Annotated in this window: 50 protein-coding genes and 1 pseudogene (1 of these 51 running past the window's edge); 23 read left to right on the forward strand and 28 right to left on the reverse strand. The window is 48.2% G+C overall.

Annotation, left to right across the window (positions count from 1 at the left end):
- The first annotated feature begins 258 nt into the window (after positions 1-258).
- From AB9P05_RS23680 to AB9P05_RS23700, 5 genes are all read left to right on the forward strand, one after another.
- Positions 259-849, forward strand: coding sequence for a hypothetical protein (locus tag AB9P05_RS23680; protein ID WP_371911384.1), 591 nt, complete (start codon positions 259-261; stop codon positions 847-849).
- Between the two features lie 192 nt (positions 850-1,041).
- Positions 1,042-1,371 (forward strand): hypothetical protein, encoded by a 330-nt coding sequence (locus AB9P05_RS23685; protein ID WP_371911385.1) that lies wholly within the window; start codon positions 1,042-1,044, stop codon positions 1,369-1,371.
- A 404-nt stretch (positions 1,372-1,775) separates the two neighbouring features.
- On the forward strand, positions 1,776-2,084 hold the full coding sequence (locus tag AB9P05_RS23690; protein WP_371909474.1) for a transposase: 309 nt from the start codon (positions 1,776-1,778) through the stop codon (positions 2,082-2,084).
- Positions 2,081-3,028 (forward strand): IS3 family transposase, encoded by a 948-nt coding sequence (locus AB9P05_RS23695; protein ID WP_371909475.1) that lies wholly within the window; start codon positions 2,081-2,083, stop codon positions 3,026-3,028. The genes AB9P05_RS23690 and AB9P05_RS23695 overlap by 4 nt, the downstream gene beginning before the upstream one ends.
- A 210-nt stretch (positions 3,029-3,238) precedes the next feature.
- Positions 3,239-3,676 carry a hypothetical protein gene (locus AB9P05_RS23700; RefSeq protein WP_371911386.1) on the forward strand — a complete coding sequence of 146 codons (438 nt, stop codon included), beginning with the start codon at positions 3,239-3,241 and terminating at the stop codon, positions 3,674-3,676.
- Positions 3,677-4,429: 753 nt separating this feature from the next.
- On the opposite strand, the gene AB9P05_RS23705 is transcribed toward AB9P05_RS23700, so the two are convergent.
- From AB9P05_RS23705 to AB9P05_RS23720, 4 genes are read right to left on the reverse strand one after another with little or no spacing between them, the layout of a single operon-like run.
- Positions 4,430-4,948: a hypothetical protein gene (locus AB9P05_RS23705; RefSeq protein WP_371911387.1), complete on the reverse strand. Its 519-nt coding sequence runs from the start codon at positions 4,946-4,948 to the stop codon at positions 4,430-4,432.
- A 6-nt stretch (positions 4,949-4,954) separates the two neighbouring features.
- A complete protein-coding gene (locus AB9P05_RS23710; RefSeq protein ID WP_371911388.1) occupies positions 4,955-6,874 on the reverse strand; it encodes a metallophosphoesterase in 1,920 nt (639 codons plus the stop codon).
- Between the two features lie 20 nt (positions 6,875-6,894).
- Complete coding sequence (locus AB9P05_RS23715) at positions 6,895-8,415, reverse strand: patatin-like phospholipase family protein (RefSeq protein WP_371911389.1); 1,521 nt, start codon at positions 8,413-8,415, stop codon at positions 6,895-6,897.
- The gene (locus tag AB9P05_RS23720) at positions 8,412-10,130 is read right to left on the reverse strand and encodes a GMC oxidoreductase (protein WP_371911390.1); all 1,719 of its coding nucleotides are present in this window, start codon (positions 10,128-10,130) and stop codon (positions 8,412-8,414) included. Before AB9P05_RS23720 ends, AB9P05_RS23715 begins: the two co-directional genes overlap by 4 nt.
- A gap of 380 nt (positions 10,131-10,510) precedes the next feature.
- Here AB9P05_RS23720 and AB9P05_RS23725 point away from each other — a divergent pair, with 380 nt between their 5' ends.
- The 6 genes from AB9P05_RS23725 to AB9P05_RS23750 all read left to right on the forward strand — a co-directional run bounded on the left by AB9P05_RS23725 (position 10,511) and on the right by AB9P05_RS23750 (position 16,720).
- Entirely contained in the window at positions 10,511-11,599 is a 1,089-nt protein-coding gene (locus tag AB9P05_RS23725; RefSeq protein WP_371911391.1) for a serine hydrolase domain-containing protein, read from the forward strand.
- Between the two features lie 19 nt (positions 11,600-11,618).
- On the forward strand, positions 11,619-11,966 hold the full coding sequence (locus AB9P05_RS23730; protein ID WP_371911392.1) for a DUF6249 domain-containing protein: 348 nt from the start codon (positions 11,619-11,621) through the stop codon (positions 11,964-11,966).
- Positions 11,944-12,510 carry an RNA polymerase sigma factor gene (locus AB9P05_RS23735; RefSeq protein ID WP_371911393.1) on the forward strand — a complete coding sequence of 189 codons (567 nt, stop codon included), beginning with the start codon at positions 11,944-11,946 and terminating at the stop codon, positions 12,508-12,510. Before AB9P05_RS23730 ends, AB9P05_RS23735 begins: the two co-directional genes overlap by 23 nt.
- A complete protein-coding gene (locus AB9P05_RS23740; RefSeq protein WP_371911394.1) occupies positions 12,507-12,884 on the forward strand; it encodes a hypothetical protein in 378 nt (125 codons plus the stop codon). Before AB9P05_RS23735 ends, AB9P05_RS23740 begins: the two co-directional genes overlap by 4 nt.
- A gap of 741 nt (positions 12,885-13,625) precedes the next feature.
- Positions 13,626-14,159 carry a hypothetical protein gene (locus tag AB9P05_RS23745; protein ID WP_371911395.1) on the forward strand — a complete coding sequence of 178 codons (534 nt, stop codon included), beginning with the start codon at positions 13,626-13,628 and terminating at the stop codon, positions 14,157-14,159.
- Between the two features lie 158 nt (positions 14,160-14,317).
- On the forward strand, positions 14,318-16,720 hold the full coding sequence (locus AB9P05_RS23750; protein WP_371911396.1) for a TonB-dependent receptor domain-containing protein: 2,403 nt from the start codon (positions 14,318-14,320) through the stop codon (positions 16,718-16,720).
- Between the two features lie 107 nt (positions 16,721-16,827).
- On the opposite strand, the gene AB9P05_RS23755 is transcribed toward AB9P05_RS23750, so the two are convergent.
- Both AB9P05_RS23755 and AB9P05_RS23760 read right to left on the reverse strand, forming a co-directional pair.
- Positions 16,828-17,799 carry a YihY/virulence factor BrkB family protein gene (locus AB9P05_RS23755; protein ID WP_371911397.1) on the reverse strand — a complete coding sequence of 324 codons (972 nt, stop codon included), beginning with the start codon at positions 17,797-17,799 and terminating at the stop codon, positions 16,828-16,830.
- Positions 17,800-18,225: 426 nt separating this feature from the next.
- Positions 18,226-18,840 (reverse strand): PAS domain-containing protein, encoded by a 615-nt coding sequence (locus AB9P05_RS23760; protein ID WP_371911398.1) that lies wholly within the window; start codon positions 18,838-18,840, stop codon positions 18,226-18,228.
- 169 nt (positions 18,841-19,009) lie between these two features.
- On the opposite strand from AB9P05_RS23760, the gene AB9P05_RS23765 reads away from it, so the two are divergent.
- The gene (locus AB9P05_RS23765) at positions 19,010-19,540 is read left to right on the forward strand and encodes a hypothetical protein (RefSeq protein WP_371911399.1); all 531 of its coding nucleotides are present in this window, start codon (positions 19,010-19,012) and stop codon (positions 19,538-19,540) included.
- A 12-nt stretch (positions 19,541-19,552) separates the two neighbouring features.
- A complete protein-coding gene (locus AB9P05_RS23770) occupies positions 19,553-20,131 on the forward strand; it encodes a hypothetical protein (protein WP_371911400.1) in 579 nt (192 codons plus the stop codon).
- Here the strand turns inward: AB9P05_RS23770 and AB9P05_RS23775 are convergent.
- Both AB9P05_RS23775 and AB9P05_RS23780 read right to left on the reverse strand, forming a co-directional pair.
- A complete protein-coding gene (locus tag AB9P05_RS23775) occupies positions 20,110-20,595 on the reverse strand; it encodes a hypothetical protein (RefSeq protein WP_371911401.1) in 486 nt (161 codons plus the stop codon). The genes AB9P05_RS23770 and AB9P05_RS23775 overlap by 22 nt on opposite strands.
- Positions 20,596-20,605: 10 nt before the next feature.
- Positions 20,606-21,100, reverse strand: a complete 495-nt coding sequence (locus AB9P05_RS23780; protein ID WP_371911402.1) for a hypothetical protein — start codon at positions 21,098-21,100, stop codon at positions 20,606-20,608.
- A 112-nt stretch (positions 21,101-21,212) separates the two neighbouring features.
- Here AB9P05_RS23780 and AB9P05_RS23785 point away from each other — a divergent pair, with 112 nt between their 5' ends.
- From AB9P05_RS23785 to AB9P05_RS23795, 3 genes are all read left to right on the forward strand, one after another.
- Positions 21,213-22,484, forward strand: a complete 1,272-nt coding sequence (locus tag AB9P05_RS23785; protein ID WP_371911403.1) for a condensation domain-containing protein — start codon at positions 21,213-21,215, stop codon at positions 22,482-22,484.
- Positions 22,485-22,916: 432 nt separating this feature from the next.
- Positions 22,917-23,543 carry a hypothetical protein gene (locus AB9P05_RS23790; RefSeq protein ID WP_371911404.1) on the forward strand — a complete coding sequence of 209 codons (627 nt, stop codon included), beginning with the start codon at positions 22,917-22,919 and terminating at the stop codon, positions 23,541-23,543.
- A 210-nt stretch (positions 23,544-23,753) separates the two neighbouring features.
- Entirely contained in the window at positions 23,754-24,959 is a 1,206-nt protein-coding gene (locus AB9P05_RS23795) for a hypothetical protein (protein WP_371911405.1), read from the forward strand.
- A gap of 16 nt (positions 24,960-24,975) precedes the next feature.
- On the opposite strand, the gene AB9P05_RS23800 is transcribed toward AB9P05_RS23795, so the two are convergent.
- On the reverse strand, positions 24,976-25,923 hold the full coding sequence (locus AB9P05_RS23800) for an IS3 family transposase (protein WP_371910198.1): 948 nt from the start codon (positions 25,921-25,923) through the stop codon (positions 24,976-24,978).
- Positions 25,920-26,228, reverse strand: coding sequence for a transposase (locus AB9P05_RS23805; RefSeq protein WP_371909474.1), 309 nt, complete (start codon positions 26,226-26,228; stop codon positions 25,920-25,922). The genes AB9P05_RS23800 and AB9P05_RS23805 overlap by 4 nt, the downstream gene beginning before the upstream one ends.
- A 309-nt stretch (positions 26,229-26,537) precedes the next feature.
- Here AB9P05_RS23805 and AB9P05_RS23810 point away from each other — a divergent pair, with 309 nt between their 5' ends.
- The 5 genes from AB9P05_RS23810 (at position 26,538) to AB9P05_RS23830 (ending at position 28,958) form a co-directional block, all read left to right on the forward strand.
- Entirely contained in the window at positions 26,538-26,783 is a 246-nt protein-coding gene (locus tag AB9P05_RS23810) for a hypothetical protein (RefSeq protein ID WP_371911406.1), read from the forward strand.
- Complete coding sequence (locus AB9P05_RS23815; RefSeq protein WP_371911407.1) at positions 26,783-27,262, forward strand: hypothetical protein; 480 nt, start codon at positions 26,783-26,785, stop codon at positions 27,260-27,262. Before AB9P05_RS23810 ends, AB9P05_RS23815 begins: the two co-directional genes overlap by 1 nt.
- A gap of 32 nt (positions 27,263-27,294) precedes the next feature.
- The gene (locus AB9P05_RS23820) at positions 27,295-27,792 is read left to right on the forward strand and encodes a hypothetical protein (RefSeq protein ID WP_371911408.1); all 498 of its coding nucleotides are present in this window, start codon (positions 27,295-27,297) and stop codon (positions 27,790-27,792) included.
- A 108-nt stretch (positions 27,793-27,900) separates the two neighbouring features.
- Positions 27,901-28,359 carry a hypothetical protein gene (locus tag AB9P05_RS23825; protein WP_371911409.1) on the forward strand — a complete coding sequence of 153 codons (459 nt, stop codon included), beginning with the start codon at positions 27,901-27,903 and terminating at the stop codon, positions 28,357-28,359.
- A 116-nt stretch (positions 28,360-28,475) separates the two neighbouring features.
- Positions 28,476-28,958 (forward strand): hypothetical protein, encoded by a 483-nt coding sequence (locus tag AB9P05_RS23830; RefSeq protein WP_371911410.1) that lies wholly within the window; start codon positions 28,476-28,478, stop codon positions 28,956-28,958.
- 521 nt (positions 28,959-29,479) lie between these two features.
- On the opposite strand, the gene AB9P05_RS23835 is transcribed toward AB9P05_RS23830, so the two are convergent.
- The 5 genes from AB9P05_RS23835 to AB9P05_RS23855 form a co-directional block, all read right to left on the reverse strand.
- Complete coding sequence (locus tag AB9P05_RS23835) at positions 29,480-38,131, reverse strand: T9SS type A sorting domain-containing protein (protein ID WP_371911411.1); 8,652 nt, start codon at positions 38,129-38,131, stop codon at positions 29,480-29,482.
- A 1,050-nt stretch (positions 38,132-39,181) separates the two neighbouring features.
- The gene (locus tag AB9P05_RS23840; protein ID WP_371911412.1) at positions 39,182-39,358 is read right to left on the reverse strand and encodes a hypothetical protein; all 177 of its coding nucleotides are present in this window, start codon (positions 39,356-39,358) and stop codon (positions 39,182-39,184) included.
- On the reverse strand, positions 39,359-39,595 hold the full coding sequence (locus AB9P05_RS23845; protein ID WP_371911413.1) for a hypothetical protein: 237 nt from the start codon (positions 39,593-39,595) through the stop codon (positions 39,359-39,361).
- 389 nt (positions 39,596-39,984) lie between these two features.
- Positions 39,985-40,341, reverse strand: a complete 357-nt coding sequence (locus tag AB9P05_RS23850) for a DUF2752 domain-containing protein (RefSeq protein WP_371911414.1) — start codon at positions 40,339-40,341, stop codon at positions 39,985-39,987.
- Between the two features lie 19 nt (positions 40,342-40,360).
- Positions 40,361-40,636, reverse strand: a complete 276-nt coding sequence (locus AB9P05_RS23855; protein ID WP_371911415.1) for a CD225/dispanin family protein — start codon at positions 40,634-40,636, stop codon at positions 40,361-40,363.
- Positions 40,637-40,910: 274 nt separating this feature from the next.
- Between AB9P05_RS23855 and AB9P05_RS23860 the strand changes: the two genes are divergently transcribed.
- The gene (locus tag AB9P05_RS23860) at positions 40,911-42,530 is read left to right on the forward strand and encodes an amidohydrolase (RefSeq protein WP_371911416.1); all 1,620 of its coding nucleotides are present in this window, start codon (positions 40,911-40,913) and stop codon (positions 42,528-42,530) included.
- 15 nt (positions 42,531-42,545) lie between these two features.
- On the opposite strand, the gene AB9P05_RS23865 is transcribed toward AB9P05_RS23860, so the two are convergent.
- From AB9P05_RS23865 to AB9P05_RS23875, 3 genes are all read right to left on the reverse strand, one after another.
- Entirely contained in the window at positions 42,546-43,793 is a 1,248-nt protein-coding gene (locus tag AB9P05_RS23865; protein ID WP_371911417.1) for an ATP-binding protein, read from the reverse strand.
- 157 nt (positions 43,794-43,950) lie between these two features.
- Positions 43,951-44,400, reverse strand: a complete 450-nt coding sequence (locus AB9P05_RS23870; RefSeq protein ID WP_371911418.1) for a DUF2267 domain-containing protein — start codon at positions 44,398-44,400, stop codon at positions 43,951-43,953.
- A 106-nt stretch (positions 44,401-44,506) separates the two neighbouring features.
- A complete protein-coding gene (locus AB9P05_RS23875; protein ID WP_371911419.1) occupies positions 44,507-45,232 on the reverse strand; it encodes a hypothetical protein in 726 nt (241 codons plus the stop codon).
- Positions 45,233-45,450: 218 nt separating this feature from the next.
- Between AB9P05_RS23875 and AB9P05_RS23880 the strand changes: the two genes are divergently transcribed.
- Positions 45,451-45,726, forward strand: a complete 276-nt coding sequence (locus AB9P05_RS23880; RefSeq protein ID WP_371911420.1) for a hypothetical protein — start codon at positions 45,451-45,453, stop codon at positions 45,724-45,726.
- 36 nt (positions 45,727-45,762) lie between these two features.
- Here the strand turns inward: AB9P05_RS23880 and AB9P05_RS23885 are convergent, their stop codons facing one another.
- The 10 genes and pseudogenes from AB9P05_RS23885 to AB9P05_RS23930 all read right to left on the reverse strand — a co-directional run.
- A complete protein-coding gene (locus AB9P05_RS23885) occupies positions 45,763-46,671 on the reverse strand; it encodes an NAD(P)/FAD-dependent oxidoreductase (protein ID WP_371911421.1) in 909 nt (302 codons plus the stop codon).
- Between the two features lie 205 nt (positions 46,672-46,876).
- Complete coding sequence (locus AB9P05_RS23890; RefSeq protein ID WP_371911422.1) at positions 46,877-47,146, reverse strand: MerC domain-containing protein; 270 nt, start codon at positions 47,144-47,146, stop codon at positions 46,877-46,879.
- A gap of 470 nt (positions 47,147-47,616) precedes the next feature.
- On the reverse strand, positions 47,617-47,811 hold the full coding sequence (locus AB9P05_RS23895) for a hypothetical protein (protein ID WP_371911423.1): 195 nt from the start codon (positions 47,809-47,811) through the stop codon (positions 47,617-47,619).
- A gap of 646 nt (positions 47,812-48,457) precedes the next feature.
- A complete protein-coding gene (locus AB9P05_RS23900) occupies positions 48,458-49,057 on the reverse strand; it encodes a hypothetical protein (protein ID WP_371911424.1) in 600 nt (199 codons plus the stop codon).
- Positions 49,058-49,340: 283 nt separating this feature from the next.
- On the reverse strand, positions 49,341-49,739 hold the full coding sequence (locus AB9P05_RS23905; protein WP_371911425.1) for a hypothetical protein: 399 nt from the start codon (positions 49,737-49,739) through the stop codon (positions 49,341-49,343).
- On the reverse strand, positions 49,736-50,866 hold the full coding sequence (locus tag AB9P05_RS23910) for an FAD-dependent monooxygenase (protein WP_371911426.1): 1,131 nt from the start codon (positions 50,864-50,866) through the stop codon (positions 49,736-49,738). Before AB9P05_RS23910 ends, AB9P05_RS23905 begins: the two co-directional genes overlap by 4 nt.
- Positions 50,867-50,869: 3 nt before the next feature.
- Positions 50,870-52,432 carry a hypothetical protein gene (locus tag AB9P05_RS23915; RefSeq protein WP_371911427.1) on the reverse strand — a complete coding sequence of 521 codons (1,563 nt, stop codon included), beginning with the start codon at positions 52,430-52,432 and terminating at the stop codon, positions 50,870-50,872.
- Positions 52,433-52,436: 4 nt separating this feature from the next.
- Positions 52,437-54,569 (reverse strand): LodA/GoxA family CTQ-dependent oxidase, encoded by a 2,133-nt coding sequence (locus AB9P05_RS23920; protein WP_371911428.1) that lies wholly within the window; start codon positions 54,567-54,569, stop codon positions 52,437-52,439.
- A 14-nt stretch (positions 54,570-54,583) separates the two neighbouring features.
- Positions 54,584-56,818: a tyrosinase family protein gene (locus AB9P05_RS23925; RefSeq protein ID WP_371911429.1), complete on the reverse strand. Its 2,235-nt coding sequence runs from the start codon at positions 56,816-56,818 to the stop codon at positions 54,584-54,586.
- A 206-nt stretch (positions 56,819-57,024) separates the two neighbouring features.
- Positions 57,025-57,671 (reverse strand): annotated as a pseudogene (locus AB9P05_RS23930) (efflux RND transporter permease subunit); it runs 2,442 nt beyond the window's last position.

A 57,671-nucleotide genomic window follows, 5' to 3' on the forward strand; every position in this document is an offset into this window, starting at 1 on the left:
TCGGTGAAAGTAACTTCCACCCCCGCCGCCAAAATTCCTTTCCCCCGGTGAAGCTGAGTGAAGCACAGCCCTACGTAGGGAAAGGGCACCCTACGGCTTCTCCTCTACACTCCCGGGAAAGTAGTTAGCATCAAAGCAATGCTTATCATGACAGCCATGGACATTGGGGATAGTGAGTAATTGGCTAATCAATCTCCAGAGGCCGGATTAACCGTAAATGTCGTAAATTAAAAACCTGATGATCACTCAATGAGGTCCATGGCAAAGAAAGATATAGGGGGAAAAGCTATAAGGAGGAAAAAGGTCAGTATTGACCTGTCCATTGTATTTTTTGCCTTTTTGTATTTTACGTCATGCTCCCCTGATGAATCAGTAAGTGAGTTAAAGCTTAAATATGTCTATGGAGATTTAACTGACAATCAGGAAATACAGCATATATACGACTCTGTCTATATTTATATGAGTGAGGTGGGTGAATACAAAATAAATTCAAATGAGGCCTTAAATACTCAAAGAGAAATCCCTTTTACTTTTCAGGCAACTGATTCAGGGTGGTATTACAATGAATTGTTTTTCAGTAAAAATCTAAAATATTTAGATACAATAATTATTACAGATGACAGGCTGGGTAACGTAAAGATAGTTTCACAGGGTAAAAAAGCATTGCCAGTCATGGGGCAAAGTATTAGCGGCGATAGCTTTTACTTAATTTTTAGCGAAAGGTCTAAAAAAGAATATCATATCTATGACAGAGAGTTGTTGTTTTCTGCTAAATACGATATTGTCGTATATGACAAACTGCTGGAAAGAGCGAGGATTATGGCAATAGATAGTTTAGGAGGATCATGATTTAACATTGAGAAGGCGTGAAGGAGTCATTAGTTATTTACGATACTAGAACTCATAATGAATAGAAAAGTACCGAATCTGTTAACTAGCGTGCTACTATTGCTAATAGTAGTCAGTCTTTGCTGCTGTACATCTGAGAAAAGAGTAATGGTCACATATCACGAAAATAGTAAGCCAAAAACCATTGGCTATATGAAGGGAAATGATAAAACCGGTACTTGGTATGAATTTAAAAGAAATGGTGAATTGTTTCTCATACTGAATTACAACTCAGGTAAGGTAAGCGGAATTGCCCAGGAATACTTTAAAGGGTACTTGATCGGAGAATACTTATTTGACGATGGGCTTATGGATGGAGTTGCCAAAGCATACTATCCCTCAGGTAGAGTAATTTCAAATGTCGAAAGCTTTGAAAAAGGGAAATCCCGTGGGATTAATTTATATTTCGATTCGGTTGGCATAGTAAAAGAAATTAGTGTGAATGATAGTGTTTTCTATAATTCACATAACATTACAGAGTAAGTGTAAATGAAGCACAGTGGATAGCCCAAGCTCCCAGGAAAATCCGCTTACTGTTTTTGATTCTTCTATCGTATTTGACAGTGGCCTTCAGCCAGCGTAGTTTAGCTTTGGAGCAATGTCACTATAGGCATTCTACACTCCTAAGCCCATAAGTCCTGATACAAACATAAAATCTGGTACCTTTAGGCTAAATGATATTGATTCCTACCGCTACCCTTTTGAAGTAGAACTAATTTTTAAGGACTCTGCTAATACATATAAAGCAAAATAACATGTTGCAAATTTGTGTAGGCCTCACGCACCCCAATAAGTTTAAAGGTAAAATACGTGATATTAAGCTTCTTAGCCCCCTAAATAACTGGACAATGAATTCTACAAGTTAACTTTACTAACTTGTATCTCAAATGAAACGAAGACACTGGACCGCTGAACAGAAGCTTCAGATTCTTTTAGAAGCAGAAAAGGAAGGCATTACAGCCACCATCCGCAAGCACGGTATCTATAGCAATACTTTCTATCAATGGAAGGAAAAGTATGATACTGGTGGCATAGATGCCCTAGCCAGCAAGCATTATAAAGTAGACCCTGAGCTTAAGCGCTTGCAAAAGGAAAACCAGCAGTTAAAAGAGATGCTGGCTGAAAAAGAGCTGGCCCTGCGCATTAAAGAAGAGCTTTTAAAAAAAAGCACTGCCAAAAAGCGTACAGGCTCATGATTGCTCAAAAGTATATTAACCTGGGTTATGCTACATATAAAGTGCTGCCTTTATGTGGCCTGAGTAGAAGCTCTTATTACTATCAATCCAAGACAGGCAAGAGAGGGCGTAAAGTAAGCCAACATACCCTGAGCTATGATGGTATTCTTTACAGCAATGCCTATGTGCTGGAGCGGATCGAATGGCTCTTAAGCCAGGAGTTTATTGATTATGGTTATGAGAAGGTAGCGGCCTGGTTGAAAAACACCGAAAGGCTCGTTATCAACGAGAAAAAAGTTTATCGGCTCATGAAGCAGGCTCGCTTGCTCAGTCAGCGCATTAGGCGCAACAAACGTGGCAAACGCATTGCTCAGGATCTTCTTCCTAGCCCGGAAGCAGCTTTTCAATGCCTGCAGACCGATATCAAGTATATCTATATTCACGGTCAGCATCGTAATGCGCTGCTAATTACCGTATTGGATGTATACTCCCGGGGAGTATTAGGCTACAGGTTGGCCTGGAGCGTGACCAAGCACCAGGTGATCGAACTAATGAAAGAAATACTTTACCATTACCAGTTACCTGAAAAAGCAACCTTACGAACCGATAACGGTAGTCAGTTTGAGGCAGGGCTATTTCGGGAATACCTAAAGGAAATGGCCATCGAGCATGAGTTCACGCATGTAGCTACACCGCAGGAGAACTGCTATATTGAGTCCTTTCATTCCATCATAGAAAGCGCCGTATGCTCAAAATATGAGTTCGAGGACCTGCAGGAAGCAAAGGAGACCTTCAATCGCTTTATGAACTTTTACAACCACGAGCGTCTACATGGCAGCCTTGGAAAACAAGCGCCCAGTCAGTTCCTTAAAAGAACAAACAGCGCCAAGAAACTACGTAACTTGCCACTGGAACAGACAACAGATGGTAAGCTAAAACTAACAACTCAACTTGTAGAATCTTAGTCCTATTTTTAAGGGGTTAGGACATAAGAAGTACTCTCTAACCCCGTATAGAGAATCCCATGTTAAAGAATTATCAGAGTAAAAGGCCTGAATCTATGGCTATTGTTTCGCCCCTTATAAGGTTTATTTTACTCATATTCACTGCTCTTTTCATGCCAAAAAGAATCTAACACTTCCTGGTACTATCATTACACCATTGAAGTGGATCAGATGCGTTGGAGCAAAGAAAAAGTAGTAGCTATTGAAAATAATAAGGATCAATTGGTTTATCAGTATGACGATGGATGCAAGGAAATATATTATCTGAGAGAAGGAACCTTAGCGTCGCTTACATCAGAAAGTGATACTGTTAATTTGGTTTTCGATATCCAGCTAAAGGTTTTCGTCAACGATAAGGAGTTCATCATATCTATCTACCAAGGCCATAGCCCTGCTGCCGATGCAAAATGCGAGTACTATTACTGTAAAGAATACGGAGTGATTTATAAAAGACATACGGTCTGGCCTTCCTATTCCATACTTAAATCTGATACTGGAATGGTCCATGCCTTGGTTCAGGCCGTTGTGCATATCTCAAATGATTCAAGTGAATCCATTGAATACGAATTAGAAAAGACCTTAGATAGACAGATAGAAGAAGATTTTTGATTGCCTAACAGTAGTTAGTTACAATAAGGTTAAATAATAAAGGCCACAGAATTGAGGGCGGTTATTCTCCTATTCATCCTTCCGCTTGCCTATAGTCATCGCACGGATTATCCTAAATAAGCTGATAGCGTATTCGCACCCCAGCCCGCAAAACTCCTTTCCCCCGCTGAAGTTAAACGAAGCGCAACTCTATGTAGGGAAAGGGAGCCTTACCACTGTCTCATCTATACCCCAGAGTATATTCTATTCAACGCCTTCATTAGCTAATCCCTAACTAGGCCAGTCCCATCGGGACGCAGGCTATGTAGCCCAACAAAACACAATTAACCCCAAGTGCCATAGGCACGCAGCCTACCCTCCGGGTGAAAGTAAATCGCACCTCTGCCCGCAAAATTCCTTTCCCCCGCTAAAGTTTAATGAAGCACCCTGCTACTTAGGGAAAGGTGGCCGCGGTAGTATGCATACGTACCCAAGAAAGTAACTTCGAAGAGATGAAGTCACTTTTCCTCAAAAGTTACCTCGCGGCCGGAAAGGGTGTCTAACAACTGTTCCATCTATTTCCCCTGAGTGTATACTATTCTACAGATTCTCTTTATTAAGGGGTTAGGACAAAAAACAATAAGGCAAATCACCTGCAGGATTAAATGCTCTTGATACATCAGACCTTAGCCCTATGATAGCTGTGCTAAAAAGAGATACCGCAGCTATTAAGTAAGGGCAGCTCTTTAAAATATAAGCATACCCGCTTCCTTATTATTTTCCAACCCTCCGCAGGTATGCATAGCCCATATAGCTGGGTGTTCTGGCCCGGATGACAGTATCTGTATGCTCCATTACATCAAATTCATAATAGTGGCTGTTTAGAAACCCTTCCAGTTTATTTTCCTCACGGCTGAAAAAGTTGCGCGTAAGACTATCGTTATACATAATTCGGGAGTCTTTTACCTGCATCAGCAGCGTACGGTCCTTGTATCTGTATGGCCCCGCTTCGCTAGTACTAAAACTCAGAATAATAGTGTCCTTACTTCCGTACAGAGCCGCCTCTTCAGTGCTAGTGAGCTTAAAGTACCGGTCCAGGTATAGCACCATTTCCGATTTATAGCTGTATTTCACCAGGGGGTTCGTAAGAGTAGTGCTGTCCAGCCTGAATTCATTAAAGATTATTTCGGCTGGATAGTCTATTTCCATTTCCCATTTACCCGTTATCTTTTTTTCCTCTTCGCAGGCTGTAAACCAGAGGAGCATATAAAGGCATACAACCAATAGCCTCATAGCAGATTACTTTTTCATCAATTTAAGATTTCCAATCACCACCGGCTTCTCTATCGCCATTACCATATCATTTACAGGCTTATCCGCAGCATAGTGAGGCTGGTATTTATCCGCGGGTTTTTGAAACTTCCAGCGGGTATACACTTTGCGGATGCCCGTCGGGTAAATCGTAAGCGTGCCCTCCTTATCCACCTTTAGGCGTAGGAAGTGCTTAAAGTGTGGGTTTGGCTGGCAGGCCAGTACCTCATTCGCATGCACACCCTTCTTGCCGTTCTTTTTCGGTATCAGAAAGTTAGCCAGTAACAGGTAAATGCCGAAGAGCGTACCCGCCAAAAAGCCGCCGATAAGGAGCATCTCGATAAAGAAAAGTAGTATCTGAAGAGGAGCCTCCACAGCCAGCCCCAGGGCCCGGATGTTTAACTGGCTAAAAGCCCACATCAGGCTTACGATCAGTATCAGATGCAATAGAGTATGAGTCAGCCCCATCAATACCTTCACCACCGTACGCTGATGATGAGCAAAACCTGTCAAGCCCGCCAGCAGCACCAGACCCAATATGATCGCCGCAATGTTATGCGGAAACAGGTTAATTACATACCAGAACACCTCCCATCCATTGGCCGCATATGATAGCTCCCATAGCATCGTGTTTTCCATCAGTCCACCCGTCCCCGTATGCTCATGTCCCGCGTACTTTGAGCTGCCCTGCAGCAGCCACGCAAATATCACATAGATTGCCCCGAACAGCAGGCTGAACCCCTTATTCAGCCAGGCCATTTTCAGCGCCCCCATCGTTAGTTTTTGTGAGTCCGCTGTATAGGGGAACAGGCTCTTCTTACCTGTTTCCGGATTCTTTTTGAGTGTGTAATGCTCACTCACTACCTTCCGGTTTTTCCAGTCATACGCCGGTGTCTTAAAGCTCTCCGGTAGCTGGTGACTAGGGTAAAGGTACGCACCGCCACCCCCAGCTATGAACCGCTGTTTGCCCGTACCCTCCATTTCATACCGGGCATACGTGTGCAGGTCACCCGCCAGCCCCACCTTTAGCGTATGGCCATAGCCCGTGATCGTGTTTTTTTCAAAATACTCCAGGTTCTTGTATGCCTCCTCACCGTCATCATCTGTAAAAACCCACGTAGGCTCTGCCGTGCACAGTATAATATTGCAAGGGCCTTCTTTTTCCGCACTTTGCTCCGCTATCGAGCGAAAGTAGTTCATCTGCGGCAGGTCTATGTCCGAGGCCAGTTGCACATCTATCCCCCATATCCACCAGTTGCCCGGCAGCCGTATCGCAAAATAGCTCCGCTTCTGCCGCGTCTTCCAGCCACCTATCCAGCGGTCCTGGCAAAACAGTCGCATAAAGCTCGTAAGCCCGTCATACCAGTCATGGTTTCCCGGTATGGCAAACAGCGCCGGTGCCTTTGTCTCATCTTTTACAAAAGGCAGCGCCGAGCGGTACGGGCCCTCCATCCGGTTCTTATACTCCTCCCGCGTAGCCGTAGGGTACACCTGGTCGCCCCCCATTATCAGCACATCGCCGCGGCGTGTCTTCTCTCCGCCAATGTCCAGCCCCTCCTCCGCCAGCGCCCTTGCCACCGTGTACGTCGCATTAAAGCCATCCCCCAGATCTGCCACATAGTCAAAATACACCTCATCACGGTGAGAGAGGTCATACACCTCGCTCAGGGCCACATGGTGGTCTCGTGCCTCATCCTTCATCTCTTTCCCCTGCAGCTTACGCGAGCTTACATCAGCCCGCAAAGCCTGCACCTCGCGCCAGTCCGCATACGCTCCGAAGAGCGAGGACAGCAGCGCCTTTATCCCCGCACGCACCAGTTCCCCCGGGCTCATCCATTTCACCATGGGTTTTCTCACAAACCCCGTATCAGTTTCTTTTTCAGGTATATCAGGTAAGGTAGAGGACATATTTTTTTCTGTTTACCGGTTCAATTAAGTAATAAGCGCGCATATACCTCCCATAGGTTGCCCATAAACAGCTTCCCAAAACGTGTAAGTGCTGCCGTGCGGTCACTCAGAGTAGGGCCTGTCGTGCGGAAGGTCGTTAATTGCTTCAAAAAATCCGTCAGGTGAATCCGTAAGATCCCCGAAGCCAGTATCTCCGCTGCCAGTTCTTCCTCCTCCCTCACATGGCCCTTTCGTATGCGGGTAAAGAGCGTCGTGGTGTCCTCCCAGGCATCAAACCCCGGGTCATCCTTTATTTCCTTAAAGCCGCTCAGCGTAAACGCCTCACCCGCCTCATTTCTAAGAAAAAGACGGTACTGCATCTGCTTTATGCGCGGGTCACCCTTATCCGTAAAGAGGTTAAACCAGCCCTCTTCCACACCCGCCCGTCCGCCAGTCATATCGCTTTCCACATACCCTCTGGCTATTGCGCTGTGATCCGGCTGCGTTACAAAGCGGTTTACCCCCTGTATGTCTATCGTCAGGCGAAACATCAGCCTGTTTCCGTTTCTTTTTCCTTCCCGGTAAGCCTTATCATAGTCATGCTCCACTCCGGATATGAAGCCCTTCATTTCCTCAGTAAACTCCAGCGTCGTCTGCGCCTCATGCACCTCCACCGGAGCATCCGGTTTTTCTATGGTCAGTGCCATGTTCCGCTGAGCACACCACTCACGGGCCGCTTTCACCCCCGCATTTACCGCCTCATGCACCCGGTCCTGGCTAAAGTTGATCAGGTAGTGCATGCTCACTTCCGATTCCAGCAGGTGCACCTTTATATGCCGGCCAAATTCGCCCGGCTTGCCTGCCGCGATAGCTTCGTTATTCCGGTCAATTCGGTCCAGCATCCGCCGGAAGTGCCCGTTGGCACTCGTTTCGATGATCTGGAAGTACTGGTTTACAAAACCCGGGTGGTACTCATCCAGCGTGCTCACTGTCCATATCACCCACAGTTCGTCCGCACACCGTGCGATCGCCTCCTCCATATTTGCGTCCGTGATGAACACCGAGTCTATGTATGTCTCATTTTCCATACGCACCGGCGGAAACCACATTGGGAGCGATATACACGATATCAGCTTGTCCTCCGTCATCTCATCTGGCGTCCAGGTAGCCAGTTTGTGGCGGCTGAAGTTATAGGCGTTAAATGTCGCCTCGTGCTCCGAGGCCCTTATTTTGCTCCAGTCCAGTTGCCAGCCTCCCAGCACCTTTTCCCGGAAGCGGTTCAGCTCAAACAAGCTATCTGCATAAAACAGCTTAGCGTACTCCGTAAAGTTAAATTCTATCGCACCCAGCGGGTTATAGTTTCGCCAGTTATCAGCCATCTGTGTCCCCGTCATCCCCTGGCAGTACATAGCCAGGTTCAGGCAGCCCCCGCTGCACCCGTCTGCCAGATCAAACGTCAGTCCCGCCTCGTCCATCCACACCTGCAGCACACCAGCCTGAAAAGCCACCTTCATGCCTCCCCCTGCCAGTATCAGCGCCTTTTTATTCGTTTCGTTGCTCATTTTCTGTTTTTGGATTTATATTTTTCAATGATACTATCAGCCGACCTGTCCGCCACCGCCGCTATCGTCAGCGCCGGGTTCGGTCCGCTTGGCCCGGGCAGTATCGAGCCATCCGTCACATACAGCTTATCGTAGTTAAATACCTCCCCATAGCTGTCCACCACCCCTTCCTCACAGCTACGGCCCATCGGGCAGCCCCCCAGCGGGTGCACCGTGATCACCCGCTTCAGCATCCAGGTAGGATTCACAATGAACTTACCGTCCAGGGCCCTAGCCATGTCCTTCATCGTCTTTTTCAGCGAGTCAAAGTAAGTCTGGCTCGTTTTTATGTGCCAGTCATTTACCAGGCGCGGCACCCCCCGTTTGTCCTTCACTATGTTCAGTGTCCCATCAGGGAAGTCCCGCCCCATCCCCAGCAGCGGCACCGTGGTTGAGGAGAGGCGGCCCCCGATAAATTCCTGTATCTCCGAGCTAAAGTTTGTATCCCCTATAAGGCGGCGCATGACCAGGCTTTTCATCAGCCTTATCGTCCGCTTCACCGTAGCCAGCGTATTCACCGACTCCGCCACCCAACTCAGAAAGCTCGGGTAGCCGGCATCCTGCAGGTAAAAGCCCCGGCCCTCACTACCGTCCTCGTCCAGGCTATCCCCCTTCCGTATCGTCGTCGTGATCACCGGGCCATGATTTGGGTTCAGCACCCGCGGACCATACATGCCCGTTTCGCTGTTCTTCTGTTTGGCATCGAAAATGAAAGACAGCAGGTCACCGTTTCCACAGAAGCGCGATCCCAGCCGCTTGCTGACTTCGGGCAGTGCCTCCCGGTTTTTCAGCATCAGGTACGTTGAGCCCAGCGCCCCCGCCGCCAGTATCAGCCGGTCCGCCTGCATCCGGTGCAGCGGCATGTCCCTCGTATTAGACGGCTTCCCCGCCATATCCAGGTCATGCTTTACGTATGTGACCTCATAGCCTCCCTGGTATGGCGTAAAGCTCCGTACCTCATGCAGCGTACGTATATCCGCTCCCAGCCTTTTCGCTTCAGACAAGTAGTTAAAGTCCAGCGTGTTTTTACTGCCGTAGTTACAGCCCAGGTCACATTCACCGCATAGCGTACACGTATAGCGCGTCTTATTATGCAGGTTCCGGTGCGCCTCCCCGATAGGCTCCCCCGTCTCCGGCGCTTCCCCTTCATTGCCAAACGTCACCGCCAGCGGAGGGTGGTGCCAGTTCAGGTTCAGCTTGTCCGCCGCTTCTATAAAAGCCCCCGTTTTCAGCGTTTCATTATATGGTTCCTGGTGAAAAGGGTACCTGGCCGTGCCCATCATCTTTTCCACCCGGTCATAGTGCGGATTCAGATCCTGCCGGCTTATCGGCCAGTGCTCATAGCCGCCCTTCGCCAGATCCTCCTTTACAAACCACTTTTCATCCTTTCGCAGTAGCACGTTCGCATAGATCAGTGAACCGCCACCCAGCCCGCTCGATACCATGGCTTCTATTTTCTTAAAAGACCACAGGTCAAACAAGCCGAAAAGTCCCTCGCTCGGGTCCCAGAAGTTTTGTTTCATGCCAGACGGTGTCCGCGGGAAAGATCCCGGCGGGTATGCACGGCCCCTTTCCAGCAGGCACACCCGCATACCCGCATCAGCCAGGCGATAAGCCATCACCGAGCCACCAAAGCCCGAGCCGACTATCACCGCATCAAATTTTTCTACAGACATATAGTGGGTTAGTTTGTATATTTTTTATTGCCTCGCCTTCCCAATGTCACCCTGCTCCACCTGTTATATTTCCACTATCAGTAAATCCTATCCGTCCTTTGTGGTGGTAGTGAAGAATATTAGTAAGATGGTTAGGTGCTGTGTACCCGGCTCCACTGTGCGGCCATTTTTTATATTTATTTTATAAGATAAGATTTTTTTGGGAAGGAATTGACCAAGTCCGGTATGCCAGTCCTGTCTTTTTCTTGTCCCTTGGCTACTCCATCATTTCCCTTTTTTTCAAAAAAATTTCTCATCACCTGTAACCTCTCCTTCTCCCGTCTTGTCCAATGGCCGATGCATCACGGAAGACACATTTCTACTTTTAAACATTCGTAAACATGAAAAACAAGACCCTTTACCTCATCCTGGCCGCCATCTTCATCCACTTTGCCGCCTGGTCGCAACCTGATGCACAGCCTGTTAAATCTCCTGATGGCCGGTATCATGACCATGCAAGCCTGGATGCCATGCTGCTTCGTAAAATGGACTCCCTGGGAGTGCCCGGCCTCTCATTTGCCATAATCAATGAGGGTAAAATAGCCTACCATGCTGCCCTGGGCGTGAAAAATATAGAAACCGGTCAGCCTGTCACCAATCAGACCATCTTCGAAGCAGCCTCACTCTCAAAGCCGCTCTTTGCCTATTTTGCTATGAAAATGGCTGAGAACGGCACCCTTGACCTTGATAAGCCCCTCCACCAGTATATGCCCCACCCCGCCATAGACTCATCTTCCATCGAAGATTACCGCCTTATCACCGGCCGCATGGTACTCGCGCACAGCACAGGCTTCCCTAACTGGAGCCATGGAGAAAGCATTAAGCTCGCATTCAGGCCCGGTACCGGTTTTTCCTACTCTGGTGAGGCCTACCAGTACCTTGCCGCCGTCATTGGCCAGCTAAACGGCGTAGGATATGAAAGCGACCTTAACCAGGTATTCCTGGACCAGGTAGCCATCCCCATGGGCCTCAGTCACACCTCCTTTACCTGGACAGACCACCTCGCCGCCCATAAAGCCACCGGCCACCAGGCAGGAGAGCCCACCGACAGCGGCCCCCAGGGCAAAGCCTTCGGTGCCGGGTACAGCCTCCACACCGAGTCAGCAGAATACGCCCGATTCCTCATTGCCCTCATGAAAGACCAGGGGCTAAAGCCCCCCACCCGCGAGGAAATGCTGCGGGAGCATACCCACTTTGCCGACACCAATCACCTTAAGCAGGAAATAGGGCAGACAGGCTGGGCCCTCGGCTTTGCCATGAAACCCTCAGACCATGGTATGATGTACATGCATACCGGTAACAACCACGATTTTCAGGCATATGCCATGATCATACCCGAAGAGAACTACGGAATCGTTTTATTTACCAATTCAGATAAAATGGAACCTCTGCTTATGAGCCTTGCCACCGAACTGGGCCCCGTATTCTAAGCAGAAAATAATTGAACAGATGAATGAAACTCACGCCATAGTCCTCGGCGCCTCGCTTTCCCTAAGCATCGTACTCGTTGTGTACATAGTCAGCAAATACAACTACCTCATCCAAAAAGCCCGTATTGAGCAAGGGGAGGAAAGCCAGCGCCCGGGTAATCAATACAAATACCTCGAATACGGCTGCGTACTGCTCGGCCTGGGGACCGGCCTGGGCGTCTCAAGCATATTTACCCTCATGCCCCTCTCCGAAGATGCCATGGACCTCCTTGTATGGGCCACCATTCTTATTTTCGGAGGTCTCGGCCTTATACTCGCCCATTCAGTCAGGAGAAAGCAGGAAAGTGGCCACAACGGTACCAGATAGCGCACTGGTACAGCGGGCAAAAGAGGGAGACCAACAGGCCTTCGGAGACCTGGTAGACCGGTATAAAGACCCCTCCCTCTCCCTGGCCGTTTCCATTCTCAAAGACACCGCCCTCGCCCAGGATGTGCTGCAGGATGCCTTTATGCGCGTATACCACAGCATTGGCGGGTTTCGGGAGGAAGCCGCCTTTTCCAGTTGGCTCTACCGCATAGTGGTCAATACCAGCTATAACGCCCTCAAGAGCGCCAGGTATCTAAAGAAGACCGAAACCCTGCAGCCTGGACAGGTATATGGCAGCACACAGCCAAAGCCTATGAAAGAAGAAGACCAGCAGAAGTATGTCCAACTGGCCCTCGACCGGCTTAGTGCAGATGAGGCCCTCGTGCTCAGGCTCTTTTACCTCCACGAACTGCAGATACCCGAAATAGCCCATATTACCCGGTTTGGCAAGCCCAAGATCAAGGTCTGTCTTCATCGCGGGCGCAAAAACATGATGAAAAAACTGGAACAACTGGTAGGAAAAGAAGTAAAAGACCTCTTATGAACGAATCATCATTTAAGAACCTCATGAAAATGAGTGCTGTGCATACCCGGGAGAGTTTTACTCCGGACCTCATGCAGCGCATCGTGCAGCAGGAAACTGAGCGCCGCCGTGCCGCCGAAAAGCTCCGGCACCAGCTTATGGTCGTACTGCCCCTTGCCATATTGTTAGTATTGGCCGGAGGTGTATGTGTGTACCTGCTACAGGATTCCATTCTACACCTTGCCGGCAAGGGAGCCATGCGACTCTTCCAGCTCATTACCACAGCCGGCATACTATTTAGCATCAGGGAACTAATAGCACTCAGGCAAAGGAGCCTGTCTGTGGGAGAGTCCAACGTCCAAAAAAAATTCCTTTCCCCCGGTGAAGCTGAGTGAAGCACAACCCTACGTAGGGAAAGGTGGCCGCGACAGTACGCATACGTACCACAGAAAGTAACTTCGAAGAGTAACAGTTACCTTCCCTCAAAGCCAACTCGCGGCCGGAAAGGGCGCCTCACCACTGTTTCATCTATTACCCCAGTCTGTATACTGTTTATCTGTTCAATACCTAAGCGAGGCCAGTCCCATCGGGACCCAGCCTTTGTAGCCCAACAAATCACAATCCACCCTAAGTGCCGTAGGCACGCAGCCTACCTCAAAATTCCTTTCCCCCGGTGAAGCTAAGTGAAGCACCACGCTAGGTAGGGAAAGGTGGCCGCGGCAGTACGCATACGTACCCAAGAAAGTAACTTCGAAGAGCAGTAGTTACCTTCCCTCAAAAGCCAACTCGCGGCCGGAAAGGGCGCTTCACCACTGTTTCATCTATTACCCCAGTCTGTATACTGTTCATCTGTTCATAACCTAAGCTAGGCCAGTCCCATCGGGACGCCGCCTTTGTAGCCCCATAAATCACAATCCACCCTAAGTGCCGTAGGCACGCAGCCTACCCCAAAAACTCCTTTCCCCCGGTAAAGCCGAGTGAAGCACCACGCTACGTAGGGAAAGGGCACCACCTGCTATATTCCTACCAGCCCCCAAAACACCCCGTTTTAAAATCATACCCTGCAGCCACCGCTGATATAAAACTCATTAACCCTCTGCATTATTTTTTTAATATTCGCAGCATACCTTGTTCCATTGAAAAGCAGAGCTGCCGGCATCATTCTCCTCATGTGTCTCATACTTCCCGGTATGTGCACCTGCCTCTGGCTGCAACACCGTAAGGCGGTGGTGCGCAAGGAGGTAAAGCGTATGCTCATGCATGGCGTGGATAAGGAGCAGCTTGTCAGCCTTACCTTTTCACATCAGGAAGCTAAGCAACAGCTCAGGTGGAAACATGCCAGAGAGTTTGCTTATCAGGGCCAGATGTATGATGTCGTCGATTCTGTGGTACAGGGCGACTCCGTCACCTACTGGTGCTGGTGGGACTCAGAAGAGACCGAACTGGAGCAGCAGCTTACCACACTCGCACGCAAAGCCTTCGGGCAGGACCATAATCAGCGCCACAGGCAACAGCAACTTCTCGACTTCTATTTTTCATTATACCATACCATCCCTGCTCAGTGGCAGGCCGGTGCCTGGTCATCCGATGTAAAAAGTAACCTTCCATACCTGAGGACTTATTGCCAGATAAACCAGCCTCCTCCCGTTCCCCCTCCCCGTATGGCCTGATCCGATTTACCTTTAGGGGCCTATAATGCCCCGTCTTGTGCCGGTAGCGCCTGAAGCATCCGGATAGCAACATATTGTTCCTGTCCGTCCATGTAAGCAGCGTCTGCTTCCGTGCCTATTCCTCTATCCTATAATTTTTTAAAAAATCGAATCAGTACATGAAGAGTATATACCTTTTTCTGTTGCTGCTTGCTTTGCCATGTCTGGCAGAAGCACAGGTAGTGACGATTCAGGACTCCGAAACAGGCGAACCCCTTGAGATGGTCGTCCTGTTAAGCCAGAACCCACGCGCATTCGTGACCACCAATAGCCGTGGTCAGGCCGATATCTCCACCTTCCAAGGGCTCGAGGATATCCGCATAAGTTTTATTGGCTATGAAGGCCTCACACGCAGCTATCAGCAACTGGTGGCCGATCCCCTCATCAGCCTGAAGCAAAGCAGCCTCGACCTTGATGCTGTCATCGTTTCAGGTACCCGGTGGAACCAGGTCTCCTCAGACATCCCCTCCCGCATTACCTCCATCACCCCCAGGGAAGTGGCCCTGCAGAACCCTCAGACCGCTGCCGACCTGCTTGGTCTATCCGGTGAGGTGTTCATTCAGAAAAGCCAGCAGGGCGGAGGCAGCCCCATGATACGCGGCTTTGCCACCAATCGCCTCCTCTATACCGTAGACGGCGTACGCATGAACACCGCCATTTTCCGAGGCGGCAATATCCAGAACGTTATCTCCCTGGATCCCTTTGCCATCGAAAATACCGAGATCTTCTTCGGTCCCGGGTCAGTCATATACGGCAGCGATGCCATAGGAGGCGTTATGAGCTTTCAGACAATAGACGCTGAGTTCGGCGTGGATGGCAATACCCTGGTGGCCGGTAATGCCGCTGCCCGATACGCCACCGCCAATAACGAGATGACCGGCCACCTCGATCTCAACATCGGCCTTAAAAAGTGGGCATTCGTCACCAGCTATACCCATACCGACTATGACGATCTGCGCATGGGTAGCAATGGGCCTGATGACTACCTTAACCCCTTTTACGTAGAACGGCGAAACGGCACCGATGTCGTGATAGACAATGACGACCCCGAGATACAGCGGCCATCCGGCTACTCGCAGGATAATTTCATGCAAAAGGTACGCTTTAGTCCCTCCAAAGACTGGGACCTGCAGTATGGCTTCCACTACAGCCAGACCTCCGAATACGGCCGCTACGACCGTCACCAGCGTACCCGCAACGGGCTGCCCCGCTATGCCGAGTGGAACTACGGCCCCCAGAAGTGGATGATGAACAATCTCAGTGCCAACCACCTGGCCCCCACAGGCATGTATGACCAGATCACCATCCGGCTCGCCCAACAGTCATTTGAAGAGAGTCGCATCAGCCGTAACCTCAACGACCCCCAGCGGGAGATAAGAACGGAAGAAGTAGAGGCCTATTCCGCTAATCTCGATCTGCAGAAAAACCTCGGAGACGGACACACCCTGTTTTATGGAGCAGAGTACGTGCTCAATGATGTTACCAGTACCGGCGTGAACGAGAACATAGAGACCGGTACCACCACTCCCGGCCCTGCCCGCTACCCCGATGCCAGCTGGGCTTCGTATGGGGCATACGTGACAGATGAGTACCAGGCCAGTGATAAAGTCATGCTACAGGCAGGCCTGCGATATAACCGCTTCAGCCTCGATGCCACCTTTGATGACACCTTCTACCCCCTTCCCTTTACAGAAGCCGAACTGCATAACGGGTCCCTGACCGGCAGCCTCGGTACCGTCTATCGTCCTACAGATAGCTGGGTGCTCAAAGCCAGTATGGCCACCGGCTTCCGTTCCCCCAATGTAGATGATGTGGGCAAAGTATTTGACTCAGAGCCCGGAGCCGTGGTCGTGCCTAACCCCAACCTCGATGCCGAATATGCCTACAATGCAGAAATAAGCGCCGCGAAGGTGTTTGGTGAATTTCTCAAGGCCGATGTCACCGTTTTCCATACCTGGCTCGAAAATGCCCTTGTACGCCGCGACTTTACCCTCAGTGGCATGGACAGTATCGTATATGATGGTGTGCTCAGCAAGGTACAGGCCATACAAAATGCCTCCGTAGCCCGCGTATACGGTATACAGGCCGGTATCGAAGTCCAGCTTAGCGATAACCTCCGCCTCACCTCTGATTTTAATTACCAGAATGGCGAGGAAGAGCTGGACGACGGCACCACCAGCCCCAGCCGCCATGCCGCCCCCTGGTTTGGCGTTACGCGCCTCAGCTATAACCGCGGCAAGCTAAATCTCCAGGCCTACGCCCTTTATAACGGCACCGTTGAGTACGACGACCTTGCACGCGAAGAACGCGGCAAAACAGAGATATACGCCCTGGATGATAACGGCAACCCCTACGCCCCCGGATGGTATACCCTCAACCTTAAGGCACTGTACCGTTTTTCCAGCCATCTCAGTGTCAGTGCAGGCCTTGAAAATATTACCGACCAGCGCTACCGCCCCTACAGTTCAGGACTGGCCGGCGCAGGCCGTAACCTTATCTTATCGGTAAGAGGCTCCTTCTGATACGGAGTCTCGTTTACATCGAAAGCCGTCTGCCACCTGGTGGGCGGCTTTTTCATTTTTATGTATTGGCATAATGCCAGGGGCTACAAGAAAGGGGCATAGGTCGACTAGCTTTCAATATCCTTACCCGCCACATGATCCGCATGATAAGCCCCTCGGGCCCCCATAGGCTCATCCATACCCACCGTTGTGTCATAGCGCGTCTGGTGCTCCATTTCCGAGTTTACTTCTGCTCCCAGCAGGATCACAAAAGCCGTAATAAAGAACCACATCATCAGTATGATCACCGCTGCAAAGCTGCCGTACGTCTGGTCATAGCTACCGAAATTACTTACATATAAGCTGAATAGGAGAGAAGCCCCTATCCATAAAAAGGCCGCCAATACCGCCCCCCAGCTTACCCAGCGTAGCTCAGCATTGTCACGGTCAGGCGCTATTTTATACAGCAGGCTTAGTGAAAAGATGAGGATCACCAATAGCAGAGGCCACCTTAGCCAGTTGATCAGGTTCTCCGCCACCACCGGCAGATTAATACTATCCACCAAAGCCGGGAAACCCGCTACCAGGGAAAGGCAAATAAAGCCTATCAGGATACCCCCCAGCGTAAAAAGTAGTGTGATGCCATATTTTTTAAGAAAATTCCGCTCATCCAGCTCGTCATAGGCGATATTTACTCCCTCAAATAAGGCCGATGTCCCCTTATTAGCACTCCATAAGCTCAGCAGAATACTAAGCACCAGGCTCCACCCCAGCGTACTCCCCGGTTTAGAAGCCGTCTTTTCCAATATACCCGATAGCATGTCGCTGGCCTGCGGAGGCAGTGCAGCCGTCGCCTGGCTTATTTGCTGTTCTACCTCGGCAGGCTCCATCACCAGCCCATAGATAGAAACTGCCGCCGCTATCGTGGGGAAAATGGCCAGGAAGAAGTAAAAAGCCACTCCGGCTGCCGTGATCTGCACATGGTCCTTTTTCAACTGATCCAGTACCCGCTTGCCTATATCTTTCCAGCCCTTACCCGGTAAGTGCCTTGGTTTACTCGCATCATGCCCCCTCGCTGTCTCTACATTTATATTACTCATACGCTCACTTTCGTTGCTTTCAGAACCCCCTCATTGCTAAAATGTTGAGTACAGAGCTGCACGCAAGGCCAGGTTGCCACTTCACCAGGCCTGCTAAGCGTGTTGATGAACTAGGTAAGGGCAGGATTTCAAAGGCTGCATGACCCAGCCTGTTTGTATTATACCCATAATCTAAGTAAGGGTGATCCTATGCCTATCCTGTGGGTATCCCGTGGGTATCCTATAAGTAACTGACCATAACCGTAAGGGCCTGTTTTCTTGTATTTTCACAAGAATGAAGACACCCGGGAGGCGTATGATATCATGCGCATTTCCCTTACACCTCAATAATTACATGTAGGCTGTTTTTCTAAATCACAGTATGCCGCAGGAGCGTCTACGCGCCGGTTCAGCCTGATAGGTTGTGCTATCTGAATAAAGACCCTACTACAAAGGGCTTTCACTTTTATGGTAGATGTCCCTTATCACCCCGTCAAGCTTTTCCACCGTTCTTTTAAGGTGATGCACAATCACCCGGTTCGCTTCATTGATCAGCCCCTCTTTTTCCACCAGGTCCACCAGTCCGATGATATTCGCTACCGGTGCCCTAAGCAGGTGCGAGTCACGGTAGCTCAGGTCGTTCAGCCGGTCGGTAGCTTCCCTTAGTTGCTCCTCCAGTTCCACACGGTCCGTTATGTCCTCCGTGGCAGCAGCTACCTTCGTCGCTACACCCCCTTCCGCCTCCATCACCCGGTAGTAAGACTGTAACCATATATAATGCCCGTCTCGGTGCAGCATACGAAACCGGTTCGTGATTTCTTCATCACAGCCGGAATGTTTTATCTTTTCCAGATTATCTTTCACCCGGGGAAAGTCTGCCGGGTGAATGATCTTCTCAAAGTAATTTTCGCTAAAGCCCTTTATTTCTTTTTTCGAATACCCCAGCAGATTCGAAGGGTTCGAAAGGGATATCAGGGAGGGGTTCAACAAGTCATAAAGCGTGTAAGTAACCGGGGTCAGTTCCAGGTAGGTGAGGAGTAGGCGCGCGTTCTTGTAGCTCATAGCTGCGGTGTTAGTACATACTATAATATGGGTGCCATCACAGTGGTTTTTAACCGCCTTTATTGAAATAACCACCAGGAAGCCCCTGTAGTTTCAGGCAGGCTTGTATAGCATCGTTTTTTATGTATTATCTATATTGATATATTTGTAATGAACCTAAATACATGATATGCCCGCTATTACCCCTTTTCATCACTGTGCCATTTGTGAAAACCGCCATATGGACGGCCTCACCGGTGCCTACTGTAGCCTTACCGGGAATAAGCCTGCCTTCAGTCTAACCTGCGATGATATATCCATAACGACGGAGCTCGAAACGAACCTCAAAGCACTAAATGAAGCCAGGTACCTTGCCCTTGCCGAAAAAGTGCCCGCCATCTTCCACCTTTTCATCTACCTCCTCTTTAGCCTGCTCGCCTTCGGTGCCGGCTATATCCTTATGCAGGCAGCCTGGGCCGTTGGCTGGATTTTCACCTTACCCTTTCTCATTATGGTCATAGGCCTCGTCCTTCTCAGGCAGGCAGTCACCCCCGTTTTCACCTTTAAGAAAGTACTTAAAGAAGCGGATGACAAGCTCTATATAATGAATACCGTACTCCGTACCTACAATATCAGGTATGAGCCTGTCAATGTGAAGGTCAATAAAGACATGCACGGCAACAAAGACGTCACCATGGACATTCGCTATTTCAAAGCCTGAAACAAAGTACCCTTGAAAACCTCCAGAAAACTCCTTTACGGCAAGACCATACTTCTGTCAGTCCTGGCCACCGTAGCCATTACAGTCATCACCGTATACTTCACAGGCATCGAGTCTCACCGCAGCCTGCTGGCAAACTCCTATATCTCATTCGGGGTACTCGCCACCTGCTTTTTCCTGTTTCTGCTCGTTTCCCTGTATAACGGGCTTAATGTGAAAGACGATTATAGCCACAAACTCCACCTCACCTGGCGCAAGTCAAAGAAATTCCTTCCTGACGTGGGAGGGGGCAGCGATTTTCTACCCGACATGGGCGGTGGCGATAACCCCATCGGCGCTTTTTTATTCTGGATAGTAGCCACTATAGTCGTAGTCTTTGTGCTCATCTTTATTCTGCCTTTCATATGGTCAGGCATCGTCTTCATTTTCCTGGCCATTTACTGGGTCATCATCAGGTCACTAAGACTTATTTTTAAAAAGTCGCCTGAGTGTGAGGGAAATGCCCTTAAAAGCATAGGCTACTCCCTCCTCTACACCATGCTCTATATCGGATGGATATTCGGCGTGATCTACCTCGCCTCACTGTTCTGATCAGGCCATGGAGGTGGTACAGGATAGCGCCTGTTAGTGACCAGTTCCGTAAGGCGGTGCAGGCTTTCCCGCATCTCTTCATTCTCCAGCAGGCTCCCCATCCCCAGCTCACGGTAAATACCGTAATCCGGAGGGTTCAGCGTCGGCCGTATGCGCTCTATATTCCGGTAAGGGCCATCCGGGCAGCTCAATGCCAGCGGGCATATCCCACACCGCTCCGGCAGTACCGCTCTGCATGGATTCATATAATTGATAAAGTCCACCGGCAGCGCCAGCCTGTCGCGCAGGGTAATTGTTTTACAGGAGCAACATCGGGGAGCCGGGCATTCCGTAGGGCAGCTCTCTTCTATTCGCGGCAGGTTTCCACCGCAGGCCACCCGGTTACATACCGTATCATTAAAGGTCCTGCATACCGTCAGCGCTGGTATAAACTGCTCATACAGCTCAATACTAACAGCATTCAAGCTCTCCAGCTCACCGGGAAGTCAGACCCAGGTTGGCCGCTACCGACTCAGGTATTTTAGGCGAAACCCCCTGTCCCCAGTCATAGATCAGGCGCTGCAGTACATTCTCCGCAGGGTTTGCCGACCAACCCGCAGCTATGTAAAGTCCTTTTCCCAGCTCGGGCACCACCACCTCTTCCGAGCCGGCATGGTACTTAGAGGCCGGTACCAGAGTCCATTTCCCTTCATTCTTATCCAGGCGAAACAGTCTGATCGTCTCAGGCAGGACCATGTTCGGGCCATCCGGTAATGGAAGGCGCAGGTCCGTTTGTGTGCTTTCCACTTTTACCACCAGCCCCGTTTCACCCAGCGGCAGGTATAGCTCCTCCAGTGATAACACCGAAGGGTCAAGCATGCGGTAGCCCGGCGTGGTGGCAGGTTGTGAAGGGTTACAGGTAGTGAACAGATAAAGGTACACCACCAGTAGAACAGGAATTGTGAGAGATATGTATTGCAGGTTTTTCATTATACTGTGTTTTACCTATAATTTCTTATAAATTCATATTATTATAAATGGCTATTTATAGGCATTTTGGCCTACTGCTGGCAGCACACACAGACTATTCGGTGGCAAAAGCATGTCGCACTTCTCTAAAGCCGAAGTCACCCTCACCAACCAGGCCGATCTGTCTGTACTGGAAGAGGCTTTCAATGACCTCGTACTGCAGCATGACGGCCTGCGGCTGAATGTACACACGGAGACAAACGGCCTGTATATTAATAACAGCCACCTGCAGCAGCGCGCGGTGGTCGATAAATTTGTACTTGAACAGGGAGAGACAGTGGCTAAAGTAAAAGAGCACCTGCTCAGCCGGTTCGACCTGAGCACCTCCCTCATGATAAGCATGACCTATATCCAGCAGGCCGGACAGCCGGACCGGCTGCTCCTTATGGCCCACCACCTTGTCGTGGATGGCATTTCCTGGCGCATCATACTGCAGGACCTGCAAGATGCCTGTCAGGCCCGTAAAGAAGGCCGGGTGCCCACCTTCCCCAAGACAGCCTCACTAAAAGACTGGTCTGCTGCACTGGCTGATTATACCCTGACCCCAGAGGAAGAAGCCTACTGGCAAAACCAGACCGTGGCTGCCCCCATTCCCATGCAGACAGATAATCCCGATGCCGCGATGGCCCACCAGAAGAGCCATACCGTAGCGCTGGATGCTGAGGATACCAGCTACCTGCTGCAGGAGGCACACGCTGCATATAATACCGATGTGCCCGTACTACTCAATACCGCCCTCGCCCTGACCCTGAAGGAGTGGACAGGGGCCGATGAATTCACCGTAGAGCATGAGAACCACGGCCGCCACCTGGAAGAGGTAAATACCTCCCGGACCGTAGGTTGGTTCACCGCCATGTATCCCGTGACCCTCTCCCTCAAAGGAGATGACACAGGCAGCCACATCAAAGGCATAAAAGAGCAGCTCAGACAGGTACCCAATCATGGCCTCGGCTATGGCGTTGGTCGCTACCTTTCTGATGATCCCCTGCCAGCACACAATCCAGCCATCAGGTTCAACTACCTTGGTCAGCTTGACGTCACCTCCGGCAATGACCTCTTCAGCTACGAAAACCAGGAACTCGCCCTGGATTCAGCGCCTGAAAACCACATGAGTACCTGGCTGGAGTGGAACAGCATCGTGACAGACGGACAACTGACGGTAACACTTATCTACAATGAGCAGGCCCATGATGCCGCCACGGCAGATAAACTGGCCGCCGGCTTCATAGAGCACCTGAAGGCCCTGCTGAGGCACCTGCGGGAAGAGGACGACATCCACTTTACCCCGTCAGACTTTGCCGGCGCCTCACTCGATGAGGAAGACCTGGATGCCCTGTTTGGGTAAACACATAACCATTTAATTAAATAAGAGGCCGTCTGCTACTAAGCGGGCGGCCTTTTTAATGAATGAAAGATGAAGTACTGGAATGATGCCTGTTCCGGTATTGCGGTAAAGCAATCATATATATACCAGTAGAGTCGCGATTGATCGCGACTTGCGGCGGATAGCAGAAGGCATATGGGTGAATAATAGCATTGTTAAGTTAGTACATAATAGAATGACGCCTGTTCCTGAATCCTGTAAGGCAATCATATATACCTGTTGAGTCACGATTGATCACTACTCGCGGCAAATAGCAGGGTGTAATGAGTGAATTTTGAAATGGAAAATACTATTTTAGATGTTTGCCTGATTTGGAAAAACTGAACAGACTGTTTTGGCAGCTATTCGGATCAGTGCCCGGATTAATGAAATTATAGGCCTATTTAATAATATATGATTCAACCATCTAAAGAAATGTTAGCCCCGAATAAGGAGGTTAATGGCACCCTGTTACACCAAAGATATAATGAGAAAATAACCAATAAGGAAGTCACATTAGAGGCGAAAGACGTGGTAGGCTCATTTATGGGGTGTTACTTCAAGGACTGCGTGATCCGGATAAAGTGCTCTGCGCAGTATACTATTCACATGACGAATGAATGCAGGTTTGACAATTGCCTGATATGGGCCCATACAAAGCAATCAGGGGGCAACTGGAAGGCCTGGTTTACGGACTGTTCGTTTAAAGGGTGGTATGAGTTGCGCTTTGAAAACGAGATAATAAGCTGCGATTTTTCTGAGGCCAAGGTGGAGTACGTACACTTTTTAGAAAATACTGATAGAAACAACTTGAAAGGCCTTTACTACCCCGTGGTGACGATAAAGGAAATCAATAAACACTATGAAGAGTGGGAAAAAGCCCCTAAGCCCCGGGACTACACGGACCTCGTATGGACAAGCAAGCGAAATGGGGGGCTCATCGCCATGGACCTGAATGCCGTGACCAAAGAGCCGCATACGTTATGGCAGGCAGTGGAACCGCTGGATTTTGTAAGTACCCAATATAAAAGCCAGGACTGACGCCATAGGCAAACCCTACAGGACCTACCGACCCCGGGAACTAAAAATATCAGACAAAGCAGATACAATGGTGGTGTATTACAGCCCTGTTATCTAACAGGAATAGACATTTGTCAAGCCCTGTTTATCATTAGAAAATAAATGATATTAAAGCTTTTGAGGGCAAGCCGGCAGGGGTATATTGGTAGTGCACTACCAACCGATCAACCAATGAAGCGCATCTGCTATGTATGGATAGCTACCCTGGCCATAGTAAGCTACGGCTGCCAGCAGGAAGGAGAGCTTGTGGCACCACAGCCTGATAGCTCATCTCCGGAAATACAATCCGTAGAACACATACGAATAGTCCCTGCAGAAGAGCCCGGCCTGATGGAAAAGCTGCATGAAATGCTATACGTGGACCAATCAGCGAATGGCCGCACCCTAAACACTCATGTGGGGCAGGTAATATTGGAAACTGCCACGAAGGTAACAGACCATAGAAGTGGTACCAAACGGTACAGTTTCCTATTGCAAGCACCCTCACCTTCCCTGGCTACGCGCAATCTGGTATTGAGAGAAGGCCCGGACGGTACCCTTACTGCCTATACTATAACCTATATGCCCGACACGACCTGGGTAGTAGAAACTGAAGGGCAAATGCCTAAAGGCGAATACACAGGCCGAATAAACTTCACTACCCTGGATGGTTTTACCTTTTACTATCTGGACATGATAGATGGCAAGGGTACACTATATGGCCATAAACTGCGGAACGATGTGAATGCACGGGTAGCATGTAACGATGGCAGTGGGGCAGATGGTGGAGGTAACTATGCAGGCGGAGATGGGTACGAGCCCATAGGTACGGGTGACTTTGGGGAATACCCGGAGCCTCTACCAGGAACCGACCCAGACCCGAATGGGTCCTCCGGAGGAGGCAGTAGCGGTGGCTCTGAAGAGCCAATAGATCGTGAAGAGGATAAAGGGGGTACCGGAGATTCAGGCCCTGTGATTTCGCTATACCCCATTGAAGACGGATATAAAAAGGAGGAAGCTATGCGGACTGCTTGTGATGCCCCTGAATATCCTGATAAAAAAGTTTGCGAAGGCGACGATGCCCTTGTGGAAGAGTGTGCCGGTGAACCAATTGGCATGGAGGAGGATACGCGCAGCCCCTATGAATACCTCGCTGACCAATGGGAAGAGGATATCTGCCTGGAAGAAAATTTTGCTGCCAATGAATGCGTTAAAGGAATATGGGATATCATGCGGGAGCATAATGTTGGGTATGAGACGCTTACCCGCTTTACAGGCGACCAACCTGTAGCGGAGTTATGCCTGGACATACAGCCACTGGGTGATTCTATTAATGGCAGAACATTCAATAAGGGCACAGAGATTTTAATTGAGGTAAACAATACAAAACTGTCCTAACCCCTTAAAAATAGGACTAAGATTCTACAAGTTGAGTTGTTAGTTTTAGCTTACCATCTGTTGTCTGTTCCAGTGGCAAGTTACGTAGTTTCTTGGCGCTGTTTGTTCTTTTAAGGAACTGACTGGGCGCTTGTTTTCCAAGGCTGCCATGTAGACGCTCGTGGTTGTAAAAGTTCATAAAGCGATTGAAGGTCTCCTTTGCTTCCTGCAGGTCCTCGAACTCATATTTTGAGCATACGGCGCTTTCTATGATGGAATGAAAGGACTCAATATAGCAGTTCTCCTGCGGTGTAGCTACATGCGTGAACTCATGCTCGATGGCCATTTCCTTTAGGTATTCCCGAAATAGCCCTGCCTCAAACTGACTACCGTTATCGGTTCGTAAGGTTGCTTTTTCAGGTAACTGGTAATGGTAAAGTATTTCTTTCATTAGTTCGATCACCTGGTGCTTGGTCACGCTCCAGGCCAACCTGTAGCCTAATACTCCCCGGGAGTATACATCCAATACGGTAATTAGCAGCGCATTACGATGCTGACCGTGAATATAGATATACTTGATATCGGTCTGCAGGCATTGAAAAGCTGCTTCCGGGCTAGGAAGAAGATCCTGAGCAATGCGTTTGCCACGTTTGTTGCGCCTAATGCGCTGACTGAGCAAGCGAGCCTGCTTCATGAGCCGATAAACTTTTTTCTCGTTGATAACGAGCCTTTCGGTGTTTTTCAACCAGGCCGCTACCTTCTCATAACCATAATCAATAAACTCCTGGCTTAAGAGCCATTCGATCCGCTCCAGCACATAGGCATTGCTGTAAAGAATACCATCATGGCTCAGGGTATGTTGGCTTACTTTACGCCCTCTCTTGCCTGTCTTAGATTGATAGTAATAAGAGCTTCTACTCAGGCCACATAAAGGCAGCACTTTATATGTAGCATAACCCAGGTTAATATACTTTTGAGCAATCATGAGCCTGTACGCTTTTTGGCAGTGCTTTTTTTTAAAAGCTCTTCTTTAATGCGCAGGGCCAGTTCTTTTTCAGCCAGCATCTCTTTTAACTGCTGGTTTTCCTTTTGCAAGCGCTTAAGCTCAGGGTCTACTTTATAATGCTTGCTGGCTAGGGCATCTATGCCACCAGTATCATACTTTTCCTTCCATTGATAGAAAGTATTGCTATAGATACCGTGCTTGCGGATGGTGGCTGTAATGCCTTCCTTTTCTGCTTCTAAAAGAATCTGAAGCTTCTGTTCAGCGGTCCAGTGTCTTCGTTTCATTTGAGATACAAGTTAGTAAAGTTAACTTGTAGAATTCATTGTCCAGTTATTTAGGGGGCTAAGAATAAACTATACCGGTCTAAGCTTTCGATAGCTCGTACAATTTTACACGAATTAATTCATGCTGAGCTATACGCTAAACTAAATGAAGTTGGGGGAATAGAGGCGTTTAATGAATTTAGTGCTTCAAATCCAGCTCCTGACGATTTTACTGCTTTATGGGAGTTTTACAGACTCCATGGAGATGTATATTTTGTAGATGGAGGACACTGGCAGCATGAATTTATGGCGCAAAATTATATCACTTACATGGTAGAGGGACTTAGGGAACTCAAACCATACCTTATGTCTGAACTTTTTATTAATTTTATAGGGCAAGAATATATTAATGGGGAGCCATTTGACTGGGACAAGTTACTGTATTACATGGCTTGGGAAGGACTTCACAAGACCAAAACATTTAATGAAGAGATTGAAGAAAAAGGTCTTAATGAAGAGTATTTAATTTACGTAAAGTCTGTGGATATGGAAAGTGCAACCTATAAGTGTAAGTGATGAAAGTTATATTATTGAGTTTTATCGCGCTATGTATGTCTATTTCTGTTGAGGCATTTGATAAGTCAGATACACTGTACATTTATTTTAAATCTCACCCAAATTTCACCTTTCAAGAAAGTGAAAAGCACTCCCAGGACCCTAACCCCTCCATGGAATACCCCTACCATGGAGGCATGAATTATTTTTTAACATTGAATGGGTCCCAGACAGAAAGCTCAATTCTTTTCTATTACTCTAGCTACATGCCACAGGGCTTAGATTCACAGCCGGGCTATATTCAGGTAGATTCGGCTTATCTGGAGAAGCAGGATTGGTATACCACAGAACAGCTACTGGGAATGAGTAAAACCGAACTTATCAGAACGTTTGATAAGCGTCCCTCGGAGCTGGTGATCATGCTGCTGGACGAAAACTATATGGATACGGAGCCTTATATACTTACAAGAGTATATTTATACTACTCGGCTGAGGAATGACTCAGCCTGCATACCCCTTCCAAACTAACGCAATGGCTCAACATTTAGGTACTAAGAACATACTGCTTTTATTGCTCTTGATAGTATGTACCTTACCTACATACGGGCAAGCTGAAAGCGATACGCTATTTATACGGTTTGAGAAATCGGATGTATTTCATCACGATGAGATTGAGAAGCACCCCATGGATCCACATCCGGAGGTTTTTTTTCCTTTTAACGGTCTGCACGGGTACAGGCTTATTGTAACTCCACATAATCATTCAGTCTATTGGATATTTTCTTCTTATACCCCTGAGGATTCTTCCAGCCCTTTTTCCTATATAAAAGTAGATTCCAGTTACTTAGCTGAAAAAACATGGCTAACTGCACAGGCCATTAAAAATATGCCCTACCAGGACATTATACGTACCTTTCATCCATCGTTTAATCATAATGAAAAAGTACTCATGCTATGGGATACCTCACAGCCTGAAGGCGAAGAGGTATATTTAGTAAGAGTCTACTTTGACTTTGGTGCCTACGAATGAAAGTAAAGGAGCTTAAGAGGAAAGGCCTTAATGAAGATGACACAGCATACGGGAAGTAGATTGAAAACACAGGCTATATCACCTTAGCATATCGGGAAATATCAAGCTATGATTGTCAGTAGACTATTTGTAACCACCCTATTATTAGTCGCTTTTACAGTGCCGGTAATGGCTCAAACGGATACGTTGTTTATAAAATATGATAAATATCCTGGAAGTGAGGTTTTGTATCCTTTTGCCAGTAAAGGTGATTCTTTGAATGCTTTTCCTGATAGTAGCTTAACTATTTACGTTTTTGAAATAGAAGGCAAAAATTTGAGATTTTACTATTCCAGCAACCCTTTGGATGCAAAAGCCCAACCTTTTGTTTATAAAAAAGAAAGGATAGCTGCCTTAAATCAAAAGGTGTTCTATGAGAAAAATTGGTTTGAAAAACACACTTATTCAGAGGCTCTTGAGCTATTCTCCTCAAGCGACAACGTAATTATGCTTTGGGATACCACACAGCCTGAAGGCGAAGAGGTATATTTAGTAAGAGTCTACTTTGACTTTGATGCCTACGAATGAAAAACCAGGACCTTAGTTTGACAGGAGAAGCTAAGGAGGGAGGTTTTATAAAATTGAGACTTACGTATAGGATAGCAATTGCCATTTAAGGGCTGGCTGATTTGACTGCATTGATAATGAAAGCTTCAATAGTGTATCTATTACTAACATTGGCCTCCGTAGTTGCATGGGCTCAGAAATCAGACACCCTATATATCTGTTATCAAAATCACCCTGGCACGGAGTTTTCAATAAAGGATAAACATAGCATGGACCCTAACTCCTCTATGGAATACCCCTATCATGGAGGGATGAGCTATAATTTTAACTTACTTTCATCAGACTCTACGTTTAATGATTGGGTAAGCTTTTTTTATTATAGCTATGTACCTGAGGGTACGGATGTAGTACCGGGCTATATTCAGGTAGATTCGGCTTATCTGGAGAAGCAGGAGTGGTATACCACAGAACAGCTACTGGGAATGAGTAAAACCGAACTTATCAGAACGTTTGATAAGCATCCCTCGGAGCTGGTGATCATGCTGCTGGACGAAAACTATATGGATACGGAGCCTTATATACTTACCAGAGTGTACCTATACTACCCGGCTGAGGAGTGAACTGAATTACAGAATAAGAGAGCTTTGAGTTGTACCTTTTTTAATGAGTGAATTTTGAATGAGGGAATAGTGGAACAATAGAGTTACAGATTAATCCTATGATGGAGGGAGTACCCGTTCCTGAATGCTGTAAGGTGATTATGTGTAACAATAGAAGCGCAATTGATCACGACTCATTGCGGATAGCAAGGGAATGGGTATATAATAGACGAACTAGAGTTTTGAATGGATAGGAGAATAGTTGGAAAGTAAAGAGTAGTGGAGCAGCATTGTGGAAGATGGGCAACTGCTGGTAACGCTTTTTGCAATGACCAGCCCTATCATGCTGCCACGGGGATAGATAAGCGGCCCCCCGCATCATAGAGCACCTGAACGCTCTGTTATACTCCCGGCGGGAAGAGGACGCGACCTGGATGCCCTGATTAGGATAAGCATGAGATAGAGATAGTCACAGAAGCAATAAGGTATAACAAAAAAAGCCTGTGGAGTTCTCCACAGGCTTTTTTCTATATATACTGAATTTATTTAATAACTACTTTTTGGGTATATAATTTACCTGATTGCCTAACAGTGAACACATAAACCCCCGGAGTGAGATTAATTTCATTTGAAAGCAAAATAGGTTCGTTCGGTGATATGCTGTTTGAGTAAACAGGCCTGCCATACATATCTGAGATAATAAGGCTGGCACTTTCAAGCTCAATAAAGCTATCGAATCTGTATGTTATCTTACTTCCATTACCCGGGTTGGGATAAACTACCAGTTGGCCTGGTTTAGGCTGAAGGGTGAGAATAATCACTTTTGAATACTCAAACATGCCATCAAAATCCACTTGTTTCAAGCGGTAGTAGTTGTTCGATAATACAGGCTGGTGATCAATAAATGAATAGTTAATCAACTCATTACTATCACCCTGGCCATCTACGATACCAATTGTAGTAAAATCAGTGCCATCAGCAGAGTGCTGTACCTCGAAGTAATCATTATTTTTTTCAGTGGCAGTGGTCCAGCGCAAAACTGCCGAACGATCCTTAACTTGACCTGTAAATGACACCAGATTAACTGGTAAAGGATTTTCAAAGCCTACAGAACCAAAGGTGAAATATTTCACACTAAAACTACTTCTGTCAGTTGCAGTAACGTGATTGAAGTCAGACCTGACATTTCCTCCACGACTAACCCAGCCCTCCGGAGTATATTCTGCTATTCTTAACATTCCCTGCTCTGTCTCAAGGGGAGAAACTTCACTATAGGCTTCGTCCCAGAACAAACGTATGGTTGCAAATCCGGGGGTTGGACCTTCAATCCTCCAGTATTCTTTACCACTTACATGAACAAGTTCATCTCCTGTTTTTACTGTCTCTGACAGGCCATCTTCTTCCGGGCTATTGTTAAAATACTCTACTGTCCATAAGGCATTTCCGGAATAGCCGAAAACGCTGTTGAGCATGGTCATGGCATATCGATTATCCTTACCTACAGGAAGGTTAACCCTGGAAGTTCCTGAAACTACCCTGAAACCCATCGGGCCATTCACAAAAGAATTGGCATTTCCTGCCATATTTCTGTTGCTTAGAGAGTTCATTATCAGCATAGCACCGGAAGAAGTTCTCATCTTACCATTTTGGAAAGACACAATATTATCGACCTCAAGGTTATCATTAAGTATCACCTCACCGGAGGCTTTATTTATATAGACTGTATTCATGGCGTTGGGGCCAGTGAGGTCTCCGGTAATGTATTGATCGCCTGTACCATCGAAATAAATACGCGAACTGTTAGAACCAAAATTGACCGAAGCACCGGGAAGGATATTTAAATCTCCTTTTAGTCTGAGATAATTATCATTTGTACTATTATCTAAGACGCCTGACTCTACTCTCAGCTCTTCACATATTTCCATATTACCGTAGTAGGGGAGAGTTTTCGTGCCGTTACCGCTGATAATTAGTCTCCTGATCGAATTGGCTTCAGGGGCCACGGTTATATCAAGGTCTCCGGTGTACTCAAGGCCTCCTCCACTACAGGAAAAGAACTGGCTATAATCGCCTGCAGGCAGCGTGGCACGTTGGTTTCCACCAATTGATAATGTACCAGTGCCCGTTACCTTCCCTAAGCTATGTCCGTATGAATTACCCACTATAAGTTTTCCTTCTATCCTGGTTTCATGCGCAAGACGGAGGTTTCCGTTGGCTTGAACACTGCTGTTGGCAGGGATAACGACGATAGCACCTGATGGCCCATCGGCTGGAACGCTGGCAGATGCTCCATAAGTGAACCCTCCATCATCACTCCAGTTATTCTGATTATTCCAGTTGCCGTTAGTACCGGGTCTGTAGGTAAATATCTTGATATTATCAGGTATTGCCGAGTTGGTGCCTGCTGTGTATTCGCCCCCAAGATCGTTACCAGTCAAAGAGAAAATCACCTGATTGCCAGCTTCATCCACAAAGGAGGCAGGAAACTTAAACCAGTCAGTATCTACCAGACGAGCCGGGATATATTGTGCCTCTGAATTACTTCCGCTAAGCAGTACATCTTCCTGTATATAATTAAATGTAAGTATACCCTGCAGATCATTCATGCCAGTGGCTTCAACATCCCAGTAAAACTGCAGCATGTTATTAGGATCCAGGCTGGTTGGGTGGCTGTTGTTTACCTGAACCACTCTCAATGTACCGGCTGTGGTGTTTCCTGATACAGATAGCTCTACAGGCAGATACTTTTGCTGGGGAAAACTTATACCCAGCGGAATACTATACGAGCCAGCCCCTGTCTTTATAGGATAAACAATGCCCAGGTCTGATTGAGAGCCATTAGTAATGATCATTTTATCGGTAGAAAACCCATCTCCTTCCACTCCCAGTGATGCAGATGAAGTGAGGGTAAGCTGCTTATCTCTGATGTCGAATGATCCATTCCGGAATATAAGCTGGTTATTAAATGTAAGTGAATTTGATGCCTGTATCTTATTGAGATTGTCTATTACTGTACGGCCATACGTTCCAGTGCCTGAAAGGGACTGTTTGCTATCACCATTTAATAATAAACCTCCCGTACCTCCGCTAATGTGAGCACCATTTATACTAACATTACCTAATACGGCTACAACGTTATTGTTATCATAAAATGCACCTTGTGCCACTGTGAGGTCTCCTGCTACAGACAAGGCTGTACTGCCTGAGGTCAGGCTCATAGAAGTATTAGGGGTCAGCCATAAATTATAAAAGTCCGTGTCACCGTTTATTGCCTGAATATTGCCATTAAAGTAGGTGGTGTTATTATCAGGAATGAATAGCCCTGAATTATTCATATCACCACCGATGGTAAGTGACAGGCCTCTTGCATCGTATGTTGCTCCCGGCAGGATGTTCAGGTCATTTTCGATGACCAGGGGTACAAGGTAAGTGTAGGCACCTGGGGAGTTAAAACTATTTATGCTAAGGTTTTGAAGGGGTATATTACTGTATACACCAAAACTCTGAGCGACGGGTGTGTCATTATTACCTATAATGATTTCTGCGCTATTGCTCAGGTTATAGCTGCCCGGGTCAAGATAGAGGGCGGCAACCTGTGCGTTATCCTGGCTTCTTACCAAAGTAAGGGTGCCTCCTGAGAGGGTAAAATCACTTGCAGTGTTGATTATCTCGAACACACCTCTGTTATTTTCCGGAGCAGCATTCTTGCCTACCATAACGGCTCCTCCTGTTTGCTCATAAGAAAGGATTCCTGATACGATCTCGGTAAATCTCCTCAACTGTGAGCCAATGACCAGTGTACCACCTGCTACCTGGAGAGTTGCCGTGCCTGTATTACTATACTCGAGGTAGGTATCGGTGCCTGCACCTCCATCCAATAAAAGCTGCCCGGTATTTTCTACGCGCAGAAAACCATTTAATTCCAGACCATACCCATCAGCGGTGAGCCTGGCTGTACCCTGACTCAGGGTAAGACCGCCATCAATGGGTATTGTAAAATCACTGCCGCCAGCATTCAGATCAATATCAAGATCGGGGTGATTAAATATCACCAGACCATTTTCTATACTCAAAGGCTTTTCTGCCTGGTCGGCCAAAGCGTTCAGAGTAAAGTTTGAGTTAAATACCAGTGTGTCTGAAAGGCCGTTTTCTAATCCCACATGCATACGATAAAACTCCGGAGTACTACCAGATGAGTTATTGAGCTCCAGACGACCATTTCCTCTAAAGTCAACAAGTACGTTATCCCCTGTGGTGTTATTTGTGAAAAGGTCTATGGAACCATCGGTGAGTTCTATGCCTTTGCGAATGATTAGCTTATGAAGTAAGCCGTTATTTCCATTGTCTATGTTGAGAACGTTGTTGTCATCATTATCATAAGAGTCCAATTGGAGCAGTCCTATGTCATAAGTGGCTGCGGTAGCAGAGGGAAATCTTAGTCTGCCCTTTCCATTATTACCTAACCTAAGTGTGTCCGTGACTGTCATGGTACCCTCAACTTCAAGACTGGCATCTAATTGTACCACGATAAGGCGTGCCGTAAAGTCATTTTGCCACTTAATGGTGCTGTTAAAGTTATTAGTTCCGTTCAGTCTTATCTGAGGATAGCGCTTGATGTCAGGAGGAATTACGGCCACTCCATTATTTTGTAAGTTGTATGCAAACATGCTACGGCCCTCATTGACGAAGTCACCAAAGTCTCCCTCAAGGTCAGGCGCATCGTTTGTACGCATCAGAAGGGTAATGTCACCGACACCACTTACTAAGCCTAGTTTGCCTGATTCATTTCTGTCGAAACGAAGCCGGCTAAGATCCAACCTGTCAGCTTCAGCCCCAGGCTTCGAATTGAAAATAAGGGCTGAAACTTCAACAGAGCCATTTACATCTATTCTATGCGCTGAAGCGTCACCAGTAGCACTGGGTTGGTTAATGTTGCCATATCCGATAACGGCTACATCCCCGGGACCTGGATAATCCGAGGCGGGTGCACCCATGTGCTTTAGTACAGGGTCGGTAGACCATGTGGCGGCATCATTCCAGTCATTAAAGACGAAGCTTCCGTTATTATCTGCGCGACGGCTGTAATAAATTGCCGGGCTACCCGTAAACTTGAAGCTTTCTCCGGCGGTAATATTTACAGCCTGTAACGGGTATCCACTGCCGCTATTATTCAGCGAGAATGTCAGGCCGCTTATATCTGCTGCAGTTTCACTTGTCCGGGAAAAAGGAGAGGCGTTGAGTACAAAGCCGGGCACCCAGCCTGATGTTACGCCAGAGGGGGTGGCACCACTGTCTATGTCATCCTCATCAGATGCGTATACGGTATAGCTTGCTGTAGGTACGGTGCTAAAGCCTGAGGGAACAACGCGCCAGAAATAGGTAAGGGCATCACCCTGAGGCTGTGCAAGGGTAGGCAGTTCAACATCACCAAGGGACACTCTCACATAGCCTTCATCGCTTACGTCGCTCAGGTTGATTCTTGCGGGGGTAAACCTGTCAACTCCACCACTATTCGTACCCAACGGATAGTAGTATGTGCCATCACCAGGTATGAGACGCAGCAGCCCTAAATCTGATCCGGCTCCGGAAGTACGAATCATAGTACCGGGGCCATAGTCAGATGGATTATCAGAGGCGAGGTTGTCTGCTGTAAGTCCAAATACGCCCAGATCCAGAATTCCTGATGTAAGATATAACGTGCCGCTAACTTTCTGAGAGGCTGTTAGAGTAGTCAGGTTACTAATTTCGTTTAATTCAAAATCAGGAAAAACGCCTGTGCCATCACCGGCAATGGTATGGTCGGTACCACCGGTTACTATTATCCGTCCGGTGGTGGCTGTGATAGTGTCGTTATTTAAAATATTGCCCTGGCTGGTAAGTGTATGGGTATCTATATCGAGTACCCCTGAATAGAGATTAAGCTCATTATTGACAGTAAGGGAGGCCCCGCTTCCACTCAGGCTATAGCCTTCACCGGATAAGTTCAGGATATGTAAATCATCGGCAAGCGTACCGTCAATAGACAAGTTTTGTGCGGTGTTGCCATTAAGGGTAAGTTCAGAGGTTCCATTAGCGTAGGTTGCTCCTGGTGCTATGGTGAAGTCGCCACCTACAGTCAGGGCATAATTCATGGTGCGAAACTCTGTGTTTGATGCAAGGCTAAAATTATTGGTTACCACAAGATCGCCTTGCAGTTCTACCCGTGCCGTATTGCTGGTATTACGGCGGGTTAGTTCAAAATTGTAAAAGTTGGCCGTACTTGATATTTCGCAGGTAGTATTACCTCTTATATTTACAACTACTTTACCTCCGGTTACATTATAGCTGCCGGAGCCACTCAAGATTTCTATACCTCCGGGGTCGTTACCTGTATTATCTTCTATATAGAGGGTGCCACCGGACATAGTAAACACAGCGTCAGCGGTTTCGATATTAAAAAGACCGTAGGTGCCGGATGTTTCACCGCCACCTGGTACTTCATTACCTCTGACATATACGGTGCCTCCGTTTTGAATATATGAGGCTCTGCCTGACCCGCTGCTTGCTGCACGGCACTGAGCTACATCTACAGTTCCACCTTCTACTATAAACTCTCCGTTTTCCTCAGACCAGAAGATAAGACCGGCTGAGTTACGTGTACCTAAGAATCCATCAGTGATACGGACACGGCCATAGATTGAAAGAGCCTGGTTGCTTCCATTTGTCCTTACTGAGGAGCCTGCTCCGTCAGGTACCTGTGTATTGCCACTGGTGGCATTATCATAGGCAGTAGAATATACCTCTACGCCTGTCCCGGCAATCCATAGGGCTCCTTTGCTGCCAATGGCATAGTCTCCATTACCCCCACGGTCTCCACCCTCACTTAGAGTGGGTATAAATACATTTCCACTAAGCTTCAATGTGCCATAGCGAATCCAGAGTGCTTTACGTACTTCTGGGTCTGCAGAAGTAAAAGGGGAGTTACTACGTCTACCTATGCTGTTGGGACCATATAGCGCAAAATTAGCTTTATCGGCCGCGAAGATATCCAGTTCATATGTTTTATCACTCCCTTTCTCAACTACGAGGTTATAAAAATCTGTCGTATTGTTAAGGGTGACTGTGTTGTTTTGTGCACCCTGAAAGCGTACCGTAGCAGCTCCGTTACTGGCAAATTCATTATATACCGGGGCGTTGAGATTAGTGAATCTGACCTGCCCGTTATTTATAAAATCACCCGTGATGATAATCTGGTGGAAGATAGCGTGGTACTCACCGGTGGCAGGCATATTATTACCCGAAATGGAATAGCTACCTGTGGTATTGCCTGTGCCTACCCGGATCTGTCCTGCATTACGAACTTCCACATCAGTGAAATTCAAGGTGCGAATCTGGGTAGATGTCGCATCCCCAATCATGAGGGTACCATTGGTGACGGTGAGCTTTCCGGTAAGGCTCAGGTCAGCAGTAATATTGACTACATTGGCACTGTTATACAGGTTAATAATTACATTATGCAGATTGCGGCTGGTACTAAGATCATAATGCCCCGGGGAGCCTTCCGGCGCCCCGCCTGTATACTCAACGGTACCGCGTGCGGCAAAATCGCTTATGTTGCCTGAGGGGATGTTGTCGGAGGAAATTCTAATACGACCTGCTCCTTCTATGCTGCCAAAGTTATGACCTGTGGTGGTGCCGAGGTCTACTATGCCTCCTTGTTCGATTTCCACTCTGAGGTGGGTTTTATTATTGTTTGGTATGGTCATCGTACGACCGTTGAGTACCACTACGTTGTCGGTAATACCCGGCGTCAGATTATCCGGATTGACCAGGAGGGATCCGTCAGGGTCGAAAGTCCAGTTATCCGGATTATTCCAGCTGCCTGTCTGGTATGAATAAAGTGTGGTACCCGGGGCGCCTTCAATGGGACTTTCCGCTTCATCCAGGGTACCTATGGTATAGTATCCATTTTGAAGCTGTGCATTGCTAAGGTCAAAGTATAGCTGGTCGCCGTTTTGAATGCCCTTACCTGCTGTAGTCACCTGGCTGTACGGACCATTTTGATTACTGCGATACAATAATACATAGTTGGCTATTTCCTGGGGATATTCACCAGCCGGGAAGCCTTCCCTGAAATCAAAAGCCAGGCGGGCGTCTATGGAGCCACCGGCAGGCAGTGTTTTTTCTAGGTACCACTGTCTGCTCCAGCCTGCCTCTGCGCCACTGGATTTTATATTGCCGCTTGCTGAGCGGGCATTTGGGGTATTATCATGGGCAATGAGTAGGTATTCTCCATCAATATCAAGGGATCCGTTTCTTTCACTTATATAAAAGCCGGTACTGCCAGCCAGTGTATGGCTACCATCTGCTTCTTTTCCTATACCGGCCAGGTCAAATGTATAATTGCCGTTATTTCCTGTAAACCGGTCATTAGAGATACTGATGTCGTATTTAGCACTAAGGTAATTATCAACTATGGTACGGCGTGCCTGGTTAAGGTGGTCTCCATAGATAATCATCTCGGCTACATCCACATCATAGTAAGAGGTAAATGCCCGGGCAATGGCTGCCCCGCTATAAGATACAAGTTGCTCCCCGTTGTTACGGCCTCCAAGCTCGGTACCGTTCTGATAGATTTTACGCTGAAAGGTAGCCAGGGAAGAACCCAGATCATGCATGAATATACCGAAGGTACCTTCGGCTGTACCACCGCTACCACTTATCATAGGATCATTGAAGTCGTTGCCGTAGTGGTGGGACATAAAGTTGGTGCCATTCCATCCTGCGTGCAGGTTTTGGTTAGTGCCTGCACCAGTGCCCCCTATCCATAGCTTACGCCCGCCGGTACTGCGCCTGGCAGCTACGATAAATAAGGTGTAGTCTGTATTGACTATTACACTACCATCAATCGGCATAAAGTCAGCGTCGCCTGTATTATCGAAGCGAATAACCGGATGACCGTTTAATGAATTAGTAAGGAATTGGGGTCGTCGTACAGATGCCGGCTGACTGGCATCATTCCCATTGCCAGACCGGTCTGTCCAGGTCTGAACGGCATCACCATTGGTCAGTTCTAACCATTCTGCATCAAGCCAAATACTGTTTGCAGGCTGGCTTCCGGTGCCTTGTGCATTACCTACCCCACCAGGCCCGGTTTGGGCATACAGGCAGGCAGGGAGGAGGCTTACTAAAAGTAGTGTTATGATCCGAATCATAGTAATCGCTTAGTTTCAATAGGTTGAAGGTAGGCAGTAACGCTCTATTAGGGAAAGGGGGCACCCCGGGGCGGGGGCGAGGGCGGGTATGAAAAAGTAGATTTTTGTTAAACTATACCCATCGTTTATCGAAATGGAATAATACTATGGCAGTCGCCTTAAAGTAAAATTATGCAGTAAGCAAAATCTGTGATGAAACTGGTGGACAGAAACAGATAAACGACATATGTAATTTTGTATAAGAAAATAAAGGAGGGAGAGGCGAATTTCAGACGAGAAAGAATAGGAAGAAGTGAAATGATTAAATAAGGCTATCAATAGGATAGCCCTATGAGTGGCAATGGAGGTTACTACTTTGTAGTTACGCCCGGACAATCTGATCAGAATGCCGTGCCACATGAACCAATATGCGTGGTTATTACGCGAAAGAAAGCATTTTGTTAAATTATGAAAGAAGGGTTGAAATAATTTTAATACACAAGGAGCTTGGATAATAGAATTGTTGAGTAACAGAGGAATTGAGTTGTGAGTGTTGAATGAGAGAAGGAGTGAATTGATGAGTAATTGAATAATAGCGTTTTGAGTGGTGAGTTTTTAGTTATGAGTTGGATAGGGAGACGGGGTGCTGACCGAGTGGTTAGTGCTTCTTTGAATGGATGAATTTTGATTGAGTGAATGATGGAATAATAGAGTTAAAGAGTAATCGTAAGATGGGGGAGTGCCTCTTCCTGTATGCTGAGTACGTGTGTCAGTATATTATCGATTGATCGTGACTCGTGGCAGAAATACTGTAAAGAAGAACTGATTAAGTTTGGGGCTTTACTTTCTTAAAAAAAACCTGTGAAGTAGTCAAAAAAATTTCATCTAAAGGCAACAACCGGGCGTAATGAACGTATATAAAGAAAATGAGTAATCATTTTTCATGTTTATTTAGGTTCAGGGTGTCAGACAGCGTCTGGCACCTTTTTTTGTGTCCTGTGGCTTAAGGATGTCTTGTCATAAGGGAAATGAGCTGGTGGCAGGTGGTAATCCCCGAACGTACGCTTATGGCTAAGAGTCAGTGGCAGGGGCTGCCTGTTCTGTATTATCCTGCTCGGGCTGTTGGAACAGGCTTACCTTTTTTAGCAAGTAATAACCAAGAAGGATGATGAGCAGCATGCCCAGGCCCACTGTTACCAGTGATCCCCTGATGCCTGATTTTCTGCGTTCTCCTGGTCTCTTTCTCACTTAATTAGGCTCTTTGTTTGCGGGGAAATCTTTCGGCGAATCAAAAAGTTGCCGGTTTTTTTCCTCCATCTTAGTGGCAATATTCAGGTTTGCCTTTACACTTTTACGTACGTATGCAAATACGCCTGCCAGCACAAAGGTAGCCAATAAGCAGAAAAAGATGTGCAGATAATAGTCGGATATATAGCTAAAGTCCGTATTTAGTGCGAAAGCAAAAATAGTTGACTTGACCTCCATATGTTGGGCTGTATGTGTTTGAAAGTACCTTATCAATTCTCATTCCAGCCAGTTGAAGGTATGAATATAGCTTCTTTTTTTTAAAGAATTTATCTAAATAGTTAAAAAAGAAGGAAGTCATTGGAACTAAGCTATATAGCCCATTTTATCTTATATATTTTACATAAGTGGCGGATTGGGATGTTCAGGCCAGTATGATTGGTTTAGTATAGAGATCAGGTCTTTTCCAGCAGGTAAGTGAAGTCATAGTCCCAGTAGTAGCCGAGCCATTGACTTTTTTTCAGGTTTCCGTGCTATACTCCATACAGCCACTGTATAATGGTATTTTTGATCAATGCTGCAGGTATAAAGGCCTGATTATGAGTTTTTTTGATGAAGTACTGATGGGGTCAGGCAGGGAAAATATTTCTGCCTATTGTGTATATCGTGATAATGACGAGGATGATGAGGATGGCTTTTTGGCCAAATAGGATATTTCGCCAGCGGAGTACCCGGGGGCCAGGCTTGGAGAGCATGTCATAGGCCATGCCAAGAAGTATATAAGGAAGGAAGATGACCAGCAGGGCATTCATACGAAATGCTGAGGCCACATCAAGATTAAGGAGGTGATGGACGGCTCGCTGTGAGCCGCAACCGGGACATTGCAGTCCGGTATACTTATTAAAAGGACAACGGGGGAAAATACCGGCTACCTCGGGGTTGAATGTTTTATATACCACACCCAATCCGATAAGTACCACAAGCACTATCCCCCATTTTAAGATCTTAGAACTGTCCACTGTCAAGCATAGCTCCGCCAATACCCAGTGCCATCATAAGGATGTAGATTACCACACCGGCAATACCGATGATAGCTCCGATCTTGGTCCACTTGCCGGCTTCCTTAGAAGCATGCATAGCCCCCTGAATGTCACCACTATGAAAGCGTCCTTCTACTTTAGATGCATTGATAATTCCTACAATGCCAAGAGGAAGACAGCAAAATATGGTAACGAGGATAGACTCTACCAGCCAGGTCTTAGGTGGTTTTTGATCGTTCATTTGGTTCTGAATAAGAGTGAATGAATAAATTTGGAAGCCAATTAAAGAAAAGTCTAAAAATAATCCTAAAGCTTTCTTTATCAGTAAAGTACGTCCATAGTTATCCACATCGCTTTTCGGATGTTGTTGTTAGTCAATTAGTTGTTGATTTTTACAGGCATTACTTGCCGGCAATACATGCGATACTTCGCTTTTTCTAACTCCACAGGCAGTATCAAACATCCTGCTACCGTATTGGTAGTAATGGGAGTGCCTGACTAAATAAACCCACTATATGTCCGAATTTCTTATTCAGAACTGCCAGTTATACAGACCATTTTACCCTACAAATAATAAACACTTCCAGGTGAGGGTAAAAGACCACAAGATTGTGGCGGTGGAGGAGAGTGGCTACCGCACGGGTAAAGTGAAATCATTCGATGCGCAGAACCGTACCCTGGTCCCCAGTTATAAAGACTCTCATATCCATCTGCTCCGCTTTTCGCTGATGAAAAGGGAGCGCGACCTGCGGCATGTGAATACCTGGAAGCATCTGCAGGAGGAATTGTGTGACGATAAGGAGAAATCTTCGCTTTCGCATAATGGGTGGATCGTGGGGCGGGGCCTTACGGATGATCAGTTCCTGGACCGGCAGGCTAATCTACGGGCAAGTGACCTGGATTCGCTGCCGATAGATATGCCCATCTTTTTGCTGCATCAGGACGGGCATGAATGCCTGCTGAACAGTATAGCCATTAAAGAGGTGCAAAAAAATAAAGACCTGGAAAAGGAACATGACGCCTTTATAGAAAAGGATGAGGAAGGGAACTGGACTGGCCGCTTTATGGACACGGCTGTGCATTTCATCAAAATGAACTTCCGGAATAAAACATGCGCAGACGCTAAGACGGCCCTGAAGGATGTATTTCCCTACCTCGCAGAGTACGGCATCACCCATGTTGATTCTGACGATCTGAACTATGTGGGGAGTTATGATAAGGTGTGGCAGGCCTATACGGAACTGGACCAGGAGGTGGGATTACCCTTTGGTGCCTACCTGCATCACTATGTGTACTGGAAGAAGGACATGGAAAACTTCCTGAAAAATAATAAGCACCGGACCGGTCAGGGTGAGGGCAATGTGCGTGTGGGGGCTTTTAAGATCTTTGTGGATGGCACCTACCGGCTGCACACTGCCGCACTTAGCCTGCCATATGAGGATGTGGGAGGCTGCGGCAACCTGATCTACGATGAGAAGGAGTTGACAGAGATGCTGAAACTGGCCGAGGAAAACCGTATGCAGGTGGCCATGCACTGCATAGGGGACCGGGCCGTGGAAGCGGCGGCCATTGCCATTATCAATGCAAATGGCAGGCAGTGTAACCCGATGAGGCACCGCATCATCCATATGCAAACCACCCGGACAGACCTGATGAAGACACTGGCCCGCTATAAGATTCCGGTGGAGACACAGCCGGGTTTTCTGCAGGATGACTGGTCTTCCTATAGTAAATGGGTGGGTAAAGAACGTGAGCCGATGGTAGGTGTAGGGCAGAGTCTGATAGATAATGAGGTGGTCTTTACCAGTAGCTCAGATGCCCCTATAGGCCCACTGAACCCGGCAGAGCATATTTATTCTGCAGTAAACCGTACGGATAATAACGGCCAGCCTGCCGGTGGGTGGCAGCCCCGGGAGAAGATGTCGGTACACCACGCCTTTGACAGCTACTGCGGCACACCGACTTACCTGAACCATTCGGATAAATATACCGGCTGCCTGCTGCCGGGCTATAATGCGGACATGATGCTACTTGAGAAGCACCCGATGGAGGTAGACCCCATGGAGCTTAATAAGATCAAGGTAGAGGCACTCTGGTACCGTGGGCGGCAGGTATTTGACCGGTATGGTAACTAGGCCGTGCTGCCCAAACTATAAAACATGCTCTTCCAGCATTTCTATGTGGCTGTAATCGCGTCGTGACAGGGTGAAGAAAAAAGTAGTCCCATGTCCCTCGGTGGATTGCAGCCATATTTTGCCGCCCTGAGCTTCTACCAGCTTCTTCACTATCGCCAGTCCTATCCCACTGCCGCGAATACCGTCGCGGTCTTTATTTGCGGCTACGGTAAACAGTTCGAAGATCTTGCTTTGCTTATCTTCCGGTATGCCCGGGCCATTGTCCTTCACATAAAAGTGATAGCCTTTCTGATCCTCATCCATGCCCAACTCTATCTTTATGTCATCAGTGTCATTATATTTGATGGCATTGGTGATCAGATTTACCAGTATTTGGGTAAGGGCGGTATGGTTTAGCCTCAGTTCCCTGAGGTTTGTTTTCAGTACTAATTCTACCTGGTCAGGAATGACCAGTATCTCCTTAATTTCCTGTAATAATTCACGGGGGTCTACTAGAGAGGGAGGTTCTTCCAGCACCTTATCAGACCGGCGATACTCCAGCAGGCTTTGTATCATGTCGCCCAGCCTGCGGGAGCTTTTCATGATCATTTTGACTATTTTTTCCGCTTCCTTATCCAGCTCATCAGCGTGGCCCATTATTAATATCTCGGCCAGGCTGTGGATATTTTGCAAAGGGGACTTCATGTCATGGGCAGCTACATAGGCAAACTCTTCCAGTTCCGTGGTTCGCTTCTCCATCTGCCTCAGGGTACCTTCGAGGGTAAGGCGGGAACGTCTCAGTTCTATCAGGTTCATAACCTGGTTTGATAGCGCCTTTAGTGATTTAGCCTGTTGCTGCGTAAGCTGCCGGGGCTTTTTATCCATTACGCATAAGCTGCCAAGGGCATAGCCTTCCTTATTCACCAGCGGTGCACCGGCATAGAATACAAAGTGCGGATCTTTCGTAACCATTGGGTTATTCTTAAACCGCTTGTCTTCGCGGGCATCCGATACGATCAGCAGATCGTCCGGTTGGTTAATGGCGTGTGAGCAAAAGGAATGTTCGCGGGGAGTTTCTGCAGCATCATGGTAACCATGGCTGGATTTGAACCACTGTCGCTCACTATCCACCAATGATATCAGGGATATTTCGGTGCCACATATTTCAGAGGCAATCATGGTAAGGTCGTCGTAATCTTTTTCCGGAAGGGTATCAAGTATGTTGTAACTGGCTAACTGGCGCAATCTTTCCCCTTCCGTCTTCAATGTTGAGGCTTCTTTCATACGGGATTTATGCTATGCACATGCATTAAAGCCCCTGAAAGCCCCATTGGTTTTAAAAATCTCCCTTAAAAATCGGTTGAGTGCCCTGTTTTTATAAAAAAGAAGGTCCCGGTTATGCCGGGACCTGGTTCATCAGGTAATGGAAAGCCATGCTATATCAGCCTTCCAGTTCTGCAAATACCGTCTCCTTCACATCCTTAGGTAACTGGTCTATTATATGGTCCAGTTGTCCCGTACTCAGGTAGGTGATATAAAGCGTTTTCAATACCGTAAGTACGATTTCACGGCTGGGTTCATCCCAGTCAAAGTCCTTCTCCCCGAATAGCCTCTGCCGTTCTTTTACCCGTTCCACAAAATCTTCCATGGTACGGAACTCGTCGGTCTTTTCAGCGTACTTCCACTGGTGTACATAGAGGCCTTTCAGCAGCATAGGTAGCTGGGCCATCAGGTCAAAGGATTCGGATATTGTGATCCGGTCCCGTACGGTATGCAATACGGCTTTCAGAATCCTCAGCGTCTGCTCCGGCTGGTTACGGTGGTTAAGTTCTTCAGATAAGGTTATGATAAATTGGTCTGCTTCCTGTTTGTATTTTTCAAAGTGATGCATGGATAGTCTTCTTTTATTTACACAATCATTTATGTCTTATTAACTATCTGAAAACCTGAGTGTTATTAATGATTTAAATTGTGCGGAAGAAACTGCCCTGTGGGTGTCAGGATTCTTTGCGCCAGTCCTCACACCCTGCTGTTTCGTCTCCTCTTACCTTTTCCGTTAATGGGAAATGCCTGCCGAATAAGGCGTGGAAGATGAGGGTGGCAGAATGGCTATCAGGTGTATAAAGGGCTGTATGCGTCCATTCCCTGCTTGCCAGAGCGAAGGGTACCTGCCGGTATTCCGGAAATTGAGCACCAATCAGCCGTGCGAGGGCTTTCATAGGGCGTTCATACTCATAACAGGGCGAAATGGTCAGGGCCACACGTGAGTGATAGAGCCGGTTACGCTCTCTGAGCTCCTGCTCTGCCGTGCGTAACAGGTCGGGGAGGGTCACTTCAAGCCGGTCCAGCCCGATGAGTGAATAGTAAGGGCCGAGCAGACTAATAAAAAAGTGAAGCTCTTTAATATAGGTCAGGTTGCCGGAGGTCTTTTTTTCTATCGTGATGGCTCCGCTATAGCATGGGTAGAGGACGGCCGTTGTCTCACGGACGGGTTTGTCAAGCCCTCCCTTAAGGTAGGCTTTAAAGGCTTTCCATTTTTCTTTGTAATAGACCTTGTCCTGAAAGTTGCTTCTTAGTAAACGGTTATATCGTTCATACTCCTTGGTTTTGAGCAGGTCTCCCGCCGTCAGCCCTTTTTCTGCAGGAGGGTAGTAGCGTTTTATCGTTTCGTAAATGGTGCTGTAATCATATTCTTCCGTATCTCCGACATTCCCGACAAGCATGATAAGTAAGTAAAAGAGGTTACCTGTGTTTTATTGAAGCTTCAAATATGGCAGGCTTGTCTGCTAATTTCGAATCTTGCCGGAAGTTTTTTTAGATTATAGCTTTAGGTTCGAGTGATTCTCATTTCAGAGAATCCATGTATTCGGCTATCAATCCAATAAGTAATTTGTACATAAAAGCTATTCTGGTAATAAATGCCCTGTTGATGTGTTTGGCTATGATAGGTTTACTTTTCCTGGTGTGGGATATCTATGCTTTTTTCCAGGATACATCTACGTATAACCAAGTGCATCATTTGGATACCGGTGAGGCAGGCTGGCAGTGGGCTTACCTGAAGTTTCATGCATTTGCCATACCTGTCTGCTTGTTGTTCAGCCTGAGCGCTGCCGCCCGATACCTGAAGGGTACAGACACGGCCATAAAGTTTAATAACCTGATGCTTTTGGTGGTCCTTGTGAGTGTGCTGGTGGCCATGACTGACCGGTTGGCATAAGTAAAGCAATTAAAAAAGCCTGTGGCGTAAGCTTTTTTAAAATGCTTCTTCAGTCATGGCATTGTTGAGCATGCCGCCGGCAATATTGCCTGTCGCAACCGCATGAGAAACCGCCCTTAACGGACTTGCGTTATCGCCGCAAGCATATATTCCTTCCACCGTTGTTTTTTGAAACATATCTACTTGTAGTAAGCCCTGCTCATTCAGTTCACAACCAAGCTGCCCGGGGATAGGACAATGTTGCTCAATAGCAGGCCGGGAATAGAGTGCCTTTAACCTGAATCTAGTCTTATCGTTAAAAACAATCTCTTTTAAATAGCCACTTTCATGAGTTAATTCAGCGATGTCATTTTCAATGATTTGAATATGGTTTGCTGCTAGTTTATCAGTTTGCTCCTGCGTCAGGGTTGAACGGCCATTTGTGAAGAGGGTCAGGTGCTTTGTCCAATTAATGATAAGCCTGGCATAATGATAAGCAGTATCTCCATTAGCTAATATGCCTGTTATTTCATTCTTAACTTCGTATCCGTGGCAGTAGGGGCAATGTAGAATGGATATGCCCCAGCACTCGGCAAACCCATTCATTTCAGGCATTATATCTTTTATCCCTGTGGCGAAAATGAGTTTCCTGGCTGTAAATGCTTTTCCGCTATCTGTCCTGATCAGAAATCCATGGGATGTCTTTTCACCACTTACGGCAATGTCTTGATGAAACGTTACGGTGTCATAGGCTAAAACCTGTGCTTTGGCATTTTTGGCTATGGCCGCCGGAGTCTCCCCATCCTGGGTGATGAAATTGTGCGAATGTGGCGTTTGCCGGTTACAGGGTGCTCCACTGTCTATGATCAGCACATTCCTTAAAGCCCTCCCCAAGGTCATGGCTGCAGAAAGCCCTGCATAGCTGCCACCTATTATAATTACGTCAAAAATTTCACTGTCTGCCATTACCTTATGCTTTAGGGATATGTATAATAAATCTGCTTATGCGTCAAAAGCATAGACATTTCTGTTACGTTATTTCGTAGCGATGATATGGTTCGGGTCTTTTACCCTTCAAATGAAGTACGGCGTTTCCACCGGAGGTTCTGCACATGGGCATACCCTATCACCAGCGAGCCTGCAACAGACAGACCAACGGAGACCCAGGTATTTACCACAGACTGGCATTGATTAACAGTAAGAAGCCTGCTACGAAAAGCACCGGTATAAAATGCTGCCTGTGAGATATAAATCCGCTTAGCACTGAGAATACGCCTACCAAAAGGGCAAAGGCAATTATGGTCCATTCGATCCATTCACTGTCCACCATTCGTTGTACGGCATCGAAGCCAAATAGAAAAAACAAGCAATGAACCATGCAGATCACAGATGTACACATGCCGATCTTATCTAATGTATAGGTAATGCCTTTTTTACTCATAATCACCGTTGTATTTTGTTCGTAACGTCCTGTATATCGTCCGCCGTATGAGGCCTTTGCGCTAACAGAATGTGAATGTAATGTAGATGCGACTTTGTTGCAAGTATGGTGTTGATTTTAATTATCTTCTGTGCTGAGGGGCTCCTAAAGAGGGTGATAGAACCTGTAAGAGAAACAGAGGTTGGCCGAAACAAGTTATTATGCAATAGTGTCGCATGATTGACCGTTGTATTGATGCTTAAAGGAATTAATAAGATATGTGTGATAGTGGAAAGGGGTTTGGTTGAAGAAATAGGCAGATGACAGTCTTTTCCTGATATCAGCTACAGGCTACAGCCTTACCAATTTTGTGCGACTATGGAGCGGAGGGTGGTGCATGCTTATTCAAACCAAGGCTATACGGTCTTACATAAAAAAAACCGCAAGCTGTAAGGACAACCTGCGGTTTCAGTTTTCTTAGGATTAGAGGGTTATTCTTCCTCTTCCATGGCTTCTTCGTGCTCGGCCTTCATCTGCTCATGGTCTGCTTTGATCTTTTCATGATCCTGCATCATGTTATCATGCTCTGACTTCATGTTTTGATGTTCTGCCTGCATGGATTCATGGTCACTTTTCATTTCTTCAGAGGAGATTTCTCCTGCTGCGTGTTTTTTCCTCAAGCTCATTATGCTTGGCTATCAGTGATTCGTGCTGAGCTATAAGGTCTTCATGTCTGTTGATAATTTCCTTGTGGGATTCCTCCATAGCCATGTGTGTGCTATCCATTTCTCCACCTGCCATTTCCTGGTGGTTCCTAAAAAAGCATTTTATATGTAATATAAAGCTGTTTTACAGCCTGTTAACTTAGTTTTAGCAGCTTGGTGTAAGCGTTCACGTGTAGTAAGTATTGAGTAAAAAGAGCAAGAGTAAAATAAATATAATTATATTTTACTTCACTGCTTAAGCAGTAACTTATTCTATGAAGCGCAAGGGGGAAAGGCTTCATGTAATACAGTATTTTCGTATGGTAAGGTGCGGAGGGGAACAGGTGGTCTTACGGCTTGTACGGGGTTAGTTTAAGCTATCCTATAGTGGATACATGATGCTCTGGCAAATTATAGTCAATGGGGCATAATACCCGGCTCAAATGATTCAGGGGATATACCAGTAGGAAACACCCCACCACCTTTTATTCAATAGCCTGTCGCTACTATATCCTTGTAAGAGTGCGTGGGGGCGTACGAGGCTGCCAGGGTTTAGCGTAAACAAAAAGCCCGGGCCATTGGCCCGGGCTGAGAAGTTTCAAACAAATAGTAGTGAACAGTTTTTACCTTACCGGTTTACATCGTAGATGTTCTTCTCGATAAACTTCTGCTGTATTTCAGCTTTTGAATAAGCGACCTCGAAATCCACGTAGTTCTGTGGTTTATCAATCTCGTTAATACCGGTCTTCTTATTAGTCACGTACTCATTTATGAATACGTACACACTGTCACCGGCTACACGTGATACCTTCATGGTGCTGTAGTCACCGTCCAGCTTGTATTCGTATACATCTCCTGCAGCAGGGTTAGATATATACTCGGCATTTTTTTTATCGTTTTCACCACTGGCATATACACCAAAGGCCACCAGCATCACGATCAGGAAAAGCCCGCTGAATTTCCAGAAGGGTACTTTGGTCTCGTTCTTCAAGTTCTTATAGTCATTGACGCTGTCACCGGTCATCTCTTTATTAGTAACCGTGTGCTTGCAGTGGCCGCACTGTGAGGCGCCTACTCTCCCTATGGGAAAAACGGGTATCCAGAATATGTGGGCATGCTTGCTAAATACGCTATAGCTTACTGAGCCCTTGGTTCCACAACTGACGCATGTAGCTGTGTTGGATTGGGCAGACTTAAGGTGGGTGGCTTTGCTACCGTAGATAATCATTGTTTTTCATGTTAGAATATACACGTACTAATAGCTGGTCATGCTCTTTTTAAAGAAAATAACCGGCCTGCCTGGAGGGGCATCGTTTTTTATGTCCCTCACGTGCAAACAGGTATATATTTCCAGGCTAATTTACCAGCATGGTAATAGAATGTAAAGACGATGTATGATTATTTGAATAATGGTGGGAATTGTAACCTGCTTTGGGGAGGAATATTTTAAGGGTGGGAAATGAGATAGGTGAAAAAAGGCTGATTTGGCCTTTGGGGCTGATCTTTTTACCTCAATGTCCAGTCAGCGGGCGCTTTAAGTTCTGCAGAAAGGTAGGTAGCAGCATGAGGCAAGCACCTGCCCATAGCCACCACTGTCCGGTAAAAGACAGGAAGTAGCCGCAGGCCAGCAGGGCAATGCCTGCAAGATACACCCCAAGTGACAAGCGGGCGCCGCGCTGCAGGTATCTGTAGGTAAGCCATGCTGATGAGGTAAGGAAAAGTGCCGCCAGCACATAAATAAGCCAGGGAGTATAGGGCAGGTTTTCTATACCGGCCAGGCCCATCATGCCGGCATAGGCTGCCCAGCACATGGGGCATTTAGGGAAAAGGACCAGGGCTACGGAGCTAAGTGTATTCAGCGCTGAGCCGCTTTTGGTGGCTGATGAAGTCCGGTTGCAATCACAGTTCATAGCGTAAGGGGAGTAAGGTGGGAAATAGAGGGTGTGTATTCGTGCACCTGCTGCCAGAAATCAGCATGAGGCCAGCGGCCTTCTTCGCGGTAATACTGCCTGCGCAGGGTATGGTAGTTTCGGTAGGTGCCTTTTAGCAGATAGTTATATGTTTCCAGCCCTTCATAGCGTCCGCTGAAGTAGTCACGGATGGCATGGCATGCCCAGGCACTTGTTTCCAGCGCTTTTGTGATGCCCTGGCCGGAGAGGGGGTCATAGGCGCTGGCGGCATCACCGCAAGCCAGCCAGCCGTTCAGGCTGTCGCTGAAGCCGGCTTTTTTATCGAGCTCTTGAGAGTGAGCGGCATGCACGGATATTTTTTCCGGGCGTGAATGGGAGAGGAGATGTTTTTTAATGGTCGTCGTTTGTAGCAGAAGATCGTACCAGTCTTCTGGCTTTTGTACCTCCAGGCGTCTGCCGGTCTCCGGGTGGGTCATGAAGGCCACGGCGGCTTTTTGGCCAGGCAGGGCAGCCATGTACCACCATCCGTTTTCCACCGCTTCAATCAGTGTTACCGGAGACTGTGTATCTGCAGGTAACCAGGCATAGTAGCCCAGCAGGTGATGGTCTACGCGGCGCGTAGCTCCCTGGGCCTCGGCCAGGTAGGCCTTTCGGCCGGTAGCATCTACCACAAAGTCTGCAGTGCATATACGGGCGTGTTCTCCATGCAGGCATAACTGCCATACGCCCATTTCACTTTTTGCACCGAATACGCGGGTATTTTGCAGCAGGGTAGCGCCTTGTTTGCCGGCAGCCCGGGCAAGTTGGCTGTCGAAGGCGGGGCGTGAGAGGTGCCATCCGGGGGTAGTGTATGTTCTGTGGGCCGGTGTGTCACTGCCCCAGCAGGCCTGTATGCCCTGTGAGGGGTGATGGTGTGTCAGCATATCCGCTACCGGTATTCCCAGCTTAGCCAGAAGGGGGGTAGCTGCAGAGGGGATGCTCTCACCCGCACGCCGGGCGGTGTACTCTTCCGCCTCAGCTATGAGGACAGGCCCTATACCTGCCTGCAATAAGTGGATAGCCAGGGCAGCCCCTGCGGGGCCGCCTCCGGCTATCACTACCTTATAGTGGGTGTGAACCATAGTCATTGTTTACTTATTTGTCTCCTTGCTGTCCAGCAGATGTGCCTTAAGCAATAGCCAGCTAAAGTCTGCAGATAGCTGACCGGTGGTCTCTTTCATGTCCAGTGACTTATACATGCCTGCACTTGAGTGGCAGCCCATGCAGCTCTCCGTGCCGTAGATCACGATGGTACTGCTACCGCCTTCGGTAAGGTTCTGTGCCTGCTGGTTACCTTTCTGGAAGAAGGTTTCCATGCTCATGTTCGTGAGGAAAGCAATATTAGGATCGCCTCCCGGCTTATTCAGTACGCCTTCCGGGATGTTATTCGGGTCGGCAGGTGGTACGCTCTGGTCCAGCGGATACTGGGTGTCCACCAGGCGGAAATACTGCCAGGGGCTGTTCTGTGTGGCAAAGTAGGCCTGCATGGCACGGTTTACTTTCTCTACCCGTCGGGGTATGTCTATCATGCGCTTGGCCTGGGTCTTCAGTACACTACTTTCCTGGTAGTAAGTGGTGTCGTAGGCTTTTTTAGCTGCTTCACTGCTTATCAGTACATTCACCGGGCATATCTCGCATGTAGGGTCAGTAAGGATAGGGTGGATATTTTGCTCTGTACCATTGACGATGGTGGAGTTTTCTTCCAGCAGGTCTATATGCTCAAAGGTAGACCACACCCACTGGCTGGCAGTCGCCGTCTTCTGGCTTATGTGCATGCCCACCAGCCCCAGCGTCACTTGCTTCCATCTATCATCGTTGCCGATGGTATCATGAACCCATGACTCCATGGTGAGGTACCGCTCGCTGATGTCTTCCGGCATCATCACCTTCCAGGCCAGTTTTACCTCGATGGCGCCTTCGGTATCGCCGCCGTATACCCCTTCGGTAAAGTCCAGGTTTTTACCGGGATTGTTTTTGATCCATTCTACCTGCCCGTTTACATTGTAGAGCTTATTGTCTACCACATAGTCAAATTCCTCCTCATTCATCAGGATTTCGTAGTAGAGCACATTACCATTCTGGTCCCACACCGGGCCGGTAAAAGCCTGTGTTTCTTCATTGGCTACGTTACCGGGATGGTCTACGGCACTCGTGAGGTGGGCTATTCGGACATTTCTGCCTTTATCAGCGGCTGCCTGTGGCAGGGTGAGCAATTCGGCGGGTAGTCCGTCCGTGTCACGGGCGCTGCCCCAGGGTTCCGGTGCCTCCCCATTCTCCTGGTACACTTCATAGTACTCCTTCCAGGTAGTCCATGCAGGCAGGCCTTCGCTGGTTATAGAGGGCTGAGGGTTTCCCTGGGCATCCACAGGCCAGTTTATGGCGGCAAATGCCTGCCAGCTATAGATGTTGAAAACGACATTAAGCGAATCTATTTCCCCGGCATTTTTCAGGGCTTCCTGTGTGGCAGGGTTTACATCATGCGGTATGTCTGCGGTAAAGGTGGGTACCGTTATGCCCGGCATACCTGGCCATACTTCCGGCCCCGGTTCCAGGGGGGTGTCGGTAGAGCCGGTACCCGTATTACAGGCAGTAAATACTGCCAGGCCCAGCAGCATCAGGGCCGCTTTTTTTAAATGAGTAGATGATTTCAGCATGGTCTTATTTTTTAGATTTATCAGGTGTATTGGATAGTGCCGCCTGCCGCATGGCCTTGCCCGTATCCGTAAGCGGGTTGTGGTCGGCAAACTGTGTGAGGTTAGAGGGCTCCTCATCCGTAACGACGAAGCCAGGGCCATTTTTGTCGGTATTAGCCACCACAAAGCCAAGCTTGCTCCATTCGGTGACCATTTTCAGGTCTCCTGCTTTGTTTTGAGGAATACCAAGTGCCCAGTTCATCGGGGCGGGGTAGGTGTAGCCCTTCCCATCCGCCTTGGTTTTGCGCAGCGTTACCTGCATGGGGCGGTGCACAGGCCACCACAGCGTGGGGTTGGTGCGGTTCATGTCTTCCAGCAGCTTGTCGCCTGTGCTGCCGGGGTATATCTGGTTCCAGTCCTCGTATGTGATGTCGATCAACTGGCTGGAGCACTCGTTAAAGTCCGACTGCCAGGGGAGGGCACTGTACTTGGTGAGGTCGCCCGGCTCCAGTCCATCGCTCAGTTTGTTCATAGGGGCAGGTTGCAGACTGGTTTCATTATATGATACCCCCGGGGTGGTGCCCACACTATTGTTCTGCATACTGGGGCCGAAGTTGTCCGAGGCTTTCAGGCGGTAGGGAGCTTTGTATATCGCCGGATTACGTAGGATCCAGCACACCTCACCACCGGGGCAAAAGGCACCACCGAGCACATTTGCCAGTGAACCACGGTCCAGTTTCCGGCCGGCGTCTTCTGCGGCCGGTTCCTTTGTCACCCCTTCTTCCTTGTCATTAATGAACTTGCCCTCTGCCCACTGGGCCAGAATGAATAGCTGATAGTTGGTCATGCGCAGAAACTTACTGGGCAGGGTGTTGGTGATGGGATTATCACCGGCCAGCATGGGCATCAGTGCCTGGTTAAAGGCGCGGTTAGAAGGAGGGGCTGAGCGATTGTAAAACTCATTCTCTTCGCCCGGCTGCCTCAGCACATTATAGATGTACTCACGCATCGGCTTTGCCTTATCCGAGGGGTCGCCCATCATACTCAGGTCAAAGTTACCTCCCTGCCCGGTGTTATGGGGCTGGAAGCTCTGCCCGATAAAGGTGGTCACATACTGCATATTGAAGGGTCGTTCCAGTATGGGCCATATGTCCCTGTAAAAGAGGGGGTAGTAGTCAGGATTATAATATTTGATCTCCCTGCGCCAGCGGAATAGTTCATCCGGTGTCTCAGGCGTTTCCGGATTATTCCAGTTACCGGTACCATAAATATGCGTGTCCGTAGCAAAGTAGCGCATCATCAGGTCATACACTACCTCGTCATAGGTGATCATGTCCATCAGTTCAGGTGCATAGCGCGGGTAGCCCGTAATGACCCAGGCAGGGTCTTCGAGCAGCAGGTAGCGGTATTGCTGGTCCAGCTCATCGTAGTACTTCAGCTTGGCATACACCGGACCGTCGGAGGTGTCGTCAAACCAGCCGTCATTATTCGCGTAGGTGGATATGGAGGGCTCGCCGAAGCCGCTTTTGAGGCTGCCGCTGCGTCCGTAGCCACCGAGGAAGATTAGCTCCTGGCTGTCATTGGACATCATTTCACCCAGCGTGTCAATGCTATAGGGCTCCAGTGCGGGGGGAAAGGTCTGGCTGTAGAGCGGGTTTTCGCCTTTCGCAAAGGAAGCACGACGCTGGCCGGTGCAATTTATGGTTTGCGGCCCCGGGTCAATGATGAGTGCCTGGCGCTTGCCGGGGTCGGTGATGTGGGCATTACGCAGCGGATGATCCGGCGCATAGCCATGCTCACCTTCCAGTTGGGCAAACTCGTACCAGGCGGCCTTCTTATTGGCCGGGTAGGCTGTCCATTCTATATCCACCAGTTTGCCTTTGCTGCCGATACCCTGTATGGTATCTCCTATCTTTAAGGGCCTGCCTTGGGGGTTATCGTTATCGTAAACCATTACCCGAAAGCGTGCTGCCTGGCGCCGTATGCGCCCCTGACTGTCTTTATAGGTATTTACTTTTTCACCGGTCGGATTGCCCTGTGGGTCGCATTCCAGGGGCACCTCACCCCCGCCGTCAGGGCTCAGGTAAAAAGAATCTGTACTGTCACCCACACGGGCTACGCCTATGGATGGGTGTATGCTATATGTTGTCATACTCATAGTGATCGAATTTTTTAATCAAAGAAGCGGAGGCTTACCCCATCCATGTGGATTCCTTTCTCATAGTATTCACCGGCGGGTGTCATGGCTACTACCTGCACGCTGATGTCCTTTTCGGCTGCTCCGTTCATTTCAGCCGCTATTTCCTTTACCGTTTCGGTGGCATCCAGTCGTATGTTAGACACGGAGTTGTGGTCCCGGCCCCGGAAGTCAAAAGGCCGCCTGGCCAGCAGTCCGCGAGGGTCGCAGTGGCCTTCGCCTCCTATGCAGGGCCCGTGGCCGAAGGTGGCAAAGGAACCCACCAGGTGCTTATGCGCCTGCCCGTTGGTAGCCTTTAATGCCGACTCGGGTGATGCCTCAGGGTGGTTTAGAAATACATAAATGAAGAGGCTGTCCACCTGCCGCTCCAGTCCGTGGATCATCACCTCTGCCCGCTGATGCTTTTTCAGCACGCTTGATTTTACGCCCACCTGCTGGCTGTTCATCTTCTGCAGGTTGCGGATGCCGGAGGTCTGGAAGAAGTGCGCGTCGGATACGTAGTCATAGCCGAGCTTGTGGTAATCCAGCATGTCTCTTACGGTAAAGTAAAAGGGTACCATCACGTCGCTCAGGTCGCTGGGGTTTACATCGGGATGGCGCTCCTGCCACTGCGCCCACATGCGGTCTACATTACTGTGGTGGCCCCAGAAGATGGGGTCGTAGGCCGCAAAAAGGTCGTTGAACATGTCCCCGTTTGCCGGTTCATTCGTAAAGCCGGTGAAGGTGTCAGGGTTAGCCCCTCCACTCCAGATGTGGCCGGTATTGTGCGGGTTCATGCTCAGCACGCCGAAACTCTGGTTGGCCACGTGCCCGCCGCCAAAGTCGCGCCATCTTCCCAGTTGCATGATCTGCTCGATGTCCTCCGCACGGGGGTAGTGGTGGTGAAATTGGGCCAGCTCGTCATCCATTACCTGGGTGCCATCACTTTTATAGAACTGGGCCGGGTAGCGAAGTCTGTGGTAGAGAGGGTTTTCGGCTACCAGCGCTGTGTCTAGCTTATTTCGCCACTCGTATACGGTTTCATTGGCTGGTTTATCTGTCTGGCTGTAGGTAAGTCCGGCACCGCGATAAAGGGAGGTGCTGCTGTTAAAGTCTTTGCCCTGGTTCTTTTTCAGGTTGTCCAGGTACTCGGCAGGCATGCCTTGGCTTTCCATCTGGCTTATCAGGCTTTTGCTGATCATGCCCCGGTAGGGGGTGGGGATAGTACCGCATTTCTCATCCGGCTGCACGCGCCCCTCATTATAGGCGGGGTAGGTCCAGTCCCAGTAGGGGAGGGTTACCGATGGGTGGATATCCTGCAGGGCCTGCTCGAAGGTATAAAGGTAGGCGCGGTGCCATGGAAGGAACTGCTCCCAGCCGTGCTGGCAGGTGTCCCCGTGTATCTGTGCCCAGCTATGGTAGCTACGCTTATCGTTCGGGTATTCGTTCAGCTTCATGAGCTCCCCGAAGGCATAGCGGAGGTTCGCCAGCTCATCCGGCGTGAGGTTTTCGGCGTTCTTCCGCATCTTCAGCCCGCCCTGTCCGCTCTGCCAGTCGTTGAGGTTCGCATTTGAGGCCTTTATGGAATCGGCCCCGGTAGCTAGTTTATAAGTGTCAGAGGTGTTCTCCTGTCCCTTATTGCTTTCGGCATAGTCATCCCCGGGGCAGCCATCGTCTATCCACTGGCTGATGAAACGTATGTCGCTTTCAGCCACAGTTTTACCACCCCACATCAGTTGGGGGTAGTGGGTATTGTCAAAGGGCCACTGCCCTCGCAGGCCACGTATCAGGCCTGAGGCATCTCCTCTGCCAGGCTGGTGTGATTCGGGGGCAGGAGCGGCCTCAGGTGTGGAGCCGCAGCAACTGCTTTCCTTTTTGGCAGGGGCAGGGTTCTCCGCTTTTTTGGAGCCACAGCAACTGCCCTCAGTGGGGCTGCCGGCACTTGTACTGCGTACGTCTCGGCGCAGGTCTGCCGGGCGGCGGCGCGCGGTTACCAGTTTTTGATAGTCATGAGGGGCAGGAGCATTTGCTGTAATGGCGTTTTCTTCTGCCGGTGCGATCATGCGTACTCCGGCTACTTCTACCTGCTTGAATGCCTCCAGCGGCAGTTGCCAGAACTTTCCTGCGCCATTGTATTGGGCCGCGCTACCATTATCAGCGTCGTCCAGTATGTGTTTTACGCGTGCATACCGGCTAAGGCCCTTTTCAGGGGTATCGGGCTGGTCTGTCATCTTATTCCTTCGTTAGTGATTTGGGCACATCTATTTCATCTGTGCGTTTACTGTCCTCTTTATGGGACAGAGAAGGCAAACGTAATGGCAGCTGCCGGATTTTTTTTGCCCTTCAGGCCCGGATGTTGCTCCTGATTAGCTCATGGTTATGATTGCCAGATTTTTACGGGTTAAAATGACTGCATGGGGCCAGGGGAGGACTCTGGCTATTCCCTGATCCTTTTTTCTATTATCAATTGATAGACGCAAGGGATAACTATGAGGTTGAGGAAGGTGGCGGTGAGCAATCCTCCCAGTATAACGACAGCCATAGGGCTCTGTATCTCGTTGCCCGGTTCACTGCCTTTCAGGGCCAGTGGGATAAGGGCGAACCCTGTGGTGAAGGCGGTCATAAGTATAGGATTGAGCCGGTCTCTGGCACCGGCGAGCATAAGCTGCCCTCCCGCAAGTCCTTCTTTCCGCAGGTCTTCATAGCGCGAAACGAGCAGGATGCCATTTCGCGTAGCGATACCAAACAGGCTGATGAAGCCTATAGTGGCGGCAATACTGATGATGCCGGATGTGAAGTAGACGATCATGATGCCTCCGATAAGGGCGAGGGGAAGGTTGAGCAGAACGATGAAAGCAAGCCTGACATCTCTAAACTCAAGGTAGAGCAGGAGGTAAATGAGTAGTATGGCTAGTACGGCCGTGAGCAGGAGCATTTGCGAAGCCTTCGCCTCGCTTTCAAACTGCCCGCCATATTCTATCCGGTACCCTTCCGGCATGTCGATAGTGCCTGATACTACCTCCTGAATCTCATTGACCACGCCGCGAAGGTCACGGTTCTGTACATTAGCGGCTACCACGATCT

Source organism: Roseivirga sp. BDSF3-8 (assembly GCF_041449215.1).
Lineage (GTDB): Bacteria > Bacteroidota > Bacteroidia > Cytophagales > Cyclobacteriaceae > JBGNFV01.

Bases quoted from the DNA above. Each gene is read 5' to 3' on its own strand.
- AB9P05_RS23830 (WP_371911410.1), top strand. From the start codon at position 28,476: ATGAAAGCTTCAATAGTGTATCTATTACTAACATTGGCCTCCGTAGTT.
- AB9P05_RS23870 (WP_371911418.1), bottom strand. From the start codon at position 44,400: ATGCATCACTTTGAAAAATACAAACAGGAAGCAGACCAATTTATCATA.
- AB9P05_RS23855 (WP_371911415.1), bottom strand. From the start codon at position 40,636: ATGAACGATCAAAAACCACCTAAGACCTGGCTGGTAGAGTCTATCCTC.
- AB9P05_RS23780 (WP_371911402.1), bottom strand. From the start codon at position 21,100: ATGAAAAACCTGCAATACATATCTCTCACAATTCCTGTTCTACTGGTG.
- AB9P05_RS23685 (WP_371911385.1), top strand. From the start codon at position 1,042: ATGAAGGGAAATGATAAAACCGGTACTTGGTATGAATTTAAAAGAAAT.
- AB9P05_RS23730 (WP_371911392.1), top strand. From the start codon at position 11,619: ATGAATGAAACTCACGCCATAGTCCTCGGCGCCTCGCTTTCCCTAAGC.
- AB9P05_RS23875 (WP_371911419.1), bottom strand. From the start codon at position 45,232: ATGCTTGTCGGGAATGTCGGAGATACGGAAGAATATGATTACAGCACC.
- AB9P05_RS23795 (WP_371911405.1), top strand. From the start codon at position 23,754: ATGAAGCGCATCTGCTATGTATGGATAGCTACCCTGGCCATAGTAAGC.
- AB9P05_RS23790 (WP_371911404.1), top strand. From the start codon at position 22,917: ATGATTCAACCATCTAAAGAAATGTTAGCCCCGAATAAGGAGGTTAAT.
- AB9P05_RS23815 (WP_371911407.1), top strand. From the start codon at position 26,783: ATGAAAGTTATATTATTGAGTTTTATCGCGCTATGTATGTCTATTTCT.
- AB9P05_RS23825 (WP_371911409.1), top strand. From the start codon at position 27,901: ATGATTGTCAGTAGACTATTTGTAACCACCCTATTATTAGTCGCTTTT.
- AB9P05_RS23705 (WP_371911387.1), bottom strand. From the start codon at position 4,948: ATGAGGCTATTGGTTGTATGCCTTTATATGCTCCTCTGGTTTACAGCC.
- AB9P05_RS23905 (WP_371911425.1), bottom strand. From the start codon at position 49,739: ATGAACTGTGATTGCAACCGGACTTCATCAGCCACCAAAAGCGGCTCA.
- AB9P05_RS23835 (WP_371911411.1), bottom strand. From the start codon at position 38,131: ATGATTCGGATCATAACACTACTTTTAGTAAGCCTCCTCCCTGCCTGC.
- AB9P05_RS23890 (WP_371911422.1), bottom strand. From the start codon at position 47,146: ATGAGTAAAAAAGGCATTACCTATACATTAGATAAGATCGGCATGTGT.
- AB9P05_RS23715 (WP_371911389.1), bottom strand. From the start codon at position 8,415: ATGAGCAACGAAACGAATAAAAAGGCGCTGATACTGGCAGGGGGAGGC.
- AB9P05_RS23845 (WP_371911413.1), bottom strand. From the start codon at position 39,595: ATGGAGGTCAAGTCAACTATTTTTGCTTTCGCACTAAATACGGACTTT.
- AB9P05_RS23750 (WP_371911396.1), top strand. From the start codon at position 14,318: ATGAAGAGTATATACCTTTTTCTGTTGCTGCTTGCTTTGCCATGTCTG.
- AB9P05_RS23900 (WP_371911424.1), bottom strand. From the start codon at position 49,057: ATGATTATCTACGGTAGCAAAGCCACCCACCTTAAGTCTGCCCAATCC.
- AB9P05_RS23820 (WP_371911408.1), top strand. From the start codon at position 27,295: ATGGCTCAACATTTAGGTACTAAGAACATACTGCTTTTATTGCTCTTG.
- AB9P05_RS23925 (WP_371911429.1), bottom strand. From the start codon at position 56,818: ATGACAGACCAGCCCGATACCCCTGAAAAGGGCCTTAGCCGGTATGCA.
- AB9P05_RS23700 (WP_371911386.1), top strand. From the start codon at position 3,239: ATGCGTTGGAGCAAAGAAAAAGTAGTAGCTATTGAAAATAATAAGGAT.
- AB9P05_RS23810 (WP_371911406.1), top strand. From the start codon at position 26,538: ATGGTAGAGGGACTTAGGGAACTCAAACCATACCTTATGTCTGAACTT.
- AB9P05_RS23865 (WP_371911417.1), bottom strand. From the start codon at position 43,793: ATGAAAGAAGCCTCAACATTGAAGACGGAAGGGGAAAGATTGCGCCAG.
- AB9P05_RS23860 (WP_371911416.1), top strand. From the start codon at position 40,911: ATGTCCGAATTTCTTATTCAGAACTGCCAGTTATACAGACCATTTTAC.
- AB9P05_RS23720 (WP_371911390.1), bottom strand. From the start codon at position 10,130: ATGTCTGTAGAAAAATTTGATGCGGTGATAGTCGGCTCGGGCTTTGGT.
- AB9P05_RS23785 (WP_371911403.1), top strand. From the start codon at position 21,213: ATGTCGCACTTCTCTAAAGCCGAAGTCACCCTCACCAACCAGGCCGAT.
- AB9P05_RS23920 (WP_371911428.1), bottom strand. From the start codon at position 54,569: ATGAGTATGACAACATATAGCATACACCCATCCATAGGCGTAGCCCGT.
- AB9P05_RS23680 (WP_371911384.1), top strand. From the start codon at position 259: ATGGCAAAGAAAGATATAGGGGGAAAAGCTATAAGGAGGAAAAAGGTC.
- AB9P05_RS23755 (WP_371911397.1), bottom strand. From the start codon at position 17,799: ATGAGTAATATAAATGTAGAGACAGCGAGGGGGCATGATGCGAGTAAA.
- AB9P05_RS23740 (WP_371911394.1), top strand. From the start codon at position 12,507: ATGAACGAATCATCATTTAAGAACCTCATGAAAATGAGTGCTGTGCAT.
- AB9P05_RS23915 (WP_371911427.1), bottom strand. From the start codon at position 52,432: ATGCTGAAATCATCTACTCATTTAAAAAAAGCGGCCCTGATGCTGCTG.
- AB9P05_RS23880 (WP_371911420.1), top strand. From the start codon at position 45,451: ATGATAGGTTTACTTTTCCTGGTGTGGGATATCTATGCTTTTTTCCAG.
- AB9P05_RS23690 (WP_371909474.1), top strand. From the start codon at position 1,776: ATGAAACGAAGACACTGGACCGCTGAACAGAAGCTTCAGATTCTTTTA.
- AB9P05_RS23895 (WP_371911423.1), bottom strand. From the start codon at position 47,811: ATGAGCTTGAGGAAAAAACACGCAGCAGGAGAAATCTCCTCTGAAGAA.
- AB9P05_RS23725 (WP_371911391.1), top strand. From the start codon at position 10,511: ATGAAAAACAAGACCCTTTACCTCATCCTGGCCGCCATCTTCATCCAC.
- AB9P05_RS23910 (WP_371911426.1), bottom strand. From the start codon at position 50,866: ATGACTATGGTTCACACCCACTATAAGGTAGTGATAGCCGGAGGCGGC.
- AB9P05_RS23800 (WP_371910198.1), bottom strand. From the start codon at position 25,923: ATGATTGCTCAAAAGTATATTAACCTGGGTTATGCTACATATAAAGTG.
- AB9P05_RS23805 (WP_371909474.1), bottom strand. From the start codon at position 26,228: ATGAAACGAAGACACTGGACCGCTGAACAGAAGCTTCAGATTCTTTTA.
- AB9P05_RS23695 (WP_371909475.1), top strand. From the start codon at position 2,081: ATGATTGCTCAAAAGTATATTAACCTGGGTTATGCTACATATAAAGTG.
- AB9P05_RS23710 (WP_371911388.1), bottom strand. From the start codon at position 6,874: ATGTCCTCTACCTTACCTGATATACCTGAAAAAGAAACTGATACGGGG.
- AB9P05_RS23765 (WP_371911399.1), top strand. From the start codon at position 19,010: ATGCCCGCTATTACCCCTTTTCATCACTGTGCCATTTGTGAAAACCGC.
- AB9P05_RS23760 (WP_371911398.1), bottom strand. From the start codon at position 18,840: ATGAGCTACAAGAACGCGCGCCTACTCCTCACCTACCTGGAACTGACC.
- AB9P05_RS23885 (WP_371911421.1), bottom strand. From the start codon at position 46,671: ATGGCAGACAGTGAAATTTTTGACGTAATTATAATAGGTGGCAGCTAT.